At 63.9% G+C, this 56,140-nt stretch carries 57 protein-coding genes (1 of these 57 cut by a window edge); 23 read left to right on the forward strand and 34 right to left on the reverse strand.

Annotated features, from left to right (window positions below; all coding sequences use genetic code 11):
• The 15 genes from iolD to VPH40_RS13725 form a co-directional block, all read right to left on the reverse strand.
• A partial coding sequence (gene iolD, locus VPH40_RS13655) for a 3D-(3,5/4)-trihydroxycyclohexane-1,2-dione acylhydrolase (decyclizing) (RefSeq protein WP_328573687.1) occupies positions 1 to 1,648 on the reverse strand: 1,648 nt, incomplete at its 3' end.
• Entirely contained in the window at positions 1,645 to 3,591 is a 1,947-nt protein-coding gene (locus tag VPH40_RS13660) for a bifunctional 5-dehydro-2-deoxygluconokinase/5-dehydro-2-deoxyphosphogluconate aldolase (protein WP_328573688.1), read from the reverse strand. The genes iolD and VPH40_RS13660, both read right to left, overlap by 4 nt.
• Before the next feature lie 12 nt (positions 3,592 to 3,603).
• Entirely contained in the window at positions 3,604 to 4,593 is a 990-nt protein-coding gene (gene iolG / locus VPH40_RS13665; RefSeq protein ID WP_328573689.1) for an inositol 2-dehydrogenase, read from the reverse strand.
• A gap of 70 nt (positions 4,594 to 4,663) precedes the next feature.
• Entirely contained in the window at positions 4,664 to 5,773 is a 1,110-nt protein-coding gene (locus VPH40_RS13670) for a porin (protein ID WP_328573690.1), read from the reverse strand.
• A gap of 111 nt (positions 5,774 to 5,884) precedes the next feature.
• Complete coding sequence (locus tag VPH40_RS13675; protein WP_251350320.1) at positions 5,885 to 6,718, reverse strand: inositol monophosphatase family protein; 834 nt, start codon at positions 6,716 to 6,718, stop codon at positions 5,885 to 5,887.
• Positions 6,715 to 7,800, reverse strand: a complete 1,086-nt coding sequence (locus tag VPH40_RS13680) for an ABC transporter ATP-binding protein (RefSeq protein WP_305057468.1) — start codon at positions 7,798 to 7,800, stop codon at positions 6,715 to 6,717. The genes VPH40_RS13675 and VPH40_RS13680 overlap by 4 nt, the downstream gene beginning before the upstream one ends.
• Positions 7,797 to 9,971, reverse strand: coding sequence for an ABC transporter permease (locus VPH40_RS13685; protein WP_328573691.1), 2,175 nt, complete (start codon positions 9,969 to 9,971; stop codon positions 7,797 to 7,799). The genes VPH40_RS13680 and VPH40_RS13685 overlap by 4 nt, the downstream gene beginning before the upstream one ends.
• Before the next feature lie 83 nt (positions 9,972 to 10,054).
• Positions 10,055 to 11,074 (reverse strand): ABC transporter substrate-binding protein, encoded by a 1,020-nt coding sequence (locus VPH40_RS13690; RefSeq protein ID WP_251350317.1) that lies wholly within the window; start codon positions 11,072 to 11,074, stop codon positions 10,055 to 10,057.
• A 244-nt stretch (positions 11,075 to 11,318) separates the two neighbouring features.
• Entirely contained in the window at positions 11,319 to 12,605 is a 1,287-nt protein-coding gene (locus VPH40_RS13695) for an MFS transporter (RefSeq protein WP_099376599.1), read from the reverse strand.
• A gap of 507 nt (positions 12,606 to 13,112) precedes the next feature.
• Positions 13,113 to 13,436, reverse strand: a complete 324-nt coding sequence (locus VPH40_RS13700; RefSeq protein ID WP_099666576.1) for a thioredoxin family protein — start codon at positions 13,434 to 13,436, stop codon at positions 13,113 to 13,115.
• Positions 13,437 to 13,454: 18 nt separating this feature from the next.
• Positions 13,455 to 14,150, reverse strand: a complete 696-nt coding sequence (locus VPH40_RS13705) for a fumarylacetoacetate hydrolase family protein (protein WP_289900331.1) — start codon at positions 14,148 to 14,150, stop codon at positions 13,455 to 13,457.
• Between the two features lie 78 nt (positions 14,151 to 14,228).
• Positions 14,229 to 15,524, reverse strand: a complete 1,296-nt coding sequence (locus VPH40_RS13710) for an MFS family transporter (protein WP_099666574.1) — start codon at positions 15,522 to 15,524, stop codon at positions 14,229 to 14,231.
• Positions 15,525 to 15,782: 258 nt separating this feature from the next.
• Positions 15,783 to 16,985: a 3-oxoadipyl-CoA thiolase gene (gene pcaF / locus VPH40_RS13715; RefSeq protein ID WP_328573692.1), complete on the reverse strand. Its 1,203-nt coding sequence runs from the start codon at positions 16,983 to 16,985 to the stop codon at positions 15,783 to 15,785.
• Between the two features lie 39 nt (positions 16,986 to 17,024).
• Entirely contained in the window at positions 17,025 to 17,666 is a 642-nt protein-coding gene (locus VPH40_RS13720; protein WP_328573693.1) for a 3-oxoacid CoA-transferase subunit B, read from the reverse strand.
• 10 nt (positions 17,667 to 17,676) lie between these two features.
• Complete coding sequence (locus tag VPH40_RS13725) at positions 17,677 to 18,375, reverse strand: 3-oxoacid CoA-transferase subunit A (protein ID WP_328573694.1); 699 nt, start codon at positions 18,373 to 18,375, stop codon at positions 17,677 to 17,679.
• A 166-nt stretch (positions 18,376 to 18,541) separates the two neighbouring features.
• Between VPH40_RS13725 and VPH40_RS13730 the strand changes: the two genes are divergently transcribed.
• Positions 18,542 to 19,369, forward strand: a complete 828-nt coding sequence (locus VPH40_RS13730) for an IclR family transcriptional regulator domain-containing protein (protein WP_328573695.1) — start codon at positions 18,542 to 18,544, stop codon at positions 19,367 to 19,369.
• Between the two features lie 17 nt (positions 19,370 to 19,386).
• Here VPH40_RS13730 and VPH40_RS13735 read toward each other — a convergent pair whose 3' ends face one another.
• The 4 genes from VPH40_RS13735 to VPH40_RS13750 are packed head-to-tail and all read right to left on the reverse strand — an operon-like array spanning position 19,387 to position 21,517.
• Positions 19,387 to 20,244, reverse strand: a complete 858-nt coding sequence (locus VPH40_RS13735; protein WP_328573696.1) for a ChaN family lipoprotein — start codon at positions 20,242 to 20,244, stop codon at positions 19,387 to 19,389.
• 45 nt (positions 20,245 to 20,289) lie between these two features.
• Positions 20,290 to 20,721, reverse strand: coding sequence for a YeeE/YedE family protein (locus VPH40_RS13740; protein ID WP_328573697.1), 432 nt, complete (start codon positions 20,719 to 20,721; stop codon positions 20,290 to 20,292).
• A gap of 8 nt (positions 20,722 to 20,729) precedes the next feature.
• The gene (locus tag VPH40_RS13745) at positions 20,730 to 21,155 is read right to left on the reverse strand and encodes a YeeE/YedE family protein (protein WP_328573698.1); all 426 of its coding nucleotides are present in this window, start codon (positions 21,153 to 21,155) and stop codon (positions 20,730 to 20,732) included.
• A gap of 8 nt (positions 21,156 to 21,163) precedes the next feature.
• Entirely contained in the window at positions 21,164 to 21,517 is a 354-nt protein-coding gene (locus VPH40_RS13750; protein ID WP_035822023.1) for an ArsR/SmtB family transcription factor, read from the reverse strand.
• Between the two features lie 332 nt (positions 21,518 to 21,849).
• Here VPH40_RS13750 and VPH40_RS13755 point away from each other — a divergent pair, with 332 nt between their 5' ends.
• Positions 21,850 to 22,251, forward strand: coding sequence for a hypothetical protein (locus tag VPH40_RS13755; RefSeq protein WP_328573699.1), 402 nt, complete (start codon positions 21,850 to 21,852; stop codon positions 22,249 to 22,251).
• A gap of 96 nt (positions 22,252 to 22,347) precedes the next feature.
• Here the strand turns inward: VPH40_RS13755 and VPH40_RS13760 are convergent, their stop codons facing one another.
• The 4 genes from VPH40_RS13760 to VPH40_RS13775 are packed head-to-tail and all read right to left on the reverse strand — an operon-like array spanning position 22,348 to position 25,105.
• Positions 22,348 to 22,527 carry a hypothetical protein gene (locus VPH40_RS13760; protein ID WP_099666566.1) on the reverse strand — a complete coding sequence of 60 codons (180 nt, stop codon included), beginning with the start codon at positions 22,525 to 22,527 and terminating at the stop codon, positions 22,348 to 22,350.
• A complete protein-coding gene (locus VPH40_RS13765) occupies positions 22,524 to 22,925 on the reverse strand; it encodes a DUF3224 domain-containing protein (RefSeq protein ID WP_328573700.1) in 402 nt (133 codons plus the stop codon). Before VPH40_RS13765 ends, VPH40_RS13760 begins: the two co-directional genes overlap by 4 nt.
• Positions 22,925 to 23,512: a DUF1697 domain-containing protein gene (locus tag VPH40_RS13770; RefSeq protein WP_099666564.1), complete on the reverse strand. Its 588-nt coding sequence runs from the start codon at positions 23,510 to 23,512 to the stop codon at positions 22,925 to 22,927. The genes VPH40_RS13765 and VPH40_RS13770 overlap by 1 nt, the downstream gene beginning before the upstream one ends.
• A 15-nt stretch (positions 23,513 to 23,527) precedes the next feature.
• Positions 23,528 to 25,105, reverse strand: a complete 1,578-nt coding sequence (locus VPH40_RS13775; protein WP_328573701.1) for a sensor histidine kinase — start codon at positions 25,103 to 25,105, stop codon at positions 23,528 to 23,530.
• A gap of 201 nt (positions 25,106 to 25,306) precedes the next feature.
• Between VPH40_RS13775 and VPH40_RS13780 the strand changes: the two genes are divergently transcribed.
• Both VPH40_RS13780 and VPH40_RS13785 read left to right on the forward strand, forming a co-directional pair.
• Positions 25,307 to 25,645: a hypothetical protein gene (locus VPH40_RS13780; protein ID WP_070257435.1), complete on the forward strand. Its 339-nt coding sequence runs from the start codon at positions 25,307 to 25,309 to the stop codon at positions 25,643 to 25,645.
• Positions 25,642 to 26,487 (forward strand): HDOD domain-containing protein, encoded by an 846-nt coding sequence (locus VPH40_RS13785; protein ID WP_251350307.1) that lies wholly within the window; start codon positions 25,642 to 25,644, stop codon positions 26,485 to 26,487. Before VPH40_RS13780 ends, VPH40_RS13785 begins: the two co-directional genes overlap by 4 nt.
• A gap of 141 nt (positions 26,488 to 26,628) precedes the next feature.
• Here the strand turns inward: VPH40_RS13785 and VPH40_RS13790 are convergent, their stop codons facing one another.
• Positions 26,629 to 26,955, reverse strand: a complete 327-nt coding sequence (locus VPH40_RS13790; RefSeq protein ID WP_034746769.1) for a hypothetical protein — start codon at positions 26,953 to 26,955, stop codon at positions 26,629 to 26,631.
• A 686-nt stretch (positions 26,956 to 27,641) separates the two neighbouring features.
• Between VPH40_RS13790 and miaB the strand changes: the two genes are divergently transcribed.
• The 11 genes from miaB to VPH40_RS13845 all read left to right on the forward strand — a co-directional run bounded on the left by miaB (position 27,642) and on the right by VPH40_RS13845 (position 39,063).
• Entirely contained in the window at positions 27,642 to 29,009 is a 1,368-nt protein-coding gene (gene miaB, locus VPH40_RS13795) for a tRNA (N6-isopentenyl adenosine(37)-C2)-methylthiotransferase MiaB (RefSeq protein WP_328573702.1), read from the forward strand.
• The gene (locus VPH40_RS13800) at positions 29,006 to 30,070 is read left to right on the forward strand and encodes a PhoH family protein (protein WP_099666560.1); all 1,065 of its coding nucleotides are present in this window, start codon (positions 29,006 to 29,008) and stop codon (positions 30,068 to 30,070) included. The genes miaB and VPH40_RS13800 overlap by 4 nt, the downstream gene beginning before the upstream one ends.
• On the forward strand, positions 30,054 to 30,518 hold the full coding sequence (gene ybeY / locus VPH40_RS13805) for an rRNA maturation RNase YbeY (protein ID WP_099666559.1): 465 nt from the start codon (positions 30,054 to 30,056) through the stop codon (positions 30,516 to 30,518). The genes VPH40_RS13800 and ybeY overlap by 17 nt, the downstream gene beginning before the upstream one ends.
• Before the next feature lie 4 nt (positions 30,519 to 30,522).
• Positions 30,523 to 30,945: a DUF4259 domain-containing protein gene (locus tag VPH40_RS13810; RefSeq protein ID WP_099666558.1), complete on the forward strand. Its 423-nt coding sequence runs from the start codon at positions 30,523 to 30,525 to the stop codon at positions 30,943 to 30,945.
• A gap of 117 nt (positions 30,946 to 31,062) precedes the next feature.
• Entirely contained in the window at positions 31,063 to 31,941 is an 879-nt protein-coding gene (locus VPH40_RS13815; protein WP_071075558.1) for an HlyC/CorC family transporter, read from the forward strand.
• A gap of 79 nt (positions 31,942 to 32,020) precedes the next feature.
• Positions 32,021 to 33,544, forward strand: a complete 1,524-nt coding sequence (gene lnt, locus VPH40_RS13820; protein WP_328573703.1) for an apolipoprotein N-acyltransferase — start codon at positions 32,021 to 32,023, stop codon at positions 33,542 to 33,544.
• A 147-nt stretch (positions 33,545 to 33,691) separates the two neighbouring features.
• On the forward strand, positions 33,692 to 34,609 hold the full coding sequence (gene glyQ, locus VPH40_RS13825; RefSeq protein ID WP_034780177.1) for a glycine--tRNA ligase subunit alpha: 918 nt from the start codon (positions 33,692 to 33,694) through the stop codon (positions 34,607 to 34,609).
• A gap of 39 nt (positions 34,610 to 34,648) precedes the next feature.
• On the forward strand, positions 34,649 to 36,751 hold the full coding sequence (glyS, locus tag VPH40_RS13830) for a glycine--tRNA ligase subunit beta (RefSeq protein WP_328573704.1): 2,103 nt from the start codon (positions 34,649 to 34,651) through the stop codon (positions 36,749 to 36,751).
• Positions 36,751 to 37,338 (forward strand): D-glycero-beta-D-manno-heptose 1,7-bisphosphate 7-phosphatase, encoded by a 588-nt coding sequence (gene gmhB / locus VPH40_RS13835; protein ID WP_072455078.1) that lies wholly within the window; start codon positions 36,751 to 36,753, stop codon positions 37,336 to 37,338. The genes glyS and gmhB overlap by 1 nt, the downstream gene beginning before the upstream one ends.
• A 16-nt stretch (positions 37,339 to 37,354) precedes the next feature.
• Complete coding sequence (locus VPH40_RS13840; protein ID WP_034746739.1) at positions 37,355 to 38,095, forward strand: lysophospholipid acyltransferase family protein; 741 nt, start codon at positions 37,355 to 37,357, stop codon at positions 38,093 to 38,095.
• A gap of 44 nt (positions 38,096 to 38,139) precedes the next feature.
• The gene (locus VPH40_RS13845; RefSeq protein ID WP_328573705.1) at positions 38,140 to 39,063 is read left to right on the forward strand and encodes a M48 family metallopeptidase; all 924 of its coding nucleotides are present in this window, start codon (positions 38,140 to 38,142) and stop codon (positions 39,061 to 39,063) included.
• Here the strand turns inward: VPH40_RS13845 and waaA are convergent.
• The 4 genes from waaA to VPH40_RS13865 form a co-directional block, all read right to left on the reverse strand.
• On the reverse strand, positions 39,060 to 40,337 hold the full coding sequence (waaA, locus tag VPH40_RS13850; RefSeq protein ID WP_328573706.1) for a lipid IV(A) 3-deoxy-D-manno-octulosonic acid transferase: 1,278 nt from the start codon (positions 40,335 to 40,337) through the stop codon (positions 39,060 to 39,062). The two genes, VPH40_RS13845 and waaA, sit on opposite strands and share 4 nt — an antisense overlap.
• A gap of 18 nt (positions 40,338 to 40,355) precedes the next feature.
• Positions 40,356 to 41,378 (reverse strand): lipopolysaccharide heptosyltransferase I, encoded by a 1,023-nt coding sequence (gene waaC, locus VPH40_RS13855; protein WP_328573707.1) that lies wholly within the window; start codon positions 41,376 to 41,378, stop codon positions 40,356 to 40,358.
• A gap of 4 nt (positions 41,379 to 41,382) precedes the next feature.
• Entirely contained in the window at positions 41,383 to 42,765 is a 1,383-nt protein-coding gene (locus VPH40_RS13860; RefSeq protein WP_251350298.1) for a phosphomannomutase/phosphoglucomutase, read from the reverse strand.
• A 91-nt stretch (positions 42,766 to 42,856) separates the two neighbouring features.
• Entirely contained in the window at positions 42,857 to 43,165 is a 309-nt protein-coding gene (locus tag VPH40_RS13865; RefSeq protein WP_099666551.1) for an H-NS histone family protein, read from the reverse strand.
• Between the two features lie 454 nt (positions 43,166 to 43,619).
• Between VPH40_RS13865 and VPH40_RS13870 the strand changes: the two genes are divergently transcribed.
• The 7 genes from VPH40_RS13870 to VPH40_RS13900 all read left to right on the forward strand — a co-directional run bounded on the left by VPH40_RS13870 (position 43,620) and on the right by VPH40_RS13900 (position 50,053).
• Positions 43,620 to 44,459 (forward strand): symmetrical bis(5'-nucleosyl)-tetraphosphatase, encoded by an 840-nt coding sequence (locus tag VPH40_RS13870; RefSeq protein WP_328573708.1) that lies wholly within the window; start codon positions 43,620 to 43,622, stop codon positions 44,457 to 44,459.
• Between the two features lie 93 nt (positions 44,460 to 44,552).
• Positions 44,553 to 45,473 (forward strand): AraC family transcriptional regulator, encoded by a 921-nt coding sequence (locus VPH40_RS13875; protein ID WP_289917271.1) that lies wholly within the window; start codon positions 44,553 to 44,555, stop codon positions 45,471 to 45,473.
• Positions 45,474 to 45,591: 118 nt separating this feature from the next.
• A complete protein-coding gene (locus VPH40_RS13880) occupies positions 45,592 to 46,146 on the forward strand; it encodes a carboxymuconolactone decarboxylase family protein (RefSeq protein WP_328573709.1) in 555 nt (184 codons plus the stop codon).
• A gap of 1 nt (position 46,147) precedes the next feature.
• Positions 46,148 to 47,233 (forward strand): acyl-CoA dehydrogenase family protein, encoded by a 1,086-nt coding sequence (locus VPH40_RS13885; RefSeq protein ID WP_328573710.1) that lies wholly within the window; start codon positions 46,148 to 46,150, stop codon positions 47,231 to 47,233.
• Positions 47,230 to 48,024 (forward strand): ABC transporter ATP-binding protein, encoded by a 795-nt coding sequence (locus VPH40_RS13890; protein WP_305054000.1) that lies wholly within the window; start codon positions 47,230 to 47,232, stop codon positions 48,022 to 48,024. Before VPH40_RS13885 ends, VPH40_RS13890 begins: the two co-directional genes overlap by 4 nt.
• Positions 48,025 to 48,041: 17 nt before the next feature.
• Positions 48,042 to 49,286, forward strand: coding sequence for an ABC transporter substrate-binding protein (locus VPH40_RS13895; RefSeq protein WP_230538868.1), 1,245 nt, complete (start codon positions 48,042 to 48,044; stop codon positions 49,284 to 49,286).
• Between the two features lie 2 nt (positions 49,287 to 49,288).
• A complete protein-coding gene (locus tag VPH40_RS13900; RefSeq protein WP_034780216.1) occupies positions 49,289 to 50,053 on the forward strand; it encodes an ABC transporter permease in 765 nt (254 codons plus the stop codon).
• Here VPH40_RS13900 and VPH40_RS13905 read toward each other — a convergent pair.
• The 6 genes from VPH40_RS13905 to VPH40_RS13930 all read right to left on the reverse strand — a co-directional run bounded on the left by VPH40_RS13905 (position 50,050) and on the right by VPH40_RS13930 (position 54,728).
• Positions 50,050 to 50,796 (reverse strand): lysophospholipid acyltransferase family protein, encoded by a 747-nt coding sequence (locus VPH40_RS13905; RefSeq protein WP_328573711.1) that lies wholly within the window; start codon positions 50,794 to 50,796, stop codon positions 50,050 to 50,052. The genes VPH40_RS13900 and VPH40_RS13905 overlap by 4 nt on opposite strands.
• 87 nt (positions 50,797 to 50,883) lie before the next feature.
• Positions 50,884 to 52,185, reverse strand: coding sequence for a dihydroorotase (locus VPH40_RS13910; RefSeq protein ID WP_099666542.1), 1,302 nt, complete (start codon positions 52,183 to 52,185; stop codon positions 50,884 to 50,886).
• A gap of 24 nt (positions 52,186 to 52,209) precedes the next feature.
• Complete coding sequence (locus VPH40_RS13915; protein ID WP_034746695.1) at positions 52,210 to 53,175, reverse strand: aspartate carbamoyltransferase catalytic subunit; 966 nt, start codon at positions 53,173 to 53,175, stop codon at positions 52,210 to 52,212.
• Positions 53,168 to 53,692 carry a bifunctional pyr operon transcriptional regulator/uracil phosphoribosyltransferase PyrR gene (gene pyrR, locus VPH40_RS13920; RefSeq protein ID WP_034780225.1) on the reverse strand — a complete coding sequence of 175 codons (525 nt, stop codon included), beginning with the start codon at positions 53,690 to 53,692 and terminating at the stop codon, positions 53,168 to 53,170. The genes VPH40_RS13915 and pyrR overlap by 8 nt, the downstream gene beginning before the upstream one ends.
• Before the next feature lie 38 nt (positions 53,693 to 53,730).
• Complete coding sequence (gene ruvX / locus VPH40_RS13925; protein WP_223278885.1) at positions 53,731 to 54,129, reverse strand: Holliday junction resolvase RuvX; 399 nt, start codon at positions 54,127 to 54,129, stop codon at positions 53,731 to 53,733.
• Positions 54,126 to 54,728, reverse strand: coding sequence for a YqgE/AlgH family protein (locus VPH40_RS13930; protein WP_034746689.1), 603 nt, complete (start codon positions 54,726 to 54,728; stop codon positions 54,126 to 54,128). Before VPH40_RS13930 ends, ruvX begins: the two co-directional genes overlap by 4 nt.
• Positions 54,729 to 55,114: 386 nt before the next feature.
• Between VPH40_RS13930 and VPH40_RS13935 the strand changes: the two genes are divergently transcribed.
• On the forward strand, positions 55,115 to 56,140 hold the 5' portion of the coding sequence (locus VPH40_RS13935) for a cryptochrome/photolyase family protein (RefSeq protein ID WP_328573712.1). The gene runs 438 nt beyond the window's last position; the window shows 1,026 of its 1,464 coding nt (coding positions 1–1,026); it begins with the start codon at positions 55,115 to 55,117; its stop codon lies off the right edge, out of view.

A 56,140-nucleotide genomic window follows, 5' to 3' on the forward strand; every position in this document is an offset into this window, starting at 1 on the left:
CGGCAATGTTGGCCACGTGTTCGGACAGCGCGCCCAGCGCTTGCGCATGCAGGGCGAAGTCGATGGCGGGTGCGCTGTCGGGCAACATATTGTTGAATGACGCGTTGCCGCACGCCTGCTGCAATCGGTTGATGCAGCCGTAACCCCGGTTGTCGAGCACGACGATGATGAGTTTTTTGTCCAGCATGACGGAGGTGGCGATTTCCGAATTCATCATCAAATAACTGCCGTCGCCCACCATGACGACAACCTCGGCATCCGGTTTCGCCATCTTGACGCCCAGGCCGCCGGCGATTTCATAGCCCATGCACGAATAGCCGTATTCCATGTGGTAGCCGCCGGGCGTGCTGGTGCGCCACAGTTTATGCAGTTCGGCCGGCAGCGTCCCCGCCGCGCAAACGACGATGTCGCGGCTGGTCGAGTCCGGTGAAGAGCGCTGCACGGCGCCGATGACTTCGCCGTCATACGGCAAGCCGTCCACCTCGCGCTGGCCAGTAATGGCCAGGATGGTATCGCGCCATGCGTTCCCAGCCTGCTGCGCGCGGTCCAGCCATTGGCCTGCGCTATTCCAGTTAGGCAAGTACCGCGACAAGCCCTGCAAGCCAAGTGTCGCGTCCGCCTGCACGCCCAGGCCACGGCGTTTCAGCGCATCGAAAGCGTTGACGTTCAGGCTGACCAGTTGCGCTTGCGCAAACAGGGAGTTCGATCCCGTCGTAAAATCCTGCAAGCGCGTGCCCACGGCCAGCACCACGTCCGCCTGCGCTGCCAGGGCATTCGCTGCGGGCGAGCCGGTGACGCCGATGGCGCCCAGCTGCAGCGGATGGTCCCACGGCAAGGCGCTCTTGCCGGCCTGGGTTTCCGCCACGGGGATGCCGTGGCGCTCGGCAAACGCCTGCAAGGCGACGCCGGCCTGGCCGTACAGCACGCCGCCGCCGGCCACGATCAGCGGCTGTTTCGCGTTGCTCAGCAAGGCGGCCGCCTCTTCCAGTTCCTGCTCCACAGGCGGCACAGCGCGGAAACGCACGGTGCGCGGCTCGAAAAAGTCGGCCGGATAGTCATACGCCATCGTCTGCACGTCTTGCGGCAGAGATAACGTGACGGGACCGCAGGCGGCCGGGTCCGTCAAGGCGGCAATGGCACGCGGCAAGGCCGTCAGCAATTGCTCCGGATACACGATGCGGTCGAAATAGCGTGATAAAGGTTTAAAAGCGTCATTCACCGACACGCTGCCGTCGCCGGCATCTTCCAGCTGCTGCAATACGGGGTCCGGCGCGCGCGAGACGAACACGTCGCCGGGCAACAGCAAGACCGGCAAGCGATTCACGTGGGCCAGCGCGGCGGCCGTCAGCAAATTGGTGGCGCCGGGGCCGATGGAACTGGTGACGGCCAGCATGCGCCGGCGCATGTGGGCTTTCGCATACGCAATGGCCGAGTGCGCCATCGCCTGCTCATTGTGGGCGCGGTACGTGGGGAAACTCTCCCGATATTGGTACAGCGCCTCGCCCAGGCCCGCCACGTTACCGTGGCCAAAGATGGCGAAGGCGCCGCCGAACAGGGGGATCAAGGAACCATCGCCCTCTTCCGTGCGCAAGGCACCCAGGTAGCGGACTAAAGCCTGGGCCATGGTCAATCTGATCGTGGCGCTCATGCTGCACGCTCCAGGCGGTTGCGCGTACGCTGCCACAGGGCAATGAGCTGCTCGAAGTTGGCGCGCACGGCGGAGATCAAGCCCGCATCGTCGAGTTCGCCCGCCAGCCAGCGGCGGCTCGGCTCCTGGAAGATGGTGCGTCCCACCATGAAGCCGCGGCACGTCGTGCTGGCACTGGCTTGTTCAAAACTGGCGGCCAGGGCGGCGATCGGCGCGTTCAAGCCCAGCAGGACGACGCCACGGCAATACGGATCGCGCTCGTGCACGAGGGCATCGATGGCTTGCCATTGCTGGGCTGACATGCTTTCCAGCTTCCACCATTCCGGGTAAATGCCCAGGTTGTACAAGCGCTTGACGGCGCGCAAGACCGTGTCGTCGTGCTGCGGCAAGGACTTCGCAGGAATAATTTCCAGCAGCAACTCATGGCCCGTGATTTGCGCCGCGTCGTACAAGCCCTTGATCTGCGCTTCCTGCTCCAGACGGTTTTCCGGCGTATCGTCCGGGTGCAACTGCACCAGGCACTTGATCACGTGTTCCTTGGGCCACTGCGTCAGGCGCGACGCCAGCGAGCGGCCCCAGTCGAACTGCAGCGGGTTCGATCCCGGCATCTCGACAGGACGGCCGATCCACCAGCCGCGCCCGGTCGCATCGTTGAGCGCATCGACGCCATAGCGGTCATCGATCAGCACGCCCGTGCCGCCCTGCAAGCCACGCGCTGCTTCCGTCTGGCCCACGGCTTGCACAAACAGTTGCTTCAGCGTTGAAATCCGCGCTTCATCACTAACGCCCTGTTGCGCCAGATCAAAGAATTGCGTGCGATGATCAAACGCGAACACGCACAGCTCGTCCCACTGCGGGCGCGCCACCGTCGTGCGGTGCAGGCGCGACAAGGTGGCGTCCTGGTCCGGTTGCGTCAGTTTCGCCGCATTGGCGAGGAAATAGTCGAGCTCGATGGGCGACGGCATGGCCGGCGCGCAACCGTGGCGCGACACGACCAGGGCGCCGCAGCCATTTGCATAGCGGCAGCACGCCTCGTAATCCTCGCCGCGCAGCCAGCCTTTCAGGAATCCCGAGAGAAACGCGTCGCCCGCGCCCAGCACGTTCAGCACTTCGACGCGCACGCCCTGATAGTTGAAGGCCGCATCGAGGCTGGCAGGAATGGCCGCGTCGATGACGGCGCAGCCCAGCGGCCCCCGCTTGACGACCAGCGTGGCACCGCTCACGGCCCGCACGGCGCGCAAACTGGCCATGATGTCGGCGCCGCCGCCGGCAATCATGAATTCCTCTTCCGTGCCGACGATCAAGTCGAACTGCGGCAAGATCGCCTGCAGGTGGCGCGTCACGCCGTCGTTCGAAACGAAACGCGTTTCGCCATCCGCCTTGCCCGATAAACCCCACAGCACGGGCCGGTAATCGATGTCGAGCACGGTGCGCACGTTGTTGGCGCGCGCCAATTTCAGGGCCTGCGTGCTGACGGCGTGCATCGTAGCCGTCGAAAAATGCGTGCCGGTGATCAACAGCGCCTTGCTGGAAGCGATAAAGGCGGCGTCGACGGCGGATGGCTCGATGGCCATGTCGGCGCAGTTTTCACGGTAGAAAATCAGGGGAAAGGTGTTTTTATCCTTGATGCCCAGCATGACGAGGGCCGTCAGGCGGTCGTGGTCGATGCCGACATGGCTGACGTCGCAACCCTCTTTCGCCAAGGTGTCCGTCAAGAAACGCCCCATGTGGTCGTCGCCCACTTTCGACAGCATGGCGGACTTCAAGCCCAGGCGGGCCGTGCCGAAGGCGATATTCGCCGACGAGCCGCCCAGGTACTTGGCGAAACTGGTCGCGTCTTCCAGGGTGCTGCCGATCTGCTGCGCGTACAGGTCCACCGCCAGGCGGCCCAGGCAGATCACGTCCAGCGCGCGGCTCTGGGAAAATTCAGTCGTATTCTTCATCACATGCATTCCTTATGACAATTGCACGATGCGCTGTTCGCGCCATGACACGGTGGCCGCCTCGGCCAGTTCCAGTGCCTTCAAGCCATCATGGACGGTGGTGCGCAAGGGCGCGCCATGGGCAAAGGCGTCGAAAAAGTGCGCCATTTCGCTGGCGTAGGCGGCGCGGTAGCGTTCCAGGAAAAAGTCTTCCGGCTTGTCGACGCTGACGTTCACTGAGCCATAGGCCGTCACTTCCGTCGGCTTGTGGTTGCCTGCCTGCAGCATGCCGGCGCTGCCCAGCACCTCAAAACGCTGGTCATAGCCGTAGGCGGCGCGGCGCGAGGCATTGATCTGGCACAAACGTCCCTTGGCCGTGCGGATGGTGACGACGGCCGTGTCCAGGTCGCCGGCCTCGCCGATGGCCGGGTCGACGAGGCAGCTGCCCGTGGCGTGCACGCTGACGGCTTCATCGTCGAGTATCCAGCGGAAAATGTCGAAATCGTGGATCAGCATATCCTTGAAGATGCCGCCCGATACCTGGATATAGCTGACGGGCGGTGGGCCGGGATCGCGGCTGGTGACGATGAGCAACTCCGGCGCGCCGATCTCGCCCGCTGCGATGCGCTGCCTGACGGCGGCAAACGTGGGGTCGTAGCGGCGCTGGAAACCGATCATGCACAGCACGCCAGCATCCTTGACGGCAACGGCGGCGGCGCGCGCACGCTCCAGCGTCAGGTCGATGGGTTTTTCGCAAAAGATGGCCTTGCCGGCGGCCGCTGCGCGCACGATCAGGTCCGCATGCGTATCCGTGCTCGACGCGATCAGCACGGCCTTGACTTCAGGGTCGGCCAGCACCGCTTCCACGCTGGCGACGCTGGCGCCATGCAGGGCCGCCACTTCCGCCGCCGCGCCCGCATGCACGTCGACCACGTATTTCAGGCGCACGCCAGGCTGGCGCACCAGATTGCCGGCGTGAATGCGGCCGATGCGCCCGGCGCCGAACAATGCCACTTGAATCATTTCCATCTCCTTGATAGTCGGGATAATGCTGCCCGAAAATGCACACGTGTGCATTTTCGGGCAAAAAAGGTTAAAACAGGTGGATGACGCCCAGCATCACACCGCTGAGCTTGGCACCCTTCTTGGTGGCGGCGAAGGCATTGCCGCCAAACGTGTAGTTGGCGTTCCTGTCGTTATTCGTTTGCGTATAGTAGGCGTAGACGGTGCTGCGCTTGGACAGGTAATACTCGTAGCCCAGGGTGGCCTGCTTGGCGCCGCTGTCGTCGCCGCGCACCAGGGTGGTCGCCTTGATGGTCACGCTGCTGCCGTTGGGCGCGCTGCCGGACACGTCGCCTGCCACGCCGAACCTGCCGATGAAGGAACCGCCGCCCGCCTTGTAGGCGCCCGTGATGGTGAAGTAGTCGCGCTGCAAGTCGCCGCCGGCCACGTCATACACCATGCGGTTCCAGGCCACGCCCACGTCGCCGCCGCCGCCGAAGTTGTAATTGCCCACGGCGCGGAACATCTTTTCGCTGAAGCCGGGACGCAAGTCCTTGTGCTTTTCATAGCCGACGGCGCCCTTGATGGGGCCGTTCACGTATTGCACGATGCCCGAATAGATGCGGTCGCCGTTCGACGCCTCGTTTTCGCTGGCGCGGTAAATCGTGGCGCTGAAGCCTTGCAGCACGGGCGTGCGGTAGCTGACGGCGTTCGAACTGCGGCGGTTGAAGCCTTCTCCGCCCAGCTGGGAGATGTTGGCGTCATCCTGGATGCCTTCGCCCACGAAACGGTTGGTGTAGCCGTTGATCTGGCGAATCGGCGTAGCGAAGCGGCCCAGCGCGATACGGCCATAGGCGGGGTTTTCCAGCCCGACAAAGGTATCCTTGCTATTGATGGCGCCCGTTCCATCGTCCAGCTTGGCATTGCCCTCGATCTGGAAGAAGGCCGTGTTGCCATTGCCCAAGTCTTCCCTTCCCCGGAAGCCGATCTTCGAGGAATTGTCCGATACGCGAGAAATGGATTCGCCATTCGGCGCCGTGGCCGAGCTTGACGTTTCGATACGGTCGAAGCCCGCATGGATGCGGCCGTACACGACGACGCTCGATTCGGCCAGCACGCAGCCTGGCACGGCCAGCAAGAATACGGCGGCGATCTTGTTCAACTGCATGGTGTTCATCTCGTTTTTCATCCCGTTTTTCATTTTGTCTCCTGCTTGTTTTTATGGTGGTGGATTACTCATGATGCTCAACAGTGTGTTGCCACTCCGCGCGTCCCTCGCCGGACGCCTGTCCTCCCTTTCAATAAAATGTGCTCAGGCACAGCGCGGCAAGGCCAGCGCCGCCAGTTGCGGATACAGGCGGGGGCCGCCCACCAGGATGGGATTGCCCTTTTCCAGGCCGTTATCGGCCAGGAAATCATTGCAGCGCCCGCCCGCCTCGTTGACGAGCACGATACCGGCCAGGCAATCCCAGGAATTGATGTGCGGCTCGAAATAACCGATCAGGCGCCCGGCCGCCACATAGGCGATCATCAGCGCGCCGGAACCGTTGCGGATGAACATGCCGCCCTCTTCCAGCACATCGAGCAGGAACGGTAAAAAGGTGTCGGTGCCCACGCGGTGCGAAAAGCCCACGCCCAGCACGCCGCCCTGCAGGCTGACCACGTCGTTGACGCGCAGCCGCGTTTCGCCGGCCTTCGCTGCCACGTAGGCGCCCTGCCCCTGGCAGGCGTGGAACAGCTCGTCCGCATTCGGGTCGTACACGGCGCCGATGGCCGGCTTGCCGTCGACCAGCACGCCGATCGACACGCACCAGGCCAGCATGCCGTTGACGAAGCAGGCCGTGCCGTCGATGGGATCGATGACCCACACGCAGCGCGCGTCCGACGCCCCGCCGCCCCGCTCCTCGCCCACCACGGCGTCGTCAGGAAAACGCGCGGCGATTTGCGCACGCACATAGTCTTCCACCATGCGATCGGCGATACTGACCATGTCCTGCAAGCCCTTTTCCTCGATCACGAGTTCCGTGCGGCGGTGAAACATGCCCAGCGCAATCTCGCCGGCCTGGCGGATGATGTGCCGGGCGTAGGCATAGCGCTCCAGGGTGGCCGCGTCGGCCAGTACCGCTGCCTGTGTCATATCTGTCATGCTTGTCCTCCAATGATGGCTGCGCCATGTTCGTGTACGGTCATGGCGACCGATGTGCCTTGCGTGAAAACCTGGCTCAAGTCGTGCGAGACGGCAAACAGTTCGCCGACCGGCGTGTCGAGCGTGTATTGCATTTCGCGCCCCAGGTAGGTGGCGCGTGCCACGCGCACCACCATGGCGCTGTCGGGCTGCGCGGGCGACAGCAGGATCGCTTCCGGACGCACGGCGAAACTCGCTTCGCCGCTGCGCTGGCTGCGGCATGGCAGACGCAGCCGCAACTTGCCCATGACGCAGGTGGCCTTGCCGTCGGCCACCGCTTCGATCACGCCATCGACGATGTTCGCGTTACAGATGAAGTCGGCGACGAATTTGTCGGCCGGCGATTCGAACAGCTCGTGCGGCGTGCCCTTTTGCGCGATCACTTGCCGGTTCATCACGATGATCTGGTCGGAAATGGCCAGCGCCTCTTCCTGGTCATGCGTGACATACACGGCCGTCAAGCCCAGCTTGACCTGGATGTCGCGGATCTCGTCGCGCACGCGGCGGCGCAGTTTCGTGTCGAGGTTCGACAGCGGTTCGTCCAGCAGCAGCACCTTGGGCTGCAGCACCAGCGAACGGGCCACGGCCACGCGCTGCTGCTGGCCGCCCGACAACTCGTTCGGGAAGCGCGCGGCAAAGTCGGCCAGGCCCACCAGGCGCAAGCTTTCCTGCGCCCGTTCCACGGCGCGCGGCTTGGTTTCACCGGACACGATGAGGCCGTAGCACACGTTGTCGAGCACCGTCATGTGCGGAAACAAGGCATAGGACTGGAACACCATGCTGACGTCGCGCTCGGCGGCCGAGGTCAAGGTGACGTCCTCGCCAGCCAGCAGGATGCGCCCGGCGCTGACGCGTTCCAGGCCGGCGATCAAGCGCAGGGTCGAGGTCTTGCCGCAACCGCTGGGGCCCAGCAGGGTGACCATGGTGCGCGGCGCGATCGTGAACGACACATCGTTCACGGCCAGCGCCTTGCCGTAGCGCTTGGTAACGCCGTCGAATTCCAGCGCGGCAATCTCGGTTTCATGGGTAGTAAAGTGGTTCATGCGTAGCTCTTTTCCAGGTTGGGAACGACGGCCGGCAGCGTTTTTTCGGCGCTGACGCGGCGAAGGCGGCGCTTGCCGACCAGCAAATGGATCAATTGGATGCACAGCAGGATGACGACGATCAAGACCGTGGCGTAGGCGATGGCCGTGCCATAGTTGCCGTTCGACACCAGGCCGATGATGTAGGACGTGGCCATGTCGTAATCGGCGCTGACGAGGAAGACGACGGCCGAGATCGACGTGATCGAACGCACGAAGCCATACACGAGGGCCGAGGCGATGGCCGGGCGCAACAGCGGCAGGATGACCTTGCGCATGGTGGTCCAGCTGCTGGCGCCCAGGGTGATCGAGGCCTCGTCCAGGCTGCCGTCGAGCTGGCGCATGGCGGCGATGCCCGTACGCAAGCCCATCGGCATGTTGCGGAAGACAAAGCACAGGATCAAAATCGTCGCCGTGCCCGTCAACTCGATGGGCGCCGAGTTGAACGCCAGGATGTAGCTGATGCCGATGACGGTGCCGGGAATGGCAAAGCTGAGCATGGTGCCGAACTCGAACGCGCTTTTCAGGGCGAATTGCTGGCGCACCAGCAGCCAGGCCGAGAGGATGCCGACAAAGGCCGTCAAGGGCGCGGCGATGGCCGAAATCGTCAAGGTGGTGAACAGCGACGGCCAGGCCTGGCCCGTCCAGTGCCAGCCGGAAGCGCCCGCCGTGATGCCGAAAGCGTCGATGTAATGGCGCAAGGTGAAGGCATTGTCCTGGCCCCAGTTATTCACGAAGCCGCCCGCCACCACCGTGCCATAGATCAGGGCCGTGAAGGCGAACCATGGCAGGGCGATGGTCCACAGCATGGTTTTCAGGCGCGGGTTGAGCGAGGCGTGGCCGCCGTGGTCGGCCTTGCCCGTCACCGTCACATACGATTTCTTGCCCAGCCACAAGTTCTGGATGAAGAAGGCGCCCACGGCAAAGGTCAGCAGCACGATGGCCAGGGTGGCGGCCCGGCCCTGGTCGTTCGAGGCGCCCACCACGGAAAAGAAGATTTCCGTCGACAGCACGTGGAAGTTGCCGCCCAGCACCATCGGGTTGCCGAAGTCGGCCATGCTTTCGATAAAGCACAGCAAAAAGGCATTGGCGATGCCGGGACGCATCAAGGGCAGCGACACCTTGACGAAGGTTTGCCAGCTGCTGGCGCCCAGGGTGCCCGACGCTTCTTCCAGCGAGGGGCTGACGCCTTCCACCACACCAATTAATGTCATGAAGGCAATCGGCGCAAAGGCCAGCATCTGCGACAGCCACACGCCCGTCATGCCGTACAGCCAGCGGCTCTGCTCGATACCAAACAGGTCGCCGACGAGGCCCGTGATGGCGCCGTTACGGCCGAACAGCAAGATCAGGGCCAGGCCCAGCACGAAGGGCGGCGTGACGATGGGGAGTATCGTAATGGCGCGCATCGGGCGTACCCAGCGGCCATTGGTGCGCGTCACCAAGAGGGCGAACACGAGACCGAGGAAGGTGGCCGACACGCCCGTCAGCAGCGCCAGCGCCAGGGTATTCCAGGCCACGCCGCAGCGGCCGGGACCGGACACGCAATTGAGGCTCCAGATGCCGGGGTCCGCCAGGCGGCGCGCCAGAGCGGCGGCGCCCGTGCCGCCATCGTCCATGGGCTGGCCGGCGCTGACGAGGATCAGCGCGACGGGGAACAGCACGAACAGGGAGATCAGGCAAATGATGAGGCCGATGGCGCCGGCCACGAAGGCGTCGCCGCGGCACACGCCACAGGCGGCCGCGCCCGAGGTGAGGAGGAACAGCAGGCACAGCGCCAGCAGCAGCGCGCCGAAGCCCAGGCCCGTGCTGGCGGCCAGTGGCCCCCAGCCCAGCCATGCCAGCCACAGCATGCCGGCGCCGCCGATGGCGATCTGGCCCAGGCCCAGGGTCTTGCGGTGAGGATTGCCGGCTACCAGGGCGGCGCTGGCGGCGATCAGGGCGAAGAACACGCCCAGCGGCCAGGCGCCGAACGACAGCAGGTGCAGCACGGCCGGTGCGCCACGGTCACTGAAGAACTGGCCGTCGCGCAACCATTCGCCGGCAAACAATCCCGCTTCCTGTTGCTGCCATGGCAACAGGCACAACGCTGCCAGGGCGGCCAGCAGCCAGCCGTAAAATATCTTTTTCATGAGGTCTCTATCCAGCTAAGTAGACCCGCCGGCATGGCCATTGCGGCATGCGGCAGGTTCGGTACGATGACAGTCTTTACGCCTTAATTGCCGGCCGAATAAATCTGTGTCGTCCAGCGTTGCAGCAAACGCTTGCGCGTGTCCGAGGCGCCATACTTGGCGAAGTCGTAGTTGATGGTCTTGATGTTTTCCAGGCGGGGCGAGGCGGCGGGAATGGTGGCGGCCGTGTTGGACGGGATCTGGAACGCCAGCGCCTTCACGGCTTCGCTCTGCACGTCCGGACGCAGGGCGAATTCATAGAATTTCTTTGCCTGTTCCATGTTTTTCGCGCCCTTGACGATGCTCATCGAGCCGATCTCGTAACCCGTGCCTTCGCAGGGCGGCAAGACTTTCACGGGAAAGCCGGCCACGGTGAGTTTCATCAGGTCATGCATGAAACCGATGGCCACGCCCGCTTCGCCACGGCCCACGTCCTCGCCGGGCGCCACGCCCGCGTTCGGATACTTGCTGACGTTCTGCCCCATTTTCGCCAGGAAATCGAAGGCTTCCTCTTCGCCGAACAGCTGCACCACGGTGGCCAGCGCGTTGTAGGCGGCGCCCGAGGAGTTCGGGTTGGCCATCTCGATCTCGCCCTTGTAGGCGGGCTTGACGAGGTCTTTCCAGCATTGCGGCGGCGGTAGGTTTTTCTTCTTCAGCACGTTTTCGTTGTAGGCCAGGCCCAGGATGCCGATGTAGATGCCGACGGTGCGGTACTTGGCCGTCTCGGCCTGCTTGAGCGCCCACGGCTGCAGCTTGGGCAGGGTGGGCGACTTGTATTCTTCCGTATAGCCTTCGGCGGCCGCTTGCAGGTGCGGGTCGCCCGTGCCGCCCCACCAGATGTCCGATTTCGGGTTCGACGCTTCGGCGCGGATCTTCGCATAGGCCTCGCCGGCGCTTTTCCTGATCATCGATACCTTGATCTTGCTTTCCGCCTCGAAGCGGTTCTTCATCAGCTGGCACCACTCCATGTCGGCTGAACACAGCACGGACAGGCGTTCCTCGGCGGCCATGGCCGTCATCGGCAGGGCCAGGCTTATAGCAATCGCAACATTGCGCATCTTCATCGTCTCACTCCAAGTTTGTTGTCGTTGTGGTACTTCAGACCGCACCGCTATCTTGCGGTGTCACTGTCCAGGGATGTGCTTTTTCAAGACTTGCACTGCATTGCACACGTGTGCATACCTTACCACCAGCCGATTTTGACTGTCAACAAGAATCTCGGCAGGCGTGCGGCGTGGTGTTTTACCGACAAAAAAGCCGCCAGCGTTGCAGCTGGCGGCTTTCGGGACCGGTGGGGTCAGAGGGGTGTTACTGCCAGGCTTCCTTGCCCTCGCGTGGCTTGCCCACCATCAGCAGCGCGCCCAGGGTCAGCACGGCTGCCAGCGACAGGTAATAGCCCACGTACTGCAAGCCATAGTTCGTGGCCAGCCAGGTGGCGATGTACGGCGCCAGCGAGGCGCCCAGGATGCCGGCCAGGTTGAACGTCAGCGACGCGCCCGTGTAGCGCACTTCGGGCGGGAACAGTTCGGACAACATCGTGCCCAGCGGTCCGTAGGTCATGCCCATCAGACCCAGGCCGACAGCCATGAAGACCGTCACTTCCCACGTCACGCCCGAACCGAACATGGGCGCGAGCACCAGGCCGAAGATGGCGATGGCGACGGAGACCCAGATCAGGGTGGCGCGGCGGCCGCGGCGGTCGGCCAGCACGGCCGAGAATGGAATCGTCAGGGCAAAGAACAGCACGGCAAACAGCTGCACGACGAGGAATTCCTTGCGCGTGAAGCCCAGTTTGGTCGTACCCCAGCTCAGCGCGAACACCGTCATCAGGTAGAACAGCACGAAGGTGGCCAGGGCGATGATGGTACCCAGGAACAGCATGCGGCCATGCTGGCGGAACACGGTCGCGACGGGAAGTTTGACGACCTCGTTCTTGTCGATGACTTTCTGGAAGTCCGGCGTTTCCGTGATCTTCAGACGCACGTACAGGCCGACGATGACCAGCAGCGCGCTGGCGAGGAACGGGATGCGCCAGCCGTAGCTGAAGAATTGCTCATCGGTCATGGTTTCGCTCAGCAGCAGGAAGATGCCGCCCGACAGGAAGAAGCCGATCGGCGCGCCCAGCTGCGGGAACATGCCGTACCAGGCGCGTTTGCCCGGTGGCGCATTTTCCGTGGCCAGCAGCACCGCGCCGCCCCACTCGCCGCCCAGACCCAGACCTTGGCCGAAACGGCACAGCGCCAGCAGCAGCGGCGCCAGGGTGCCGATGGCGGCATACGTCGGCAGCAAGCCGATGATGACGGTGGAGATACCCATGGTCAGCAAGGCGGCTACGAGGGTGGCCTTGCGGCCGATGCGGTCGCCGAAGTGGCCGAACACGGCCGAACCGATGGGACGGGCGAAGAAGGCGATGGCGAACGTGGCCAGCGACTGCAGCACGGCGGCCGACGGGTCGCCGGCGGGGAAGAACAGTTTCGGGAACACCAGCACGGCGGCGGTGGCGTAGATATAAAAGTCAAAGAACTCGATGGTGGTGCCGATCAGGCTGGCGAACAGCACCGTGCCGGGGGAATTTTTCTTGGGGGGGGTGCTCATTTACTGCGCTCCTTGGGGAGGGTGTCTAAAGGCCATTCTCTGGATGTTTTTTCAGGCAGCAGCACAGCACGTTGTCTCCGTGTCGTTCGCATATCATAGCCTTGCGTGCATGCATTTGCTGCGCATTTGCTATTAAATTTGCAAACAAAAAACAACGGTTTTAGTTGCCGTAGCGAACTGCCGGCAACGCGCGCTAACGCGCCGTGATCAGTGCTGATTTAGAGAAACAACGGTCGTGCGCCATCCGGTTACCCGGGGCACGGCAGGAAAGGCGTCAGGGGATGGGCGACGTGTATCAGGCCCGGCGTATCGCCAGGCATTCCGTACCAGACCCGCGCGTCGGCATCGCGGCATCGGTCATTTGTGGTGAATCCTTGCCTGCGGCCCCTCCGGGTGGAGCGGGCCGGCGATGATCGCGCCTGCATCACGAAGGATGCGGTTGATCTTGCTGTAAGCGGCTTATGATACGCGCAGTGGTGCAGTGCGGCAAGAAATGATGGAAACCGCCTACGCGTCGATCAGGGCGAACGCCTTGGCGATCTCCGCGCTGTCGAGCGGGCGCACGAGGCGCGCCACTTCCTGGCCATCCTTGAGGAAAATCAAGGTCGGCCACAGTTTCACCCGGAACGAGCGTCCCAGGGCGCGGCCGGGGCCGTCTTCCACGCGCAGGTGCGGCACCTCGGGGTGCTGCGCAAAGGCGGCGGCCAGCGGCGCCTGGGTGGCGCGGCAGTGGCCGCACCAGCCCGTGCCGAATTCCAGCAGGGCCGGCCCTGCCAGGGCGTCGATCCCGGCCCGCGTAGGTTGCGCCACAGCATACGTGTCATTCATCATGCCAGTCTCCTTGACAACTTAGACCACTTTCACGCGCAAGGTCTCCAGGCCATCGATGGCCCCCACCAGCTCGTCGCCGCGCTGCACGGCCGCCACGCCGGCCGGCGTTCCCGTGTAGATCAGGTCGCCGGGCTGCAAGGTAAAGTAGGTCGACAGGTCGGCGATGGTTTCCGCCACATTCCAGATCAGCATGTCGATGCTGCTGCTTTGGCGCAGCTCGCCATTCACGTGCAAGGTGATGGCGGCATGGCTGACGTCGCCCGCCTGCGCGGCCGGCGTGATGGAACCGATGGGCGCCGAGTGCTCGAACGCCTTGCCCGTCTCCCACGGACGGCCCTGCTTTTTCGCGGCACCCTGCACGTCGCGGCGCGTCATGTCCAGGCCGATCGCATAACCCCACACGTGGCTCAGCGCATCGGCCACGCCGATATCGCTGCCGCCCTTGCCGATGGCTACCACCAGTTCCATCTCGTGCTGGAAATCCTGCGTCTGCGCCGGATACGGCAACTCGCCCGTCGTGCCGGCAGGCACGGGCAGCACGGCGTCGGCAGGTTTCATGAAGAAAAACGGCGCCTCGCGGCCCGTGTGGCCCATTTCCTGGGCATGGTCGACATAGTTGCGGCCCACGCAATAGATGCGGTGGACGGGGAAAGTATCAACGCTGCCGCTGACGGGAACGCTGGGCTGGATGGCTGCGGCAATGACATACGACATGGAAACTCCTGATCGGCACGATAAAAAGGCGGTGATGAAAAAGGGGACACCGCAGTGTCCCCTTATTTTACGGCAAGCTTACTTCAGCAGTCCCGAGCGGCTCGGGTCCGGCATGCGGATAGCCACGATGAAGGAAATCAGGCACATGATGGTCACGTACCAATAGAAATACTCTTCCACGTGCCAGGCCTTGAACTGCAGCGCCACGTATTCGGCCGAACCGCCGAACATGGCGTTGGCGACCGCATACGACAGGCCCACGCCCAGCGCGCGCACTTCGACGGGGAACATTTCCGCCTTGATCAAGCCGCTGATCGACGTATAGAAGCTGATGATGGCCAGCGCGATGATGATCAGGCCAAACGCCGCGTACGGGCTGGTGATGTCTTTCAAGGCATGCATGATCGGCAACACGCACAGGGTGGCCAGGCCGCCAAAGAACAGCATCGAGGTGCGGCGGCCGATGCGATCCGACAAGGCGCCGAACACCGGCTGCAAAATCATGTAGACGAGCAAGGCGCACGTCATGACGGCGCTGGCCGTCTTGGTATCCATGCCGGCCGTGTTGACCAGGTATTTCTGCATGTAGGTGGTAAACGTGTAGAACACGAGCGAGCCGCCGGCCGTAAAGCCGAGCACGGTGATGAAGGCGCGCTTGTGCTTGAGCAAGCCGCGCAGGCTGCCAGCGTCCTTGTCCTTGCGCTCGCTGGCGGTGGTCGTTTCCGTCAGGGATTTACGCAGGTTCAGCGACACGAGGGCCGCCAGGGCGCCGAAGACGAACGGGATGCGCCAGCCCCAGGCACGCAATTCTTCCAGGGTCAGCAATTGCTGCAAGACCACCAGCACCAGCAAGGCCAGCAACTGGCCGCCGATCAGGGTCACGTACTGGAACGAGGCGAAGAAACCGCGCTTGCCCGATTCCGACACTTCGCTCATATAGGTGGCGCTGGTACCGTATTCGCCGCCCACGGACAAGCCCTGGAACAGGCGCGCCACCAGCAGCAGGAACGGCGCGAAGGCGCCGATGGTTTCATACGTGGGCAGCACGGCGATCATCAGCGAGCCGCCGCACATCATCAGCACGGAAATCATCATCGACTGGCGGCGGCCGTATTTGTCGGCGATGCGGCCGAACAGCCAGCCGCCCACGGGACGCATGAGGAAGCCGGCGGCAAAGATGCCGGCCGTCTGCAGCAGCTGCGTCGTCGGGTTACCAGAAGGGAAGAAGGCGTGCGAGAAGTACAGCGCGCAGAACGAGTAAATGTAGAAGTCGAACCATTCGACCAGGTTACCGGAGGAAGCGCCAATGATGGCCTTGATGCGCTGCTGGGATGTCAGCTGCGCAACGTCATGCGGAGTATCGTGGGATGTCATATCAGTCTTCTTGTTCGTGTGAAAAAGCCAACGCCAGCCGGGTTGCCCTGGCTGGTTTTGCATCATACGCCCTTGATCAGGGTCAAAAAGCCGGCCGGCATACGCGTTAATACGTATCGCCGGCAACTTTTTTCACCTGCGGGCGGGCGGAATCAGACCCGTTCCAGCACCAGCGCGATGCCCTGGCCGATGCCGATGCCGCATCTTGTGTCAGTGCACAGTGCACAGTGCATGGTGCCTGCCCGGACGCGCTGGAGGTCAGACCCGTTCCAGCACCAGCGCGATGCCCTGGCCCACGCCGATGCACATGGTGCACAAGGCATAGCGCCCGCCCGTGCGGTGCAGCTGGTTGACGGCCGTCATGGCCAGGCGCGCGCCCGACGCGCCCAGCGGGTGGCCCAGGGCGATGGCGCCGCCGTTCGGGTTCACGCGCGGGTCGTCGTCGGGTAAACCCAGCTGGCGCAGCACGGCCAGGCCCTGGGCGGCAAACGCTTCGTTCAGTTCGATGACGTCGAAGTCGGCCAGGGTCAAGCCCGTCATGGCCAGCACTTTCAGGGTGGCGGGCGCGGGGCCGATGCCCATGATGCGGGGCGCCACGCCGGCGGTGGCCATGGCCACGACGCGGGCGCGCGGCGTCAGGCCATAGCGGGCCGCGTTCGCCTCGTCGGCCAGCAGCAGGGCCGCCGCGCCATCGTTGACGCCGGACGCGTTGCCGGCCGTGATCGTGCCATCCGCACGCACGACGGGCTTGAGTTTCGTCAAGGTTTCCAGGGTGGTGGCGCGCGGATGCTCGTCGCGGGCAACGATGACAGGGTCGCCCTTCTTCTGGGCGATGTTGACGGGGCAGATTTCACTGTCGAACACGCCCGCCTGCTGCGCCGCCAGCGCTTTCACCTGGCTGGCCAGGGCGAACGCATCCTGATCAAGACGGCTGATGCCGAAGTCCGACGCCACGTTTTCCGCCGTTTCCGGCATCGAATCGACGCCGTACTGCGCCTTCATCAAGGGATTGATGAAGCGCCAGCCGATGGTCGTGTCTTCCATTTTCATGCCGCGCGAAAAGGCGCTGTCCGCCTTGCCCATGACAAACGGCGCGCGGCTCATGCTTTCCACGCCGCCGGCGATCAGCAAGCCCGCTTCGCCGCTCTTGATGAAGCGGGCGGCGCTGCCGATGGCGTCCAGGCCCGAGCCGCACAGCCGGTTCAGGGTGGCGCCCGGCACGCTGTCGGGCAAGCCGGCCAGCAGGGCGGCCATGCGCGCCACGTTGCGGTTGTCCTCGCCCGCCTGGTTGGCGCAGCCGTACAGCACGTCGGTGACGGCGTTCCAGTCCACATTCGGGTTGCGCGCCATCAAGGCGCGGATGGGCACGGCGCCCAGGTCGTCGGCGCGCACGCCGGCGAGTCCTCCGCCATAGCGGCCAAACGGCGTGCGCTGCGCGTCGCAAATGTAAGCATGGGTCATGTTCTTTCCTCCAAGAAAGTGTATTGAATGGGCGGTAAATTAACGTCCGTCCGTCAGCGGCACGGCCGTCAACGCTTGCAACTGTTCGAAACTCAAGCCGTCCACCAGTTCGACGACCGTGGCGCCGGCGGGCGACAGGTCGAGCACGGCCAGGTCGCTGTAGATGCGGCTGACGCAGGCTATGCCCGTGAGCGGATACGTGCATGCCTGCACCAGCTTGCTTTCACCCGTCTTGGTCAGCAACTCCATCATGACCCAGGTTTTTTTCGCGCCGATGGCCAGGTCCATGGCCCCGCCCACGGCGGGAATGGCGTCGGGCGCGCCCGTGTGCCAGTTGGCCAGGTCGCCCGTGGCGGAGACTTGAAATGCGCCCAGCACGCAGATGTCCAGGTGGCCGCCGCGCATCATGGCGAAGCTGTCGGCGTGGTGGAAGTAACTGCCGCCGGCCAGCAGGGTGACGGGTTGCTTGCCAGCATTGATCAGGTCGTAGTCTTCCTCTCCCGGCGTGGGCGCGGGGCCCATGCCGATCACGCCGTTTTCGCTGTGCAGGATGATGTCCGCGCCGGCCGGCAAGTGGTTCGCCACCAGCGTCGGCAAGCCGATGCCCAGGTTGACGACATTGCCTTCATGGATGTCGGCCGCCACGCGGGCCGCCATTTGATCTCGATTCCATTTATTCACTTGATATTCCTCAGGCAGCTTTGAAGCCGGCGGGGCCGGTGGCCGTGCGCGGCACTTGCACCAGGCGCTGCACGAACAGGCCCGGCGTGATGACGTGCTCGGGATCGATGCTGCCCAGTTCAGAAACTTCATGCACAGAAGCAATGCTGACTTTCGCGGCCATGGCCATGATGGGGCCGAAGTTGCGCGCCGTCTTGCGGTAGGTCAAGTTGCCCCAGCGGTCGCCCTGCTCCGCCTTGATCAGCGCGAAGTCGGCGTGGATCGGCGACTCGAACACATACATGCGGCCGTCGATCTCGCGCGTTTCCTTGCCCTTGGCCAAGTCCGTGCCATAGCCCGTGGGCGTGAAAAAGCCGCCGATGCCGGCGCCGGCGGCGCGGATGCGCTCGGCCAGGTTGCCCTGCGGCACCAATTCCAGCTCCAGCTTGCCCGCGCGGTACAGCGCGTCGAACACGTGGGAATCGGCCTGCCGGGGGAACGAGCAGATGATCTTGCGCACTTGCCCGTTTTTCAGCAGGGCGGCCAGGCCCGTGTCGCCATTACCCGCATTGTTGTTGACGATGACGAGGTCGCGCGCGCCCTGGGCGATCAAGCCGTCGATCAGCTCGGCCGGCTGGCCCGCGCCGCCGAAGCCGCCAATCATGACGGTGGCGCCATCGTGGATATCGGCCAGCGCATCAAGCACGCTGGAACGCAGTTTGTCGATCATTGCCTGTCTCCTCCCAATCAAACCCATCAGATATTTGTTCGTATGACGAACAAATATTCGTATTTAGAACTTATTCGTGAGAATATGCCTGATCGGGGCGCTTGTCAATTTGCCGTTTTCGCCGGCCCCATGGCTATAATTGCCACCTTGACCAATTGGAATCGCCATGACCGCACGCAGCAGCACGCCCCTTTCCGCCGAAGAAACCCTCGATGCCGACGGCGCGCCGCGTCCTGGCGACAGCTATGTGCAATCGTTCGCGCGGGGCCTGGCCGTGCTGCGCAGCTTTGGCGCGGACGCGCCGCAACAGACCCTGAGCGAAGTGGCGGAGCGGGCGCAGCTGACGCGTGCGGGCGCGCGGCGCATCCTGCACACCTTGTTGCATCTTGGCTACGTGGAAGCGGATGGACGGCTGTTCCGCCTGACGCCGAAGGTGCTCGACCTCGGCTATGCCTATTTGTCGTCGCTGCCCGTGTGGACGCAGGCGCAGCCGCTGCTGGAAGAATTGATGCAGACCTTGCGCCAGTCGTGCTCGGCCACCGTGCTCGACGGCGACGACATCGTGTATGTGGTGCGCCTGTCCGCGCACCGCACCATGTCGATCAACCTGGGCATCGGCAGCCGCCTGCCCGCCTACTGCACCTCGATGGGACGGGTTTTACTGTCGGGCCTGGCGCCCGAGGTGCTGCGCGAACGGCTGTCGAAGATGGCGTTGCTGAAAATCACGCCGGCGACCAAGGTCGATATCGACGTCTTGATGGAAGAGATTGCGCAAGTACGGCGCCAGGGCTGGTGCCTGGTGCAGGAAGAGCTGGAACAGGGCTTGATCGCCCTGGCGGCGCCCGTGTTCGACCGGGCCGGCAAGGTGGTGGCGGCGATCAACGTCAGCGGCCAGACGGCGGGGCCGTCCGTCGCGCACCTGCTGGAACACAGCTTGCCGAAACTGCTCGACACGGCAAGCCGGGTCAGCGCCCTGGTGCGCGTGCAGCAGTAGCGCTTATTGCTTGAACCTTATTTCTTAAATTTGGCGCACGGGTCCGGGCGCGGTTGCGCGGGCATCGTTTGCGTCAGGTCAAACGTGCCCTTGTAGCCGCTGCCGCCCTGCTCCAGGTAGCCGATGCTGCGCACGTTCAGCTGCGGGTCGGCCAGCTTCAGCCAGCGGGGCACGCCGATATCCTTGCGCACGTGGTCGTTGCCGGCGATCAACACCACGTCGCGCGGCGCCTGGTCGCGGATCAGCTTGGCCATCCAGATATCGCGCGCCACCTGGGCGTTGACGACACCTTTGATCATCATGTCGGGCAGCATATTGCAGCGGGCCGCCTGGACTTCCTTCTCTTGCCCGTCCAGGATGTCTGCCGGCACGGGCGCGGCCAGGTACGTGGCCACCATGGCCGGCGGCATGGCCCACTGGATGCCATCGCGCACGATGCGCGAGGCATCGGCGGGCGACAGGTTGCCGGCGACCAGGCTCAGCTGGTAGCTGATGACGAGGTCCAGCACGGGCCGGTACAAGCTCCAGTCCCAGCGCGGCTGTTCCATCACGCGGATGATGCAGTCGGGGTCGGCGCAATCGCGCGCGGCGCGCGTCAGCAAAGCCTGGTTTTCGCGGTCGAACTGTTCCATGACAATCACGGGACGCCAGCCGGTCGCCAGGCGGCGGCGCAATTCCTCGACGCGCAGGCGCTGGCCTTGCGCATTGTCATGGACTTCACCCAGCAGCAACACTTGCGGATTGGGCAAGGTGTCGGCCACGGGCACGGGAGCAGGCGGAGCGTCTTTCTTCAGCAAGCTGCCGCAGGCGGCCAGCGCCAGCACGCTGCACAACAGGGCGGCGCGTGCGCCGGCGCGGAAAATCTCGGTTTTCATGTCAGGCGGGTATCTTCAAGTGGCGATGCGCCAGATTGTACCGTCTCAGGCCGGCGCCGGCAGCTTGCGGCGCTCCAGCACTTCAAAGACAAGCATGCCGGCCAGCATGGCGCCGGTAAACAGCCACGCCTTCGGCTGGCCCGCCAGCAGGGAGACGAGGGCGGGGCCGGGACAGAAACCGGCGATGCCCCAGCCCGCGCCAAAGGCCAGGCTGCCCAGCAGCAGGCGCCGGTCGATGCGCCGCGATACTGGCAATTGCATGGGTTCGCCCAGCAGTGCCGTGCTGCGCCGCCGCGCCAGCCAGAAGGCGGGCAGGGCCACGCCGATGGCGCCGCCCATCACCAGCGCCAGCGACGGGTCCCAGGCGCCGGCCAGGTCGAGGAAGCCGAGCACCTTGGCCGGGTTGCTCATGCCGGAAACGATCAGGCCCAGGCCAAAGACGAAGCCGCTCAACAGGGAAAGGATCAGCTTGCTCATAAGCTTGCTCACAGATGGCGCAACAGATAGACGGTGAGGAAACCGGCCGCCATGAAGGCGATGGTGGCCGCCAGCGAACGGGGAGACAGGCGCGACAGGCCGCACACGCCGTGGCCGCTGGTGCAGCCGGCGCCATAGCGCACGCCCATGCCCACCAGCAGGCCCGCCACGATCAGGGCGGGCGTGCCCGCATCGATCTGCACGGGCGGCAAGGCTTGCCACAGCGAATACAGCAAGGGCGTGCCGATAAGGCCGGCAAGAAAGGCGATGCGCCAGGCCAGGTCGCCACGGCGCGGCCGCAGCAAGCCGCCGAGGATGCCGCTGATGCCGGCGATGCGGCCATTGAACAGGATCAGCAGGGCCGCGGCCAGGCCGATCAGCATGCCGCCGGCCAGCGAGGCCCACGGCGTGAAATGCTGCCAGTCGATGTACATGGAAATACTCAGTCCGCTTCGTCGTTGAACGTGGGGCGTGGCGCGCAAAATTGCGCGTACAGCACTTGCAGCACGGCCAGCACGGGCGCGCTGGCGACGCGGTAATAGATCTGCTTGCCGTCGCGCCGCGTGGCCACCAGCATCTCTTCGCGCAGCACGCCCAGTTGCTGCGACAGGGTCGGCTGGCCGATGCCCACTTTTTGTTCGAGGTCGCTGACGCAATGCTCGCCCTGCGATAGCTGGCACAGCAGCATCAATCGGTCGGCATTGCCCATGGCCTTGAGCAGCGAGCTGGCCTTGTAGGCCGAGCCACGCATGGCGTCGAGGTTGTATTCGGCGTGTTGTGTTGCGACTGTCTCCATCGTGCCCTCCCACAGGCGGTCATATTGATCATCATGCGATAAACAATATACTAATCAATATACTGTTTTCCTGCTGGCGATTCGCACAAAAAAACAACAGTGTTTTTCGGCGATAGCGTGCTCATGCGAAGTGTGCGGCAGCGATAGCCATCACGCTATCAAAATGATAAATATTCGTAATTTAAAGTAAATAAGCGTAGCAAAATTGCCACGATTTGTGCTGTAATAAGAGCTCTTCAGAAAAATCGTGATACGCCCCCGTACAGGCGCATTGTCCGTCCAGGCGCAGGCCGGTTTTCGACCGCACCGCACGGTGAACCAGGGAGTCAAAGATGAAGTTACTTCAGCCGCTAGGCATGGCCATGCTGGCGCTGTTGGCGTGCGCCGGCAGTGCGGCGGCCAGCCCCCCGCCCACGACACACGCCCAGGTCGTGAGCGACGACAGTCTCGGTTTCACCAGCACTGCCGACAATCCCGGCTGGGACACACCGGACTTGCCGTATGCGCGCCTGCTGGCGCAGGGCACCATGCTCAACGCGGCCCCGCGCTGGAGCAGCACCGGTGCGCGCCACGGCGCACTGCCTCCGTCCGCAGCCGCCACGGCCCCGCCCGTGCAGCAAACGAACGTGCCGCCGCCCGTGCCCGAAGCGAGCATGGTCTCGATGCTGCTGGTGGGGCTGGGCTTGCTGGCCTTTAGCATGCACGGTGAAAAACAGGAAAAATTCGATAGCTGACCCTATTCCGGCAGCCGATGCCGCTGCCTTAAAAAAAATTCCGCCTTGCGCGGAATTTTTTTGCCTGCCGTGCCTGGGTTGATGCTCACTTGATGCTCACTTGTCCAGCAAGCGGCAAACCCGTTCGATATTACCCACAGGAATGCCCGACTTCAGGGCGCGCGCGATGCAGGCCGCCTTGTCCGTGCCCGAGGCGGAAATCAGCACGAAGGCCGTGCCCAGGACGCTGACGGCGACCAGCAATATCAGCACGCCCTTGACGATCTCCCAGTTCATGGCGTGTCAGCAATCTCATACGTGAAAGCATAATAATGCTTGCCCTCTTCGATGCGGATGGCCAGGCTGCCCGACAGGCCTTGCAATTGCTCCGTCCCCGTATCGGGCACCACCGTCACCGACAAGGCGGGCGCGCCGCGCGTCATCGTGCCGCTGTGCTGCAAATAAAAACTGCCGTGACGCCCGTCCAGCGTGCCTTCCACCCGCTCCAGCGCCACATAGCCTGCCGAGCCCGCCACGCTGGCGCGCGCGCTGAGCATCTCGCCCCGCGCACTGGCGTCGAGGGCGCCGTGGTAGCGCTTGCCGAGCGACAGGCGTCCCAGCCCCGATTGCGCGGCCGTGTCCGACAAGGTTTCCGGGGTGATGATGACGTCGAAGGTACCGCGAATGGTAGGCATCAGTACTCCTTGGAAAATGAAGAGGTGGCGGCCGCCTCCGGCCCGTTCAGCAGCACATGCAATTTTTGCATGGTGGCCCAGTTGCGCGAGGTGACGCCATCGCCGAGCAGCACGCCCAGCGCCGCCACCACCTTGCTGGCCAACACGCCATCGGGACACCAGGCATACGCGGCCCAGCGCCCCAGGACCAGCGCTTCCGGCTGCCACGGCCGCTGCGCCAGAGGCGCCAGGCGCTGCATGTCGGCCGGATTGTTCAGCACCAAGGTCAGCAGACGCGCCGCATCGGCCGCCGGCGCCAGGGTGTTTTGTTCGATCAGTTCGGCAAACTGGCTGGCCGACAGCACCGTCACCCGGGCCGCCACGCCCAGTTTCAGCACCAGCGCTTCCTCGATGCGGGCAGCGGCGTCGGCCGGCGCGACCTTGCCCCCGTCATACACGACGTTGCCACTGTTGAGCACGGTACGCACCTGCGCAAAGCCCAGGTCGCCCAGCAGCTTGCGCAGGTCGGCCATGGCCACGCGCTTGGCGCGGCCGACATTGATCCCGCGCAAAAGCGCCACTTGCTGACTATTTTCCATCTGTGCCATGTGTTGTCTCCTTGCCTATGCCTGGCCGGCCGGAACGCTGGCGGCGCCTTCCGGCAATGGCGTCACCTTGGGCAGGCGCAGCAGGAACGTCGCGCCCTGCCCCAAGGTGCTGCTGACCGTGATGGTGCCGCCAAACTGCTTGGCAATCAAGTTGAATACGATATTCAAGCCCAGGCCCGTGCCGCCCTGTCCGCGCCGCGTGGTGACAAACGGGTCGAACACGCGGTCGAGCATGTCGGGCGCGATGCCGCGGCCATTGTCGCGCACCTGCATGGCGATCCAGTCGTTGTCGCCGTGCACGCCGATATGGATGTGGCCGTCCGAGTCCGCATCGAAGGCGTGCTCGACGCAGTTCAGGACCAGGTTGGTCAGCACCTGCGCCAGCGCGCCCGGATAGCTGTCGAGCATGATGCCGGGCGGGCAATCGATATCGATGCGGATGCGCGTCTTTTTCAGGGTCGGCTGCAGGCTCGAGATGACTTCGCCGATATAGTCGCGCAATTCGAACAAACGGCGCGCTTCGCTGACCTGGTCGACGGCGATCTGCTTGAAGCTGTGGATCAGGTGCGCGGCGCGGTAGGCATTGTTCATGATCAGGCGCGCGCTTTCGCCGGCCGTTTCCAGGTAGCGCACGATATCGGTCTTCTTCACGCTGCCGCCCGCCACCGCCGCGCTGATGCCATCGGTGGCTTCCTTCAGCACCGAGGCGCTGGTCAGCGCGATGCCGACCGGGGTGTTGATTTCATGCGCCACGCCCGCCACCAGGCTGCCCAGCGAGGCCAGGCGTTCCGACTGCAGCAACGATTCCTGCGCGCGGCGCAATTCGTCCATGGCCTGCGCCGTCTCCTGCTGCGAGCGGCGCGCCATGTCTTCCGCCTCGCGGCTGCCCTCGATGATGGACTTGAGCTTGCGCTGCACGGCATTGAAGCCGCGGATCACGTCGCCCAGCTCGTCGCGCCGGTTTTCCGGCAGCTCTTCGACGTCATCGCTGCCGCGCGTGGCCAGGTCGAACAAGCCGTCGCGCAACTGTTTCAAGGGGCCAAAGACGATGCGCAGGCTCAGCGCCAGGGCGCCCACCAAAATGATGTCAAGTAGCAACACTTCCAGCACCTTGCGCCGCACTTCGCCGCGCAGGGCCGCATCGATCTGGGCACGGCTGAAATTGACGATGACCTTGCCGACGATCACCGGCTTGCCGCCCGTGGCCGCGGCCACGGCGTCGCGGAACACCAGCGGCGCCTCGACGGGCGTGCCGCCCATGGCCACGTCGGAGGTCAAAGGCACCAGGGTGCCGGCCGCGTCGCGCACTTCGCCCGCGAACAGGCCGACGGAGGCGTCGTAGACGCGGATGCCGACCAGTTCCGGCGGCAGCATTTCGGCCGCGACGATGCTGTCGACCTTGGATTTGTCGAGGTCCCACAGGGCGGACGGCAAGCTGGTCTGCAAGCGCGTCAGCACGCCGCTGCGCAGACGCGCGCTGCCCGATTCGAGTTCCTTGCTCAAGGTATATTGGGTATAGCTACCCGAAATGCCCAGCACCAGGGTGACGATCACGACAAAAAGCAGGGTCAGCCGGACTTGGATACTCACCATCAATCAACACTCCCCGGGCCAGGCCGCCAGCCCGCGGCGCGGGCGCAGTGACGTCAGCGGACAACAGCCTGAATCAAATGTACGGTATGACATGCTTATTGGCAAGATTTACAGCAATGCCGTTTTCCACCAGGCCTTGATACAGGTTGAGACATTGCGTCATGGCAATGGTAATATCCCGCAATCATCTAAGGAGTCGTCATGGCGGTCATGCATCAACATCTACCCCTGGAACAAGTTCGTCCTGGCATGGTCTTGTCGGATGTCTTGCTCGATGCGCATGGACAAGTGCTGTTGCCGCAAGGCGCGGTATTGACGGAAAACATGCTGGCCCTGATGCCGCGCCACAACATCGACATGCTGCCGATCCAGGCGCCGCCCCCCTCGCCGGAAGAAATCGCCGCGCAACAGGCGGCCGACAGCGAACGGCTGGCCTATCTGTTCCGCAAGCATGACCCCGAGGATCCCCTGGACGCGGCCACCACCTTGCTGCGCAGCTATGTCACGGCTTACCGCCTGGGCACGGGAGAGGCCGCATGAGCACCCAGTTGACGCTCGACGACATCGTCGCCCACCTCGATGACTTGCCTTCGCTGCCCGCCGTCGTCATGGAACTATTGAACAGCATCGACCAGGAAGACGTCGATATTTCCGTGCTGGCCAAAAAAGTGTCGTACGACCAGGCGCTGACGGCGAAAACCCTGCGCCTGGCCAACTCCTCGCAATATGGCTTGCAGGTGAAAGCCACCACCATCCAGCAGGCGATCACTTACCTGGGCTTCCAGACCACGCGCAGCCTGATCACGTCGGCGGCCATCACGGGTTGCTTCCCGGAAGGACGCTGCCCCGGTTTCGACGACAAAGCCTTCTGGCGCCATTCGGTGGCGACGGCCGCCTGCGCCAAGGTGCTGGCGCGGCAAATCCGCTTCAACCAGGATTACGCGTTCACGGCCGGCTTGCTGCACAACATCGGCCGCCTGGTGCTGGTCAGCAGTTTCCCCGCGCACTATGCGCAAGTCATCGCGCACCAGGCGGCGCACGATTGCAGCCTGCTCGAAGCGGAGCAAACCGTACTGGGCGTGGATCACGTGCAGGCCGGCGTGGCGCTGGCCGAACACTGGAATTTTTCCGACACGATGCGCCTGGCGCTGGGCAACTATCTGCAGCCGGACACGCCGGGAGCAGGCTTCCTCGCGTCGCTGATCCACGTGGCCAATGCCGTCGTCTGCGCGCTCGACCTGGCGCAGGCGGGCGACGACATGGTGCCGCGCGTCTCGCCGGTAGCCTGGGATGCGCTGGGCCTGGGCGAAGACACGTATCTGCAGCTGTTCCGCGAGACGGAACTGCGCTACGACGAAATCACCTCGGCACTGCTGAGCTAAACATGGCCGCAAACGCAAACGGCTCTCGCTGCGAAGCGAAAGCCGTCAAGGGTACTGCGGTGTGTCCATGCTGCACGGTCCACGCCGGCCTGTTGCCGCCAGCAGCTACGCAAGCGGCACAGTCAGCGCGCCACCGCCGCATCAGTGCGCGTAATTCGATTCTTGCGCATCGCCGCGGTCTTCCGCCTTTGGACGGCCCTGGGCGTCGGACAGACGATACTTGGTGCGGCGGTCGCCCATCAAGTCGCGCAGGTCACGGATGCTCATGCCCGTCACTTCGTGCATGCGGATCAGCAGCGAGGCGCCGACCGGCAAGCGGTGATGGCGGATCTTGCTGATGACGGGTGGCGCCACTTCGAGCAGACGCGACAGGGCTGCATCGTTTTTCAGCTGCATCTTGCTCAGCAGAATATCCAGCAGGTGGTTCGGGTTGTAACTCTCTTGCGATGCTAATGCATGATGTGCCATGATTTTTCCTCGTCTGGTGAATGTAGAAAATAATGCCGATACGAACTTAAGGCTGGCTTAGAGTGTTCAAATAAACGTCTGTCATCGGATTCAGCCCTCCCCCGCCCTTCCTCCGTATCGCACTGCCTGCACAGGACTCGCACAGCCACGCCCAGCCAACGTACGCAATTTGCCGCGTGAGTAAAAGCACGTGCAATTCACTGAAATGAATTGCATATAAGGCAATATACTAGCCCAAACACGCAGCATCTGCGCCTCGCGCAAACTTCCTGATTGTTAAATATCAATCAAGCTGCTGGTTGGCTTGGCAACGATGCTATTTCAACACATTAGGATGCCAGCGGGCGCACACAAGGCTTTGCAGCAACTTGTTACAAATCAATGGTGTCGCACGGCAATAAATGCTTTTGAGCATCACTACTCAGGGCCACATATACAGGCGACAACCTTGTCGGCAAGGTAAGCACAACATGGCCCGCCCCGGCGATTTACGCTAAACTATGGCCTGAACTTGCAGCGAGCCTGCCGCCGGGCAGCCAGAGGCGCCCGGCCGGTCATCCACCGCCTCCCGCCCCGAGCGGCGCACAGCGCAAGCCCCCTGCCCAGCTTATTTGCAGCCACACTGATTTGCTCCATTATTTGTCCCACTTATTTGCCGCCACATTTACCGATAAGCACCCGACGCCATGCAGAAAAAAGTATTCATTAAAACCTTCGGCTGCCAGATGAACGAGTACGACTCGGACAAGATGGCCGACGTGCTGGGCGCCTCCGATGGCCTGGTGCGCACGGACACGCCGGAAGATGCCGATGTGATCCTGCTCAATACCTGCTCCGTGCGCGAAAAGGCGCAGGAAAAAGTGTTTTCCGACCTGGGCCGTCTGCGCGAGCTGAAACTGGCCAAGCCGCACCTGCTGATCGGCGTGGGCGGCTGCGTGGCGTCGCAGGAAGGCGACGCCATCGTCAAGCGCGCGCCGTATGTCGACATGGTCTTCGGCCCGCAAACCCTGCACCGCCTGCCGCAGATGATCGAGTTGCGCCGCGCCAGCGGCGACGCGCAAGTGGACATCAGCTTCCCGGAAATCGAAAAGTTCGACCACATGCCGCCGGCCAAGGTGGAAGGCGCCTCGGCGTTCGTTTCCATCATGGAAGGCTGCAGCAAATATTGCAGCTACTGCGTCGTGCCCTACACGCGCGGCGAGGAAGTGTCGCGCCGCTTCGAGGACGTGCTGACGGAAGTGGCGGGCCTGGCCGCCCAGGGCGTCAAGGAAATCACCCTGCTGGGGCAAAACGTCAACGCCTACCGTGGCGCGATGGAAGGCGGAGACATTGCCGATTTCGCCCTGCTGCTCGAATACGTGGCCGACATCCCCGGCATCGAACGCATGCGCTTCGTCACCAGCCACCCGAAGGAATTCACGCAGCGCCTGATCGACGCCTATGCGAAGATCCCGCAGCTGGTCGACCACCTGTATTTGCCCGCGCAGCACGGTTCCGACAAGGTGCTGGGCGCCATGAAGCGCGGCTACACGGGCCTCGAATACAAATCCATCATCCGCCGCATCCGCGCCGTGCGCCCGAACATGGCCATTTCGTCCGACTTCATCGTCGGTTTCCCCGGCGAGACCCAGGCCGACTTCGACGCCATGATGAAGCTGATCGCCGACGTGGGCTTCGACAACAGCTACAGCTTCATCTTCAGCAAGCGCCCCGGCACGCCGGCCGCCAGCCTGGAAGACGACACGCCGCATGACGTCAAGCTGGCTCGCTTGCAACAGTTGCAAGCGGTCATCGACGCCAACACGCGCAAATACAGCCTGTCCATGGTCGGCACCGTGCAAACCATCCTCGTCGAAGGCCGTTCGAAAAAGGATACGATAGATCGCGAACTGCAAGGCCGCACGGAAAACAACCGCGTGGTCAATTTCGACGCCGGCCCCGACGGTTTGCAACTGATCGGCCAGCTGGTCGACGTGCGCATCACCGAAAGCCATTCCTACACCCTGCGCGGCGAACTCGTCGCCAGCGCACCCGCATTGAAAAGAGCCAGTTGAAAACCAAAGCCCCGATACAGCCGCATTACTTCATCCCCGAGCCGCTCGACAACACGCGCCTGGCGCACCTGTGCGGCCCCCTCGATGAAAACCTGCGCCAGATTTCCGCCGCCCTCGACGTGACGATCTTCCGCCGCGGCGAGAAATTCATCGTCGGCGGCAGCAATGCCGAACGCGCCGTGGAAATCCTCGAACAGTTCTACGCCATCGCCAACAAGGTCGTGCCGCTGGAAGAAGTGCAGCTGGCCCTGGTGGAACAGCGTGCGGGCCTGTCCGCCGCCTCGGAACACCACGCCAACGCGCCCGTCAGCACCTTCGTCGAGCCGGATATCGCCAGCCCCGTGCTGAAAACCCGGCGCGCCGACCTGCGCGGGCGCACGCCGCACCAGATCGCCTACCTGCGCGACATCCTCGAGCACGACATCAGCTTCGGCGTCGGCCCGGCGGGCACGGGCAAAACCTACCTGGCCGTCGCCTGCGCCGTCGACGCGCTCGAACGCGACGCCGTCAAGCGCATCATCTTGACGCGCCCCGCCGTCGAAGCGGGCGAACGCCTGGGCTTCCTGCCGGGCGACCTGGCGCAAAAGGTCGACCCGTATCTGCGTCCCCTCTACGATGCGCTGTATGATTTGCTGGGCTTTGACCGCACGCAAAAACTGTTTGAAAAACAGGTGATCGAGATCGCCCCGCTGGCCTACATGCGCGGGCGCACCCTGAACCACGCCTTCGTCATCCTTGACGAGGCGCAAAACACCACCGTCGAACAGATGAAGATGTTTTTGACGCGCATCGGCTTCGGCAGCAAGGCCGTGGTGACGGGCGACGTCACGCAAGTCGACCTGCACAAGAGCCAGACGAGCGGCCTGATCGACGCCGTGCACGTATTGAAAGACGTGCGCGGCATCGGCTTCACGCAATTTAACAGCACCGACGTGGTGCGCCATCCACTCGTCGCGCGCATCGTCGACGCCTATGAAACGGCGCAGGCGGCCAACGCCGACGCCGCCCAGTTACTCCCCTTGTTGAAACCAGCTGCCGCCAAAAATGTCCGAAAAAAATAAACTGTCCCTGTCCGTGCAATACCCGGACGCCCGCCTGGAAACCCTGATCACGCGCCCGAAAGTGCGCCGCTGGGTCAAGGCGGCCCTGTTCGCCCCCGCCGAATTCACCATCCGCTTCGTCGACGCGGAAGAAGGCCGTACCTTGAACCGCGATTACCGCGAAAAGGACTACGCCACCAACGTGCTGACGTTCGCCTACAACGAAGGCGAAGAGTTAAGCGACGACGAGCCGACGCGCGCCGACATCATCCTGTGCACCGACGTGCTGGAAAAGGAAGCGGCGGAACAGAAGAAAAGCGTGGAAGAACACACGGCCCATCTGATCGTGCACGGCGTGCTGCATGCGCAGGGCTACGACCACATGGATGACGAAGAAGCGGCCGAAATGGAGGGCCTGGAAACGGACATCCTCGCAAAACTCGGCATCACCGACCCGTACAAGGAGTAAGACCATGGGAACCTGGGCCACTGACGCCTTCGGCAACGACTACGCCATGGATTGGGCGCAGGACTTGCACGAATATAAAACCCTGGAACTGGTCGAGACGACGCTCGACAACGTCATCGACAGCCAGGAAGCGGAGCTGGAAGCGCCGTTCGCCGCCGAAGCGCTGGCCGCGCTGGAAGTGATCGCCCGCCTCCTGGGCAAGCCGGGCGAGGACGATCCTGCCACGGCGGAAGTGGACGAGTGGGTCGCCGCCTGCAAGAAGAAGGTGACGCCGCCGCTGCTGGACAAGGCGCGCCTGGCCTTCGAGCGCATCACGGCCGAGTCGTCGGAACTGCGCCAGCTGTGGCAGGACAGCGAGCATTTCGCCGACTGGCAAGCCGACGTAGCGGCCTTGCGCGCACGCGTGCTGGGCCCGGACGCCGCGTAAAACATCGGGCAACGGCGCACTTCGACGTATTAAATTTGCATCAAAAGCGGGGAAATCCGGTATTCCCCCACTTTTGGTGTATCCTATATCCCTTCGCAACAACGGCTCACGCCTCCTATGCCCGAGCACCCTAGTGGCGTCAGAACTGACGTCAAGCCCCACCGGTCACTGTTTGAACGCCTGACCGCACTCATTTCCCCCGAGCCAGAGAACCGTGCAGAATTGCTCGATGTTCTACACGATGCGCATGAACGCAAGCTGATCGACGCCGACGCCCTGTCGATGATCGAAGGCGTGTTTCAGGTATCGGATCTCTGTGCGCGCGACATCATGATTCCCCGCTCGCAAATGGATGTCATCGACATCAGCAAGCCGATCGAGGAATGGATGCCGGAAGTCCTGTCCACCGCCCACTCGCGCTTCCCCGCGATCGAAGGCGAGCGCGACAAGGTCATCGGCATCCTGCTGGCGAAAGACTTGCTGCGTTATTACGCAGAAGAAACTTTCGACGTCCGCGACATGCTGCGCCCCGCCATCTTCATCCCCGAATCGAAACGCCTGAATGTGCTACTGCGCGATTTCCGCGCCAACCACAATCACATGGCCATCGTCGTCGATGAATACAGCGGCGTCGCCGGCCTGATCACCATCGAAGACGTGCTGGAACAGATCGTCGGCGATATCGAGGACGAATACGACTTCGACGAGGCCGAGGACAACATCCTCTCGCTGAAGGAAGGCCAGTTCGGCCCCCGCTGGCGCGTCAAGGCGCTGACCGAGATCGAACAATTCAACGAAGAAGTGGGCAGCCACCTGGTGGACGACGATGTCGACACCATCGGCGGCCTCGTGTCGAAGTACCTGGGACGCATGGCGCACAAGGGCGACATCTTCGACCTGGGCAATCTGCGCTTCGAAGTGCTGCGCGCCGATGCGCGCCAGGTGCACGTGCTGCTGGTCGAGCGCCTGCCCAACGTGCCGGAACTGGAACTCTGACATGCGCGTGCTGTAAATGCGTTTCAGACGCGCTGACCCCAACGCCCCCGCCAAACCGCCCCGCAGCACGTGGGCGCGCATGCTGACTGCCACCATCGCCGGCGCCGTCGCCGTGCTGGCGTTCGCCCCTTTCGGCTACTGGCCGCTGCAAATCCTCAGCCTGGGCGTGCTGTTCTACCAGGTGCTGCGTTCGTCCAGCGTCAAGGGCGGCGCGCTGATCGGCTGGGCCTACGGCTTCGGCTGGTGCGCGGCCGGCACGCACTGGCTGTACATTTCCATGCACCGCTATGGCGACATGGCCGCGCCGATCGCCGCCATCGCAGTGGCCCTGCTAGCCCTCCTGATGGCCATCTACGTGGCCCTGTCCATGGGCGCGGCCGCCTGGCTGCGCCAGCGCTGGGTGCTGTCCCTGCCCGCCATGACCCTGCTGGTGCTGCCCGCGACCTGGACCCTGTTCGAATGGACGCGCGGCTGGCTTTTTACGGGTTTCCCGTGGCTGGCCACCGGTTACGCCCACAACGCCAGCCCGCTGGCCGGCTTCGCCCCCATCGTCGGCGCCTATGGCCTGGGCTGGCTGGCGGCGCTGTCGGCCGGCGCCCTGCTCTTGCTGACGCACCGCACGCGCTGGTTCGCGCTGGGCGGCATCATCGCGCTGTACGCGGCCGGCATCGGCTTGCAGTACGTGGCGTGGACGCACCCGGTCGGACGCCCGATCACGGTGCGCCTGCTGCAGGGCAATGTGCCGCAGCAGCAGAAATTCGACCCCGGCTTCGTGCTGGGCGCCCTGCAGATGTACCAGGGCGCCATCACCAGCGCGCCGGCCGACCTGATCGCCACGCCGGAAACGGCCGTCACCGTGCTGCCGCACCAGCTGCCGCCCGGCTATCTGGATAGCCTGGCGACGTATGCGCGGCAGACGGGCAGCTCGATTTTGGTCGGCATGCCCGTGCTCGACGAGCAGCAGCGCTTCTACAATGCGGCCGTGGGGATCACGCCCAACGGCACGCCGGGACCGTACTCGTACTACCAGTACCGCAAGCACCACCTGGTGCCGTTCGGCGAATTCGTGCCGCCCGGCCTGCACTGGTTTGTCGCCATGATGGCCATCCCGCTGGGCGACATGGGCCGCGGCGCCGAGGTGCAAGCGCCTTTGGCCGTGCGCGACCAGCTGGTGCTGCCGAATATCTGCTACGAAGACTTGTTTGGCGAGGAAATCGCCGGCCAGCTGGCCAGCGCCCACCGCAGCGGCAAGCAGTCGGCATCCGTGCTGCTGAATATCTCGAACCTGGCCTGGTTTGGCGATTCGATCGCCATCCCACAGCACTTGCAGATTTCGCAGATGCGCAGCCTGGAAACGGGCCGCCCGATGCTGCGCTCGACGAATACGGGCGCCACCGCCGTCATCGACGGCAAGGGCGTGGTGCAAAGCCTGCTGCCGCCGGAACAGCAAGCCACCCTGGCGGCCAAGGTGCAAGGCATGGGCGGCATGACGCCATACATTCTTTACGGCAACAAACTGGTGCTGGCCCTAGCCGCGCTGGCCCTGCTGACGGCCTTCCTGCTGTCGCGCGCCGCCCGCCGTGGCCGCGCTGCGCAGCAATAAGCGGCCGATATTGCCCGAAGAGTCACAGTGGGCCCGTAAAAACCGCTAAAATTAGCAAAACCCCGGCCCGGACGCGCTTCCAAGCATGCGCCCGGGCTTCAAGCAAACCTTAACAAAGCGCAGCCTCCCGCGCGGCGAACTCATACGATGCTCACATTTCAACAAATTATCCTGACCTTGCAAACCTATTGGGACAAGCAAGGTTGCGCCCTGCTCCAGCCTTACGACATGGAAGTCGGCGCCGGCACCTTCCACACCGGCACCTTCCTGCGCGCGATCGGCCCGGAACCTTGGCGCGCCGCGTATGTGCAGCCGTCGCGCCGCCCGAAAGATGGCCGCTATGGCGAAAATCCGAACCGCATGCAGCATTATTACCAGTATCAGGTGGTGCTCAAGCCCGCGCCGGAAAACATCCTCGACCTGTATCTGGGTTCGCTGGCCGCCCTGGGCCTGGATTTGAAGCAGAATGACGTGCGCTTCGTCGAGGACGACTGGGAAAGCCCGACCCTGGGCGCCTGGGGCCTGGGCTGGGAAGTCTGGCTGAACGGCATGGAAGTGACCCAATTTACCTACTTCCAGCAAGTGGGCGGCCTCGATTGCAAGCCCGTGCTGGGCGAAATCACCTACGGCATCGAACGCCTGGCCATGTACCTGCAAGGCGTGGAAAACGTGTATGACCTGGTGTGGACCGAGTGGGAAGAGAACGGGGTCACGAAAAAGCTGACCTACGGCGACGTCTTCCACCAGAACGAGGTGGAGCAGTCGACCTACAACTTCGAGCACGCGAATACGGACCTGCTGTTCGAACAGTTCGGCAACTACGAAGCGGAAGCGAAGCGCCTGATCGAGCTGCAACTGACCCTGCCCGCCTACGAAAAGATCATGAAGGCCTCGCACAGCTTCAATATGTTAGATGCGCGTGGCGCCATCTCGGTGACGGAACGCGCCGCCTACATCGGCCGCGTGCGCACCCTGTCGCGCCTGGTGGCGCAAGCGTATTACGACTCGCGCGAGCGCCTCGGTTTCCCGATGCTGCCCGCCGCAGACCAACCCGCCGCCGCTTGATCGCCTAGCTCATACACCGCCGTACCAGACAAGAACACCATGAACCAAACACTGCTCATCGAACTGCTGACCGAAGAACTGCCGCCGAAAGCGCTGGCCAAACTGGGCGCCGCCTTCACGGCCGGCATCGTCAACGGCCTGAAGGCGCGCGACTTCCTGGAAGCCGACAGCGTCGCCACCAGCTACGCCTCGCCGCGCCGCCTGGCCGTCTCCATCACCAACGTGCGTGAAGTCTCGCCCGATAAATCGATCCGCGAAAAAGTCTTGCCCGTCTCCGTGGCGCTGGACGCGAACGGCAACGGCACCCCGCCGCTGGCCAAGAAACTGGCCGCGCTGGGCTTCCCCGACCTGACGGTGGCCGAGCTGGAACGCGCCGCCGACGGCAAGGCTGAAAGCTTCTTCTACACCTACACGGCGCCCGGCAGCCAGCTCGCCACGGGCGCGCAAGCTGCCCTGGCCGAGTCGGCCGCCAAGCTGCCGATTCCAAAGCTGATGAGCTATCAGCGCCCGGACGGCACCACCGTGCAATTCGTGCGTCCGGCCCACAGCCTGATCGCCCTGCACGGCATCAATATCCTGCCATTGACCTTGCTGGGTTTGACGGCCGGCCGCACCACCCTGGGCCACCGCTTCCTCACCGACGGCGAACCGATCACCATCGCGCACGCGGAAAACTATGCGCCGTCGCTGATTCTCAACGCCAGCGTCATCGCCAGCAACGAGGAACGCAAGGAGCGCATCCGCGCCCAGTTGCTGGACAAGGCCGGTGCCGACCAGGTGCTGATGCCCGAAGCGCTGCTCGATGAAGTCACGGCGCTGGTCGAATGGCCGGTCGTGTATGAGTGCCACTTCGAGGAAGAATTCCTGGCCGTGCCGCAGGAATGCCTGATCCTCACCATGCAGACGAACCAGAAATACTTCGCATTGACGGACAGCGAAGGCAAGCTGCGCTCGCGCTTCCTGATCGTCTCGAACATCGAGACGGACACGCCAGAGCACATCATCGGCGGCAACGAGCGCGTCGTGCGCCCGCGCCTGTCCGACGCCAAGTTCTTCTTCGAGCAAGACAAGAAGAAAACCCTGGCATCGCGCCTGCCGCTGCTGGCCAATGTCGTCTACCACAACAAGCTGGGCACGCAGGCGGCCCGCACAGAACGCGTCAAGTCGCTGGCCGGCGCCATCGCCGCCAAGCTGCAATATGACGTCGCCCTGGCCGAACGCGGCGCCCTGCTGGCCAAGGCCGATTTGCTGACCGACATGGTGGGCGAATTCCCCGAGCTGCAAGGCATCATGGGCACGTACTACGCGCGCCATGATGGCGAACCGGAAGAAGTGGCGCTGGCCGCCTCCGAACACTACCAGCCGCGCTTTGCCGGCGACAGCCTGCCATCGACCGCCACCGGCACCGCCGTGGCGCTGGCCGACAAGCTCGAAACCCTGGTCGGCATCTGGGCCATCGGCCTGGCGCCGACGGGCGACAAGGATCCGTTCGCGCTGCGCCGCCATGCCCTGGGCGTGCTGCGCATGCTGTTGGAAAAACGCTTGCCCCTGTCGATCCAGGGCTTGCTGGCCGATGCGGCTGCGCAGTTCGCAGCCGTTCCCGGCTTCAAGGACCCGGTCGCGGACGTCACCACCTTCATGCTGGATCGCCTGCGCGGCATCCTGCGCGAGCGCGGTTTCTCGCCGAATGAAATCGAAGCCGTCGTGGCGCAGAATCCGGACCGCCTGGACGACATCGTGCAGCGCCTGGAAGCCGTGCAGGCGTTTGCCGCCCTGCCGGAAAGCGCCTCGCTGGCCGCCGCCAACAAGCGCATCACGAACATCCTGAAAAAGAACGAAGAAGCCGTGAGCCAGGTCGCCGCCGGCGGCGTCAACGTGGCGCTGCTGCAGGACGAGGCGGAGAAAAAACTGGCCGCCGCCGTCTCGCGCGTGCAGCCGGAAGTTGACGCGGCCTTCGCCAAGGGCGACTTCACCAGCACCCTGCAAACGCTGGCGCAGCTGCGCGACGACGTCGATGGCTTCTTCAACGACGTGATGGTGATGGCCGAGGATGTCGCCCTGCGCAACAACCGCCTGGCCTTGCTGTCGTCGCTGCACGGCATGATGAACCGCGTCGCCGACATTTCGAAGCTGGCGGCATAATGGGCACGCCGGCGCTGAAACTGATTATTCTCGACCGCGACGGCGTCATTAATCATGACTCGCCGGACTTCATCAAGTCGCCTGCCGAATGGCTGCCGATACCCGGTTCGCTCGAAGCGATCGCCCGCCTGAACCAGGCCGGCTATCGCGTCGTCATCGCCTCGAACCAGTCGGGCATCGCGCGCGAATATTTCGACATGACGGTCTTGAACGCGATCCACCAGAAGATGCATACCCTGGCGCAGCAGGTGGGCGCCGATATCGATGCCATCTTCTTTTGCCCGCATGCGGGCGCGGACAATTGCGACTGCCGCAAGCCGAAGCCCGGCATGTTCCATGAAATTTCGCAGCGCTACAACACCAGCCTGAAAGGCGTGCCCACGGTCGGCGATTCGCTGCGCGACCTGCAGGCAGGCTTCATCAGCGGCTGCGTGCCCTACCTGGTCCTGACGGGCAAGGGCGAGAAGACCAATGAAACGGGCGGCCTGCCGCCTGGCACCCAGGTCTTCCCCGACCTGGCCGCCGTCGTCAGCCACCTGCTCAAGGCGCCAGCGACACCGGCGCCCACAGTGGCATTCAGTATCTAATCTTCGGAGAACCGCATTGCGTAATATTTCCCTGTTCCTGCGATCCCTGCTGTTCATGATCATCATGATCGTGGCCACCATCGTCTGGGCCTGCGTGTGCTTTTTTGCCGCGCCATTGAGCTACAACAAGCGCTATTGGGTCACCTCGCGCTGGAACGTGTTTATCCTGTGGTGTGCCAAGGTCATTTGCGGCATCCGCTATGAAGTCAAGGGCGCCGAGAACTTCCCCGATGCGCCGGCCATCGTGCTCTCGAAGCACCAGTCGGCCTGGGAAACCATCTTTTTGCTTCCCAGCCTGCCACGTCCGCTCGTATATGTGTTCAAGAAGGAGATTTTGTACATCCCCTTCTTCGGCTGGGCCATGGCGCTGCTGCGCATGATCCCCATCGACCGCAAGCAGGGCAAGCATGCGTTCAAGAGCGTGGTAGCCCATGGCAAGCGCCGCCTGGCAGATGGCCAATGGATTATCATGTTCCCTGAAGGCACCCGCATTCCCGTGGGCCAGGCGGGCAAGTACAAGAGCGGCGGCACGCGTTTGGCTATCGCCACGGGCGCCGTGGTGGTGCCGATTGCGCATAATTCAGGCGAATGCTGGCCCAAGCAGTCATTCCTCAAACGCCCGGGACTGATTACCGTCTCGATAGGCAAACCGATTTCGCCGGAAGGGCAAACCCCGGACAGCATGATGCAACAGGTGGAAAATTGGATAGAATCAGAAATGCGCGTCATTTCGCCTCACGCCTACAACGCTGGCTAGACGGCATCAGCGCGGTCATCCAGGAGCCGACACTGCGCCAGCAGATGAAGACCATCAGGGTCGGCGACCAGCAACTGGATTTGTTCGCGCATGACATCTCGACCAGCACACCCCCGGCGGTGCGCCCCACGGCACCGCCAGCGCCGCCCGTGGCGCCACCGCTAGTGGCACCCGCGCCCCCCATCGCTCGTCCTGCCCCGCCTCCCCTGCCTTCCCCGCCACGCACCGCCGATGGCCCGCCACTGCGCCAGCTGCAACTGGGCAGCCACCTCGTCGAATTTGCCCTGCGCCGTTCCACGCGCCGCTCCATCGGCTTCATGATCGACGATAACGGCTTGCGCGTCACGGCGCCCAAGCGCGTCACTCTGGCAGAAATCGACAACGCCATCCGCGCCAAGCAAGGCTGGATCGTCTCGAAACTGCTGGAACGGGGCGAGCGCAAGGTGCAGCGCCAGCAGCGCCCGCCCGTGGCCTGGGTCGACGGCGCCGTGCTGCCCTACCTCGGCGGCGACATTACCTTAAGATTGCACCAGGCGCCGCGCCACCGCGCCAGCTTCCAGCGCGAGACGAATGAGCTGCACGTATGGGTCACGCCCACGGGCAGCGAACAGCAGTTGAAGGAAAAAGTGAAGGGATGGTTCCAGCACGAAGCGCGCCAGCTGTTCGAGGCGCGCCTGGACGTGTATGCGGACAAGCTGGGCGTCCAGTACGATTCCTTATCGCTGTCCTCGGCCGGCACGCGCTGGGGCAGCTGCACCATCGAGCGCAAGATCCGCCTGAACTGGCGCCTGATCCATTTCGCCCTGCCGCTCATCGACTACGTGGTGGCGCACGAACTGTCGCACCTGCTGGAAATGAACCACAGCCCCCGCTTCTGGGCCACCGTGGAATCGATCTATCCCGATTACGATGGCGCCAAACAGGCGCTCAGAAAACGCTCGCAGGAATTGCCGGTCCTGTTCAATTAAGCTGGCAGCAAAGGCTGGACCGCAGCGATCGTGCGCGGCGTGGCGCCCCGGTGCTGGCTGGCAAACGCCAGCGCTTTTTCTCCCATGGCCGCCAGGCGCGCGGGATCCTGCAGCAGGGCCGCCGCCTGCGCCATCAGCGCGTCGGCGTCCGCCACCAGCGCGGCACCGCCTGCGGCAATCGCCTGCTCGGTCACCAGCGCAAAATTGAAGGTGTGGGGGCCGATCAGCACGGGCTTGCCCAGGGCCGCCGGCTCGATCAGGTTTTGCCCGCCCAGCGGCAGCAGGCTGCCGCCCACGAAAGCGCAATCGCAGGCCGCATAATACGCAAACATCTCGCCCATCGAGTCGCCCAGCAGCACCTGCGTGCCCGCCGCCACGGCATCGCCCTGCGCCAGGCCGGACCTGCGCTGCACGGCCAGGCCGTGCGCCGCGATGAGTTTTTCCATCTCGTCGAAGCGCTGCGGATGACGCGGTACGATCAGCAGCAACGCATTCGCGGGCAGGTTGACGCGGGTCAAGGCGTCGAGGATCAGCTGCTCTTCCCCTTCGCGCGTGCTGGCGCACAGCAGCACGGGGCGCTGGCCGATGGCGCCGCGCAACCAGGCGCCTGTCGCCAGCGCCGCCTCGGGCACGACGACGTCGAACTTGATGCTGCCCGTGACGACCACGTCCCGCACACCCAGCTGGCGCACGCGATCGGCGTCGTCCTGCGTCTGCGCCGCGACCAGGGTGATGCCGCGTGCCGCATCGGCGATGAGTTTACCCAGGCGCTGCGCCTTGCCCAGCGATCGCTGCGACAGGCGCGCATTGGCCAGCACCACGGGTACTTTGTAGCGATTGCATTGGTGGATCAGGTTTGGCCACACTTCCGTCTCCATCAGGATGCAGATGCGCGGCGCAAAATGGCGGATGAAACGGGCCGGCATGGCGCCCGTGTCATACGGCAGATAGCTTTGCACCAGGCGCGCGCCGTGTTTCGCAAACAGTGCCTTGCCCGTGGCGCGCCCCGTCGGCGTCATGTGCGTGAGAACGATGCGGCACGCGGGCCATGCGGCCAGCAGCGCATCGATCAGCGGTTCGGCCGCGCGCGTCTCACCGACGGAGACGGCGTGCAGCCAGATGGTGTCGGTAGCGGATGTCGGCCGGCGTCCATAAAAGCCCAGACGCTCGCCCCAATGCTGGCGGTAGCCGGGTTCCTGGCGTCCGCGCAGCCACAGCCGCGCCAGCACCAGGGGCAAGGCCAGCCACCAGGCAAGGGTATAAAGAAGTCGCATATTTGTTTGATGTTAAAGTCAGGCGGGAGGGTGGTCGGCCAGCAGGCGCCGCGCCGCGGCCAGCACTTCCGGCACGCCGGGCGGCGCGCCTTTGTCGCCCAGGTTGATGATTTTCGGCGACCAGTTGCCTTCCGTTTTCCACAGCGGCGAATCGGCATAGATTTCCACCGTCGGACGCACAAAGGCGGCGGCGATATGCGTCAGGCCCGTGTCGACGCCGATCACCAGCGCCGCATGGCGCGCCAGCAGGGTGGCGTCTTCCATCGACAGCTTCGGCAGCAGGCGCGCGTTGGGCAGGCTGGCCGCCAGTTGTTCGGCTTCCGCCTTTTCCTTGGGCGAACCCCAGGGCAGCAAAATCGGCATGGGCGCGAGCGCGTGGCCCAGGGCGATCCAGTTCTCCGGCGCCCATTTCTTGGCGTCGCGCGCCGTGCCGTGGAAATACACGCAGTAGGGCGCCTCACCCATCCAGTCCGGACGCGCTTCGCTGGCCGATACGTCCGGCAAGCCGAAATCGGCCGGCGTGTCGACCGTATAGCCGAGTGCCGCGCCGGCCACCAGGCGGCCGCGCGCTACCGCATGCGTACGCGGGTCGAGCGGAATGCTTTTCGTATGAAAAATGCGCGAGATGCCTTCGTAGCCGGAGCCTTCGCTGCCATTGGCCAGGCCGACTTTCTGTCCGCCCGGCGCCAGGCGCGCGGCACCCATGATGATGCCCGTCTTGAGCAAGCCCTGGGTATCGAACACATAATCGTAGCGCGTCTGCCGCAGGCTGCGGAAAAAGGCAGCGATTTCCGCACGCGTTTCTTTCTTGCCCAGGCTCTTGCGCCAGCGCCGCAGCGCGAACGGGAAGATGGTACCCACGCGCTGGTTCAGGCGCACCAGGCTGACGTAACCCTCTTCGACCACCCAGTCGATGGTCGCATCCGGATAATAGCGGGCGATGTCCGCTACCATCGGCAGGTTATGCAGCACGTCGCCCAGCGAGGACACCCTCACCAGCAGGATTTTCAAGGGCGCCTGTGCGCCAGCTTGGCCGGCCATGCTGTCAGAACGGCAGCACAGCGTCTGGCTTGGCGGCCAGGATCACGCTTTTGAACTGTCCCTGGATGCGCGCCAGCGCTGCCGGCGTTTCCGCTTCGAAGCGCATGACGATCACCGGCGTGGTGTTCGACGAGCGGGCCAGGCCGAAGCCATCCGCGTATTCCACGCGCAAGCCGTCGATGGTGATGATCTGCTCATTGCCAGGGAAGACGGCGTCGCGGCGCAGCATGTCCATCAGCGCGACATTCTCGCCTTCCTTCAGCTCCAGGTGCAGTTCGGGCGTGCTGTCGGACTGCGGCAGGGAGTTCAGCAAGGCCGATGGATCGGCTTCGCGCGTGAGGATTTCCAGCAGGCGCGCAGCCGAATACAGGCCATCGTCGAAACCGTACCAGCGGTCCTTGAAGAAGATATGGCCGCTCATTTCGCCACCCAGCGGCGCACCCGTTTCGCGCAGCTTGGCTTTCACCAGCGAGTGGCCCGTCTTGTACATCAGCGGCACGCCGCCATGCTTGGTGATGTAAGGCGCCAGGTGGCGCGTGCACTTCACGTCATACAGAATCTGCGCGCCCGGATGGCGGGTCAGCACGTCGGCGGCGAACAGCATCATCTGGCGGTCGGGGTAGATGATCTGGCCATCCTTGGTGACCACGCCCAGGCGGTCGCCATCGCCATCGAAGGCGATGCCGATTTCCGCATCCGTCTCGGCCAGGCAGCGGATCAGGTCTTGCAGGTTTTCCGGATGCGCCGGATCCGGATGGTGATTCGGGAAATTGCCATCGACTTCACAGAACAGTTCGATGACCTCGCAGCCCATGCCGCGGAACAGGTCGCCCGCAAATGCGCCGGCCACGCCATTGCCGCAATCGACGGCGATCTTGATCGGGCGCGCCAGCTTGACGTCGCCCAGGATGCGCTCCAGGTAGGCGGCGCGGATATCATGCGTGGCATAGCTGCCTGGCGTGCTGCTGGCGCGGCCGTCGTGCGCGACGATGCTGTGGTACAGCGCCTGGATCGCTTCGCCGTGGATCGCTTCGCCGGCCAATACCATCTTGAAACCGTTGTAGTCGGGCGGATTGTGGCTGCCCGTGACCATGATGCCGGAGCGCGTGTCGAGCACATTCGTGCCGAAGTAGACCATCGGCGTGGCCACCACGCCCAGGTCGATCACGTCGACGCCTGCCGCTTGCAAGCCCTGCGCCAGCGCCGCCGTCAATTCCGGTCCCGACAGGCGACCATCGCGGCCGATCACTACCCGCTGCTCGCCCTTGGCCAGGGCGGCCTGGCCAAATGCCTGACCGATCTTGTGGGCCACGCTGGCATCGAGGGTTTTAGCGATGATGCCGCGAATATCGTAGGCCTTGAAGATCGTTCTGGACAATGGAAGCATGGTGTGGGCGGTATAAAGAGGGTCAAATAGGGTGCCTGGCAAGGTGCAGCGCGGGGCTGACAGCTTGCTACTGCGCCAAGAGTATACCGAATTATACGCGCAGCAGATCGATCGACTTGCCCGATTCCACCCATTGCCTGACCCACAGCGGCTGGCGGCCACGGCCTGTCCATTGCTCGGTCGCATTGTCAGGATGGCGGTAACGCACCGCGACTTTGCCCGTGCGCGGGTGCAAGCCGTCGAGTATCAGCTGTTTCAGCGGAATGCCCGCCTGCTGCGCGATGGCCATGATCTGTTCGCGCGCCTTGTTCAAGTCTTCGCGCTCGCGGCCGTTCAATTCCTGCTTGACATTATCTTCCAGCTTGCGCAATTCCAGCATCGTCATCGTTGACAGATCCATCCGGTATATCCTTTACATTAATTTAGATAATAAAATCACGTGGAATATACTACATTGCATAAACATCTGCGCAGCGTTGCATAATTCATCGCCTATTGAATCACCGCCATCGGCTTATTATTTATCTGCTACACATTAAGATTTAATGAAAAATATCCCGAAAGTACGCGTAGAAAATAAATAAACATGGATGAGTGGTATTCCGGCAGCCTGCGCAGGCTGCTTGCAAGTCCAGCGTGGCGCGGCTATCCATTCCGATAAACGCGCTGGCGGATGATTATCGATATACGCCAGCGGGAAATGCCGCCCCATTAAATCTCCGGCAGCATAATCGGCATCCGCTTTTCTTCCCGCCGGCCGTGTGCGCAATCGGGTACCGACCAGGAATGCACCCAACGCCAAAGGGCAGGCATGCTTATAATGCAGGCGCGTAGTTCACTCCACCCCGGCACATATGAAAACTTACTTTATCGGCGATCTGCAAGGCTGCCATGCACAAACCATCGAACTGATCGAACGGATCCAGGCGGCAGCGAATGGCCCGTACCGCCTGCTGTTCGCTGGCGACCTGATCAACCGCGGCCCGGCCTCGCTGGCCACGTTGCGCCACGTGCACGCGCTTGCGCAGCAGGGCCTGGCCGACAGCGTCCTGGGCAACCATGACTTGCACCTGCTGGCCGTGACCAACGGCATCCGCCCCGAGCATGCGTCCGATACGCTGGCCGAAATTCTCGACGCGCCCGACCGCGACGAGTTGATCAACTGGCTGCGCCAGCGGCCGTTGGCACTGGCACACGATGGCCACGTGCTCGTGCATGCGGGCTTGCTGCCACAATGGAGCGCGGCCCAGGCCCTGTCCCTGGGCGGGGAAGTGTCCGCGATGCTGCGCAGCGACGGCTGGGTGGCCTTCCTGCGCACCATGTACGGCAACGAGCCGGCCGCCTGGCGCGACGACCTGCAGGGCGCCGACCGGCTGCGCTGCATCGTTAACGCCATGACGCGGCTGCGCTTTTGCACGCCGGAAGGCGTGATGGACTTCAAGATGAAGGAGAGCGGCAGCCCGCCGCCGGGTTCCGGCCTGCTGCCCTGGTTCGACGTGCCGGGACGGCGCAGCGCCGGCGACACCATCGTCTTCGGCCACTGGTCGGCGCTGGGACTGCAGCTGCGGGAGCACCTGATCGGCCTCGATAGCGGCTGCGTCTGGGGTGGAAAACTGTCGGCCGTGTGCCTGGAAGACCGCTCGCTGCTGCAAGTCGCCTGCCCCGCCTTCCAGCAGCACAGCGGCAAGCGCTAGATGGCAAGCATGGCGCGCATATGCTTAGTCGAAATCGGTCGTTGGCCTTGCCGCGCGCAGCCCGTATGATGCAGCTTTTGCCTTTGCGATCCCATGCATCCTGATACCGACAGACTGGCGCGCTGGCTGCTCGGCAGCCTGGAACTCGACACCGCCGTCCTGCATGTGGGCCAGTACTGCGGCCGCTGGCGCGCCTCCACGGCGGGCCGGGAACTGGGCAGCTTTCACCTGGTGCTCGATGGCCACTGCTATCTGCACCTCGACGGGGCGGCGCCGATTGCGCTCGGCCCGCGCGACGGCGTCTTCCTGCTGCGCGACTTGCCGCACTTCCTCAGCCCGCACAGCGACCCGCTGCAGGCGGTCAGCGCGCAAGCCATGCTGCCGCTGCAGTCGTCCACGGACCAGCCGGCGACGGCGCTGGCCTGCGGCTTCTTTCAATTTCGCGGCGCACTCTCCGCGCTGATCGTCGACTCCTTCCCGCCGTACCTGCTGATACGCGGCGACGCGCCCGCCTTCAGCGCCGCTGCCGCGCTGTTCGACCTGATACTGGCGGAAGCCGGCGGCGACCCGGAACAACCGTCGCCGCTCATCGCGCGCCTGGTCGAACTGCTGTTCTTTTACCTGATACGCCATGTGGCGCAGGGCGAACAGGTGGCGGCCGGCCTGCTGTCGCTGCTGCACCAGCCCGCATTTTCGCCGCTGCTCGAACGCATGCTCGACGCCCCCGCCGACGACTGGTCGATCGAGAACATGGCCAAGGCCGCGTGCATGTCGCGCGCCAGCTTCTGCAAGCATTTCGCCAGCGCCAGCGGCCACTCGCCGGCACAGTTCCTGCTCCTGCTGCGCATGAAGATCGCCGCGCGGCGCCTGCACGATGGCGTCTCCGTCGAACGCGCGGCCGAACTGGTGGGCTACCGCTCGCACGCCGCCTTTACGCGCGCCTTCAAGCGGGTCACGGGTGAACAGCCAGGCGCCTACCGGCGCGACCAGCGCCAGCGCCAACTGGCCAGCTGAAATCAAGGATCGCACAATCGCAGACGAACGAGCACAAAAGGACGACGCTGACGTCTGTTACCTGCACGGCATGGCCGATATAATGCATGAGTGACTTACCAACTTAGCAAGGTACCCCATGTCCCGTCTGACGCTGCACACTCTCGATACCGCCCCGGCCGATAGCCGCCCCTCCGTGGAAAAGGCCATCGCCAACAATGGCTTCCTGCCCAACCTGATCGGCGTGCTGGCCAATGCCCCGCTGGCCCTGGAAACCTATCTGACCGTCTCCGGCATCAATGCGCGCGCCAGCCTGACGTTAATGGAACGCGAAGTGGTGCAAATCACGGCCGCGCGCATCCACGGCTGCGATTTCTGCATCGCCGGCCATAGCGCCATCTCGCTGAAAAAAGCGGGCCAGACGCCCGATACCGTGCGCGCGCTGCAGCATGGCCAGCCGACGGACGATACAAAGCTCGACGCCGTCGCAGCCTTCGCCACGGCCGTCATCGCCACGCGCGGCGCCGTCAGCGACGCCGAATATCAAACCTTCCTGGCGGCCGGCTACAACGAACAGCAGGCGCTGGAAGTGGTGCTGGGCATCAGCCTGGCCACCCTGTGCAATTTCTCCAACAGCCTGGCCGGCACGCCCGTCAATCCGCAATTGACGCCCTACCTGCCTGGCGCCGTCTGACATGGGCCACCTCAATCACTGGCTGCACACGCATGCCGACCAATTGGACCAATCGTCGGACCTGGCTGAAACCATTTTGCCAGCCCTCGCTGGCGACCAGTTGCTGGCCATCGGCGTGCCGCAGGAACACGGCGGCGCGGGCGGCGACGTACGCGACGCCATCGACGCCATCGCCAAAGTCGCCGAGCAATCGGTGACGGCGGCCTTTGTTTTCTGGGGCCAGCGCTGCTTCATCGAATTCCTGCTGCAAAGCGGGAACCGCGCCCTGGCAGAACGCCGCTTGCCTGGCCTGCTGGCAGGCTCGCAGGCCGGCGCCAGCGGCCTGTCGAACGCCATGAAATTCTTGTCCGGCATCGAACAACTGCAAATCACGGGCGCGCGCCAGGAAGACGGCTTGCTGGTCGACGGCGGCCTGGCCTGGGTGACGAACTTGCGCAAGGCGGGCTTTGTCGCGGCGGCCGCCGTGGCGCCGAACGATGGCGCGCCCCCTGTCATCGTCGCCTTCGACAGCGGCACGGCAGGCGTGCAGCGCAGCGACGACCTGGACCTGATCGCCCTGCGCGGCAGCAATACGGCTTCCGTCAAGCTGGCACAGGTGCACATTCCCGCCGCGGACATCATCAGCGACAACGCGCCGGCCTGGCTGCCGCAGGTGCGCCCATCGTTCCTCGGCATGCAGTGCGGCCTGTCGATCGGCCTGGCGCGCGCCAGCCTGGCCAAGGCGGCGCAAATTTCCGCCGGCTCGCGCAACCAGCTTACGCCGCGCATCGAAGCACTGCAAGCGACCCTGGAAGCCGCCGTCGCCACCTTGCTGGCAGGCGTGCACGATGGCCGCTTCAAGACGCAGGCGCCGGCCATGTTCCGCCTGCGCATACAGCTGGCCGACGTGCTGCAGCAGGCGCTGATGCTGGAACTGCAAGCCATGGGCGGGCGCGCCTACCTGAACGCCGAGCAGCAGGGCTTTGCCCGCCGCTGGCGCGAATCGTCGTTCATCCCCATCGTCACTCCCAGCCTGACGCAGCTGCAAGCAGCCTTGCAGCTGTTCGACAGCCAGCAGGCGGCCAAGGCGGCGGGAGCGCCGGCATGAGCGTTGCTGATTGGGCCTTGCAGGCGCAGGATCTGAGCTATGCCTATGCGGGCAGCGCGCCCGTGTTCCAGCACGTGTCTCTGGGTGTGCGCCAGCGCGAAATCGTCTGCCTGCTGGGCGGCAGCGGCTGCGGCAAATCGAGCCTGTTGCGCGTGCTGGCCGGCTTACAGCCGCCGTCCACGGGCGAGATTCAATTCCTCGATGCCCCCATGCGCGAACCGGACCCGCGCAGCGCCCTCGTCTTCCAGCAAGCCAGCCTGCTGCCCTGGCTGAACGTCACGGGCAATGCCGGTTTCGGCCTGGACTTCAAGCACCAGCCGCAGCTGACGCGCGAAGCGCACCAGGCGCGCGTGGCGCAAGCCATCGAGGCGGTGGGATTGAAGGGACGCGAAAAGCTGTATCCATCCGCCCTCTCGGGCGGCATGGCGCAACGCGTGGCGCTGGCCCGTGCGCTGGCGCGCGAACCGGAACTGCTGTTCGCCGATGAACCGTTTTCCGCACTCGACGCCATCACGCGCGCCGAGATGCAGTCGCTGCTGGTTGACGTGGTGCACCGCTGGCACACTGCCGTGCTGCTCGTCACGCACGATATCGATGAAGCGATCCTCGTGGCGGACCGCATTCTGCTGATGGGCGGCAAACCGGGCAACATCGTGCGCGAATGGCCCGTCGCCATCGCTCAGCCCCGCATCGGCCACAGCGCAGACGTCATCGCCCTCAAGATGGACATCCTCGACGCCCTGCAAGCGCTGCAAAAGCAGGATCAAACGCCCGCCTTCGCCCCCAATTAATCGACCGGAACTTTCCCATGACATTCGAAGATCAAAACAAACCCCTGCATATCTGCGCTTCGTCCGATTGCGACTGCGGCCTGACGCGGCGCGACTTCCTGCGCATGTCGGCCCTGGCCACGGCCAGCGTGGCTTCTCCCCTGCTGTTCGCCGGTGACGCCATGGCCCAGCAAGGCCCGAAAGGCGACGACCAGCCCGTGAAAATCGGCTACCTGCCGATTACCGACGCCACCCCGTTGCTCGTCGCCCACGCCCGCAAGCTGTTTGAAGCGGAAGGCCTGCAGGCGGAAACACCTCGCTTGTTCCGCAGCTGGGCGCAGATCATCGAAGCCTTCGTCGCCGGCCAGGTCAACGTCATCCACCTGCTGTCGCCGGCCACCCTGTGGGTGCGCTACGGCGCCAAGTTCCCCGCGAAAGTCGTCGCCTGGAACCACGTCAACGGTTCCGCGCTGACGGTGGCCAACGAGATCAACAAGGTCTCCGACCTGGGCGGCCGCACGGTCGCCATCCCGTTCTGGTACTCGATCCACAACATCCTGCTGCAGCAAATCCTGTCCTCGAATGGCCTGACCCCGGTCACGCGGGCGCGCAACGCGGCCATCAAGCCGAATGAAGTCAACCTGATCGTGTTGGCGCCGGCCGAAATGGTCTCGGCCTTGGCCAGCAAGTCCATCGCCGGTTACATCGTGGCCGAACCGTTCAATGCGGCGGCAGAAAACGCCGGCATCGGCAAGATCCTGCGCTTTTCGGGCGACGTGTGGAAAAACCATGCATGCTGCGTCACCTTCCTGTCCGAGCGCGACATCAACACGCGCCCCGAATGGGCGCAGAAGGTCACCAACGCCATCGTCAAGGCGCAGTTGTGGACGCGCTCGAACCAGGTCGACACGGCCAAGCTGCTGTCGAACGTGGGCGAGCACCGCTACACGCCGCATCCGCTGCAGGTGCTGACCAAGGTGCTGGCCACCACCGATTACGCCGGCTATGAAAAGCAGGGCCTGATCGTGCACAAGAACTGGCAGCAGCGCCGCATCGACTTCCAGCCATATCCGTTTGCCTCGTACACGGAAGAACTGGTGCGCGCCATCGGCCGTACCAAGGTCGAAGGCGATACGCGCTTCCTGGCCAACCTCGATCCGAAGTTCGCCGCGCGCGACCTGGTCGATGACCGCTTCGTGCGCAAGGCCATCACGGCAGTCGGCGGCCCAGCCGCCTTCGGCTTGCCGGCCAACCTGCTGCGCAGCGAAACCGTGGCGGTCTGACGATGGCAAGCAAGTTGTTCACGAAGTTCGGCCTGCCCCTGGTGGGGCTGGCCTGTGCCTTGCTGCTGTGGTCCATGGGCGTGACGGCACTGGAGAAATCCACGCCCATCGCCACCGCCTTCGCGCCCTTGCCCACGGCGCTGGCGTTCCAGGAGATGGTGGGCGGTTCGGATATCTGGCTGCACGTGGTATTGAGCCTGCAACGGGTGGCCGTGGGCCTGGGACTGGCGATCGTCATCGGCGTGCCGCTGGGCGTGCTGGTGGCCATGTCGAAGAGCTTTTCCGGTGCGGCCATGCCGCTGTTCCAGTTGCTGCGCATGATTTCGCCGTTGTCGTGGATGCCGATCGCCGTGATGGTGCTCGGCGTCGGTGATGCGCCCGTGTACTTCCTGCTGGCGTTTGCGGCCGTCTGGCCGATTTTGCTCAATACGGCGGCCGGCGTGGCGCGGCTCGATCCGAACTGGCTGCTGCTGGCACGCAGCCTGTCGGCCACGCGCAGCGAAATCGTCTTCAAGGTGATTTTACCGGGCATCACGGCCGATATCCTGACGGGCGTGCGCCTGGCCATCGGCATCATCTGGATCGTGCTGGTGCCGGCGGAAATGCTTGGCGTGTCGGCGGGTCTCGGTTACTTCATCCTCGATACGCGCGACCGCCTCGCGTATTCGGAGCTGATGGCCGCCATCGTGCTGATCGGCATACTCGGGTTTATCCTCGACTACCTGGCCCGCGCCGCGCATGCGCGCTGGCTGCACGTCAAAAACTAGGCGGTCTTTTCCAGCGGCAGCGCGGCGGCCACCGCCGCCTGCGTTGCCGTCGCCAGTTCGCGCCGGTGCGCATCGAGCGTCGCCACTGGCGCCAGACAGGTCAGGCGCGCCGTGATGGGCGGGCCGCTCAGGATCGCCACCATGCTTTGCGCAAAGCTCATGTCGCCGATGAAGTCGACGGCATGGTGCAAGGCCCCCTTGTCATCCACATACACGAGCGCGAACGGCTGCACCGGCACTTGCGCGTCAATGGCCGCCTCGAACAGGTTGGCGTGAAACGGCAGTATCTGTCCTTGCGCGGCGGTCGTGCCTTCGGGGAAGAACGCAATGCGCTCGCCCGCCGTCAATTTATCCACCAGGCCCTGGAAAATCAAACGCAGGTCGCGCTTGCTGCCGCGCGAAATGAAGATGGTGCCGGCACGCCCCGCCAGCCAGCCCAGGATCGGCCATGCGCGGATTTCCGCCTTGGCGACGAAACGGCAGGGGTGGACGGCATTGATGACGAAGATGTCGAGCCACGAAACGTGGTTCGCCACCACCATCGCATGGTCGAGTGCCGGCACGCTGTCCGCCGGCTGCGCCACGTGCACGCCGCAGATGTCGAGCAGTTGCGTCGACCAGCGGCGGATCCGCCGGTTGCGCCCCTCCAGGTCCAGCCAGGGAAAGAGCACGGCGCTCTTGGCCATGCCGCAGCCCAGGTGAATGGCGATGCGCGCGAGGCGGTAGGTAAGCAGAAGTTTCAAATCACACCAACAAATAAACCAGAACCGAAATCCGGGAGCAGACAAGGGATGCCGGGGCAGCGTGCCCCGGTCCACGGATCTGATTTTTTAACGCTGAAACGCCACCTGTCCGGCGACGATGGTCGCCTTGACGATGCCGCTCAGCTCATAGCCGAGGAAAGGCGTGTGCTTGCCCTGGCTGGCCAGCGACGCCGACGACACGGTCCAGCGCGCGGCGGGATCGAAGACGCAGATGTCGGCCGCTTCGCCCACGGCCAGGCTGCCGGCAGGGATGCCGGCGACACGGGCCGCGTCGGCCGTGACCTTGGCCACGGCGCGCGCCAGCGGACGGGCGCCCGCCTGCGGCTGCGCCAGCGCATAGTCGTCGGCCCATTTCAGGGCCAGCGACAGCAGCAGTTCCAGGCCTGTGGCGCCGGGCGACGCTTCGCCGAACGGCAACAGTTTTTCATCGTCGTCGACGGGCGTGTGGTCCGAGCACATGGCGTCGACCGTACCGTCGAGCAGGCCGGCGCGGATCGCATCGCGGTCGCGCTGACTGCGGAACGGCGGCGTGACCCTCGCGTTCGGGTCGAAGAAACCGATATCGGCGTCCGTCAGGTGCACATGGTGTACGCCCACGTCGCAGGTGACAGGCAAGCCTTCGGCCTTGGCGGCGCGGATCAGTTCCAGGCCCGCCGCCGACGAAATGCGGCACAGGTGCACGCGCGCGCGGCTGGCGCGCATCAGCTCGAAAATCGTGTGCAGCGCGATGGTTTCGGACATCACGGGCACGCCAGACAAGCCCAGGCGCGATGCCAGCGGGCCGCTATGGGCGATGCCGCCGCGGCCGATGTGCGGGTCTTGCGGGCGCAGCCAGACCGTGTAGCCGAACGTGTTCGCGTACTGCATCGCGCGCAGCAGCACGGTGGTGTCTTCGATCGGCTCTTCCGCCTGCGCAAAGCCGATGCAGCCCGCTTCCGTCAATTCGGCCATTTCCGTCAGCGACTTGCCCTTCAAGCCCATGGTCAGTGCGCCCAGCGGATGCACGTGCGCCTTGTTCTGCGTCTTGGCGCGGTATTTCAGCATTTCCACCAGACCCGGCTCGTCGAGCACGGGATCGGTGTCGGGCGGGCAGACCAGGCTCGTGACGCCGCCCTGAAGGGCTGCCTGCAACTCCGATTCCAGCGTTGCCTTGTATTCGTAGCCCGGCTCGCGCAGGCGCGCGGACAGGTCGACCAGGCCGGGGGAAACCACCAGGCCGGCCGCGTCAAAGGTGGTGTCGGCGGTGAAACCGGCCGGGGCGCTGCCCACGGCCAGCACCTTGCCGTCGGCGATAAACAGGTCTTGCAAGCCATCGATGCCGTTGGCAGGGTCGATCAGGTGGCCATTCTTGATATGTAGTGTCGTCATGCTCGCTTACTCGTCCTTGGGCTATCAGCCCTGATTACCAGCCAAAATACTCATCACCGCCATGCGCACGGCGATACCGAACGTCACCTGCGGCAGAATCACCGCCTGCGGACCGTCGGCCACGGCCGAATCGATCTCCACGCCGCGGTTCATCGGGCCCGGATGCATGACGATGGCATCCGGTTTTGCCAGCGCCAGGCGCTCGGGCGTCAAACCATAGCTCTTGAAATATTCCTGCGCCGACGGCAGCAGCGCGCCGCTCATGCGTTCATTTTGCAGGCGCAGCATGATGATCACGTCCACGCCTTTGAGGCCTTCATCCATGTTGGTGAAGGTGCGCACGCCCATCTGCTCCAGGCCGCCCGGCAGCAGGGTATGCGGGCCGATGGCGCGCACTTCCGGCACGCCCAGGGTGGTCAGCGCGTGGATGTCGGAACGGGCCACGCGGCTGTGCAGGATATCGCCCACGATGGCCACCGTCAGGTTGGTGAAATCCTTCTTGTAGTGGCGGATCGTATACATGTCGAGCAAGCCCTGGGTCGGGTGCGCATGGCGTCCGTCGCCCGCGTTGACCACGTGGACATGCGGCTGCTTCGTGTCGATCAGGTGCTTGGCGATCAGGTAAGGCGCGCCCGACTGCGCATGGCGCACGACGAACATGTCGGCATGCATGGCCGACAGGTTGTCGATGGTGTCGAGCAGGGACTCGCCCTTGCTGGCCGATGACGCCTGGATGTTCAGGTTGATGACGTCGGCCGACAGCCTTTTTGACGCGATCTCGAAGGTGGTACGGGTGCGCGTGGAGTTTTCAAAGAACAGGTTGAAAACGCTCTTGCCGCGCATCAGCGGCACCTTTTTCACATCGCGGTCGGAGATGCCGACGAACGAGGAAGCGGTATCGAGGATGTGGTTGACGATAGACTTCGGCAAGCCTTCAATCGTCAGCAGATGTTGCAGTTCGCCGTGTTTATTCAGTTGCGGATTAAGCATGGTGGGTATCTATGGTGAGCGTGAATTTTCCATCGTCGGCTTGCTTCAGGACCAGGGCCTGACCCGGCGGCACGGCAGTGAAGGCGGCCACGAAATCGGCGGCCACCGGCAACTGGCGTTCGCCGCGGTCGACCAGGGCGGCCAGCATGATCTTGGCCGGGCGGCCATAGTCGAACAATTCGTTGATGGCCGCGCGCGTGGTGCGGCCCGTGTACAGCACATCGTCGACCAGCAGGATGGTGGCGCCGGCCACGTCAAAGCTGATTTGCGTCGGCTTGACGTCGGCATGCAGGCCCTTCTGGGCGAAGTCGTCGCGGTAGAACGAGACATCGAGCACGCCCAGGCGGTCGAGCAGGTTCAGGTCGCGTGCCAGGCGTTCAGCCAGCCAGGCGCCGCCCGAATGGATGCCGACGATGGCCACGTTGGGGATGCCCGCCAGGCCGCTCTGCACCTGTTGCAGCAAGACCGCGTACAGGGCCTCGGCGTCGAGTTGGGAAGGATTCGTAGGATGCGGCATAGGGTTCTTGATCATTCAGGAATGGGTCAAAGGTCAGATTAATAATTCGCGTCGAAATACTGTTGCAGGATGATGGCGGCGGCGCGGTCATCGATGACTTCACCCCGCTTGGCGGCGATGACGGCCGATGAATAACGCTCGTCGACCAGTTCCACCGGCAGGTTGAAGCGGCCATGCACCTGGTTGGCGAAACGGCGGCAGCGCGCGCTCATTTCGTGTTCCGTGCCATCGGGATGGCTGGGCAAGCCCACTACGATGCGGCTCGCGCCCCACTCCTTGATCAGGCTATCGATGGCGGCAAACTTCGGCTCATTCGCCGTGGCCGTGATCACGCTGAGCGGCTTGGCCTGGCAAATCATGGTATTGCCGATGGCCACGCCGATGCGTTTCAGGCCGAAATCGAAGGCGAGGATGGTGTCGATGGCGTCACCGCTCATGCGTGGCCAGCCTCGCTGGCGAGCATGAGCGGATCGATACCGAGCAACTTGATGGCCGCCACATAGCGCTGCTCGATGGGGAAATCGAACAGGATGTCGGCCGAGGCGCCCACCGTCAGCCAGCCGTTGCGGCCGATCTCGTCTTCCAGCTGGCCCGGGCTCCAGCCCGAGTAGCCGATCGAGACCAGCATGCGCTCGGGGCCATCGCCCTTGGCGACGGCTTCGAGCACGTCGATCGAGGTGGTAAACGCCACTTCATCGGTCACCGTCAGCGACGAGGAATAGCGCGCGCCCGGCGTATGCAGCACGAAGCCGCGGTCGTCCTGCACGGGGCCGCCGAACATGATCGGTTCGTTGATGATGGGCGTGTCGCTGCCGGCTGCCAGTTTCAGGTCGATGCGGTCGAACAGCACTTCCATGGTCATGTCGGTGGGCTTGTTGATGACGACGCCCAGCACGCCGTTTTCATTATGTTCACACACGTACACGACCGTGCCGCCGAAGATCGGATCTTGCATGGCCGGCATCGCAATGAGGAAATGGTTGGCCAGATTCAGGGTGGAGGAACCGGTCGCGGCCGGCTCTCCCACACCCTGCATCAAACGATGTCCTGGTAGAGTCTGGTCGATTTTACTCTTTTTCATACGCGATGCTCTCTCTGTGGGCTTGCTGGCAAGTCTCGCTTACCCCGCTATCGTACGCCTGGCACCTCCTGCCGCGAATGTTGGGCGGCGAGAGCCGTGTTGCCAGGCGCTATTCTTGTTATGTTATAAATTAATGGTCAATTCGCTTTGCCTGCAGGCGCATTTCAATGCCAATTGTAAAATTGATTGCAAAATCGCTGTCGCACATAAAGCACCACGAACATACCCGGTAGTTTACACTGAATTGCCGCCGCAGCGACGCCAAAGGCGCGACCCGAGCGGCGATAAAGCCCCGTTGGCGGCAAAAAATGGCCTATCTTTGACCCTGAACACGCGAAATAATGACAATCAAGACTTCCCTGGTGTGGTTCCGGCGCGATCTGCGCGCGTTTGATCATGCTGCACTGCATCACGCCCTGCGCCAGAGCCAGGCCGTGCATTGCGTCTTCGTATACGACACCGCCATCCTGGCGGCCCTGCCGCGCCGCGACCGGCGGGTCGACTTCATCCATGCCAGCCTGGCCGAGCTCGCTGGCGAACTGCGCCAGCTGGGCGGCGACCTGATCGTGCTGCACGCGGACGCGGCCGAGGCCATCCCGCGCCTGGCCGCCGAATTGAACGCCGACGCCGTCTTTGCCAACCACGACTACGAACCGCAGGCCATCGCGCGCGACGCCACGGTTGCCGCCGCGCTCACGCGCGACACGCGCCTGTGGTTCAGTTTCAAGGACCAGGTGATCTTTGAAAAGGACGAAGTGCTGACGCTCTCGGCCAAGCCGTATACCGTCTACACGCCGTACAGGAATGCCTGGCTGAAGAAAATGCGCGCGGAACCCGGCTGCCTGGCGCCGTTCGCTATCGAGCCGCATGCGGCCAGCCTGGCGCCGCCGCGCGCCGGCACACCGGTGCCCCTGCCCACCTTGGGCGAGCTGGGTTTCGAACCGAGCAACCTGGCCGAGCTGGCCATTCCCACCGGCATGTCGGGTGCCAGCACGTTGTTCGAGGACTTTCTGCCGCGCGTGGCCCGCTACGACGTGGCGCGCGATTTCCCCGCCTTGAAGGGACCGTCCTACCTGTCCATGCATCTGCGCTTCGGCACCGTGTCGCTGCGCTACCTGGTGCGTACCGTGGTCGACCTGATGGACCGGGGCGGTGGCGGCGATGGCGCGCCCGTGTGGCTGGCCGAACTGATCTGGCGCGATTTCTACGCGATGATTTTGTACCAAAACCCGCACGTGGAAGGCGGCGCCTTCAAGCCGGCCTACGACGCCATCGCGTGGGAAACGGGTCCCGAGGCCGATGCCGCCTTTGCCGCCTGGTGCGAGGGACGCACCGGCTATCCGCTGGTGGACGCGGCGATGGCGCAA

The organism is Janthinobacterium sp. P210005, from assembly GCF_036231865.1.
Classification (GTDB): domain Bacteria; phylum Pseudomonadota; class Gammaproteobacteria; order Burkholderiales; family Burkholderiaceae_D; genus Janthinobacterium; species Janthinobacterium kumbetense.

Coding starts and splice junctions, on each gene's coding strand:
- VPH40_RS13885 (WP_328573710.1), top strand. CDS start 46,148: ATGGGCCACCTCAATCACTGGCTGCACACGCATGCCGACCAATTGGAC.
- VPH40_RS13695 (WP_099376599.1), bottom strand. CDS start 12,605: ATGAGCACCCCCCCCAAGAAAAATTCCCCCGGCACGGTGCTGTTCGCC.
- VPH40_RS13775 (WP_328573701.1), bottom strand. CDS start 25,105: ATGGTGAGTATCCAAGTCCGGCTGACCCTGCTTTTTGTCGTGATCGTC.
- glyS (WP_328573704.1), top strand. CDS start 34,649: ATGAACCAAACACTGCTCATCGAACTGCTGACCGAAGAACTGCCGCCG.
- VPH40_RS13780 (WP_070257435.1), top strand. CDS start 25,307: ATGGCGGTCATGCATCAACATCTACCCCTGGAACAAGTTCGTCCTGGC.
- VPH40_RS13765 (WP_328573700.1), bottom strand. CDS start 22,925: ATGCCTACCATTCGCGGTACCTTCGACGTCATCATCACCCCGGAAACC.
- waaA (WP_328573706.1), bottom strand. CDS start 40,337: ATGCGACTTCTTTATACCCTTGCCTGGTGGCTGGCCTTGCCCCTGGTG.
- VPH40_RS13770 (WP_099666564.1), bottom strand. CDS start 23,512: ATGGCACAGATGGAAAATAGTCAGCAAGTGGCGCTTTTGCGCGGGATC.
- VPH40_RS13815 (WP_071075558.1), top strand. CDS start 31,063: ATGCCCGAGCACCCTAGTGGCGTCAGAACTGACGTCAAGCCCCACCGG.
- pyrR (WP_034780225.1), bottom strand. CDS start 53,692: ATGCCGCATCCTACGAATCCTTCCCAACTCGACGCCGAGGCCCTGTAC.
- VPH40_RS13785 (WP_251350307.1), top strand. CDS start 25,642: ATGAGCACCCAGTTGACGCTCGACGACATCGTCGCCCACCTCGATGAC.
- VPH40_RS13735 (WP_328573696.1), bottom strand. CDS start 20,244: ATGAAAACCGAGATTTTCCGCGCCGGCGCACGCGCCGCCCTGTTGTGC.
- VPH40_RS13670 (WP_328573690.1), bottom strand. CDS start 5,773: ATGAAAAACGGGATGAAAAACGAGATGAACACCATGCAGTTGAACAAG.
- iolG (WP_328573689.1), bottom strand. CDS start 4,593: ATGATTCAAGTGGCATTGTTCGGCGCCGGGCGCATCGGCCGCATTCAC.
- VPH40_RS13710 (WP_099666574.1), bottom strand. CDS start 15,524: ATGACATCCCACGATACTCCGCATGACGTTGCGCAGCTGACATCCCAG.
- VPH40_RS13930 (WP_034746689.1), bottom strand. CDS start 54,728: ATGCAGGGTGTGGGAGAGCCGGCCGCGACCGGTTCCTCCACCCTGAAT.
- VPH40_RS13660 (WP_328573688.1), bottom strand. CDS start 3,591: ATGAAGAATACGACTGAATTTTCCCAGAGCCGCGCGCTGGACGTGATC.
- VPH40_RS13750 (WP_035822023.1), bottom strand. CDS start 21,517: ATGGAGACAGTCGCAACACAACACGCCGAATACAACCTCGACGCCATG.
- VPH40_RS13895 (WP_230538868.1), top strand. CDS start 48,042: ATGACATTCGAAGATCAAAACAAACCCCTGCATATCTGCGCTTCGTCC.
- lnt (WP_328573703.1), top strand. CDS start 32,021: ATGCTGACTGCCACCATCGCCGGCGCCGTCGCCGTGCTGGCGTTCGCC.
- VPH40_RS13730 (WP_328573695.1), top strand. CDS start 18,542: ATGACCGCACGCAGCAGCACGCCCCTTTCCGCCGAAGAAACCCTCGAT.
- VPH40_RS13900 (WP_034780216.1), top strand. CDS start 49,289: ATGGCAAGCAAGTTGTTCACGAAGTTCGGCCTGCCCCTGGTGGGGCTG.
- waaC (WP_328573707.1), bottom strand. CDS start 41,378: ATGGCCGGCCAAGCTGGCGCACAGGCGCCCTTGAAAATCCTGCTGGTG.
- miaB (WP_328573702.1), top strand. CDS start 27,642: ATGCAGAAAAAAGTATTCATTAAAACCTTCGGCTGCCAGATGAACGAG.
- VPH40_RS13875 (WP_289917271.1), top strand. CDS start 44,553: ATGCATCCTGATACCGACAGACTGGCGCGCTGGCTGCTCGGCAGCCTG.
- VPH40_RS13685 (WP_328573691.1), bottom strand. CDS start 9,971: ATGAAAAAGATATTTTACGGCTGGCTGCTGGCCGCCCTGGCAGCGTTG.
- VPH40_RS13705 (WP_289900331.1), bottom strand. CDS start 14,150: ATGTCGTATGTCATTGCCGCAGCCATCCAGCCCAGCGTTCCCGTCAGC.
- VPH40_RS13725 (WP_328573694.1), bottom strand. CDS start 18,375: ATGATCGACAAACTGCGTTCCAGCGTGCTTGATGCGCTGGCCGATATC.
- VPH40_RS13810 (WP_099666558.1), top strand. CDS start 30,523: ATGGGAACCTGGGCCACTGACGCCTTCGGCAACGACTACGCCATGGAT.
- ybeY (WP_099666559.1), top strand. CDS start 30,054: ATGTCCGAAAAAAATAAACTGTCCCTGTCCGTGCAATACCCGGACGCC.
- VPH40_RS13680 (WP_305057468.1), bottom strand. CDS start 7,800: ATGAACCACTTTACTACCCATGAAACCGAGATTGCCGCGCTGGAATTC.
- VPH40_RS13700 (WP_099666576.1), bottom strand. CDS start 13,436: ATGATGAATGACACGTATGCTGTGGCGCAACCTACGCGGGCCGGGATC.
- VPH40_RS13740 (WP_328573697.1), bottom strand. CDS start 20,721: ATGAGCAAGCTGATCCTTTCCCTGTTGAGCGGCTTCGTCTTTGGCCTG.
- VPH40_RS13865 (WP_099666551.1), bottom strand. CDS start 43,165: ATGGATCTGTCAACGATGACGATGCTGGAATTGCGCAAGCTGGAAGAT.
- ruvX (WP_223278885.1), bottom strand. CDS start 54,129: ATGAGCGGTGACGCCATCGACACCATCCTCGCCTTCGATTTCGGCCTG.
- VPH40_RS13880 (WP_328573709.1), top strand. CDS start 45,592: ATGTCCCGTCTGACGCTGCACACTCTCGATACCGCCCCGGCCGATAGC.
- VPH40_RS13755 (WP_328573699.1), top strand. CDS start 21,850: ATGAAGTTACTTCAGCCGCTAGGCATGGCCATGCTGGCGCTGTTGGCG.
- VPH40_RS13890 (WP_305054000.1), top strand. CDS start 47,230: ATGAGCGTTGCTGATTGGGCCTTGCAGGCGCAGGATCTGAGCTATGCC.
- VPH40_RS13690 (WP_251350317.1), bottom strand. CDS start 11,074: ATGAAGATGCGCAATGTTGCGATTGCTATAAGCCTGGCCCTGCCGATG.
- gmhB (WP_072455078.1), top strand. CDS start 36,751: ATGGGCACGCCGGCGCTGAAACTGATTATTCTCGACCGCGACGGCGTC.
- VPH40_RS13760 (WP_099666566.1), bottom strand. CDS start 22,527: ATGAACTGGGAGATCGTCAAGGGCGTGCTGATATTGCTGGTCGCCGTC.
- VPH40_RS13915 (WP_034746695.1), bottom strand. CDS start 53,175: ATGCTTAATCCGCAACTGAATAAACACGGCGAACTGCAACATCTGCTG.
- VPH40_RS13910 (WP_099666542.1), bottom strand. CDS start 52,185: ATGACGACACTACATATCAAGAATGGCCACCTGATCGACCCTGCCAAC.
- VPH40_RS13745 (WP_328573698.1), bottom strand. CDS start 21,155: ATGTACATCGACTGGCAGCATTTCACGCCGTGGGCCTCGCTGGCCGGC.
- pcaF (WP_328573692.1), bottom strand. CDS start 16,985: ATGACCCATGCTTACATTTGCGACGCGCAGCGCACGCCGTTTGGCCGC.
- VPH40_RS13845 (WP_328573705.1), top strand. CDS start 38,140: ATGAAGACCATCAGGGTCGGCGACCAGCAACTGGATTTGTTCGCGCAT.
- VPH40_RS13675 (WP_251350320.1), bottom strand. CDS start 6,718: ATGACAGATATGACACAGGCAGCGGTACTGGCCGACGCGGCCACCCTG.
- VPH40_RS13790 (WP_034746769.1), bottom strand. CDS start 26,955: ATGGCACATCATGCATTAGCATCGCAAGAGAGTTACAACCCGAACCAC.
- glyQ (WP_034780177.1), top strand. CDS start 33,692: ATGCTCACATTTCAACAAATTATCCTGACCTTGCAAACCTATTGGGAC.
- VPH40_RS13860 (WP_251350298.1), bottom strand. CDS start 42,765: ATGCTTCCATTGTCCAGAACGATCTTCAAGGCCTACGATATTCGCGGC.
- VPH40_RS13870 (WP_328573708.1), top strand. CDS start 43,620: ATGAAAACTTACTTTATCGGCGATCTGCAAGGCTGCCATGCACAAACC.